Source organism: Mesorhizobium sp. WSM4810 (assembly GCF_055811235.1).
In genome coordinates, this window is the sequence record NZ_JBVVQV010000011.1 from 172,234 (window position 1) to 215,256 (window position 43,023).

Below are 43,023 nucleotides of genomic sequence, written 5' to 3' on the forward strand. Positions count from 1 at the left end.
CAAGGCTCCCGGCACCGTTTCACCGACGGTCAACGACAGGCACTGCGGCATGTAGCCGAGATCGATTTCGGGACCAGCGCTTCGGCCGCGGGACAGTGCTTCGTCCCGCGGCCGAAGCGTTATGTGCGAAACCTTTGATGGCAGAGCGAGGCGCCCCCCTCTGTCCTGCCGGACATCTCCCCCACTTGGGGGAGATTGGCTGTCATCACTGATTTCGCCAATCACAAAAGTCGCAAGAAGAGTGCCATCGTGGAAGCTGCCAATCTCCCCCTCGTGGGGGAGATGTCCGGCAGGACAGAGGGGGGCGCCGTAGAGCACCACATCAGATGGCGGCTAGCCCTTGCGCGGCCGGGCAGTCTTTGAACTGGTCACCTTGCCGGCCGCCGGCTCCTTCGGCCGAGCCGGCGCCTTCGGCCGAGCCGGCGCCTTTGGCCGAGCAGTCTTGGCTTTGGGTCCGCTTTCCCCACCGTCGATCTCGGCCGCGGCCTGGTCCCAGTGCTGCTGATGCGCGCCGTCGGGCCGGCCGGCCTGCTCCCAGATCGCGTGAGCCCGCCGGCGAATGCGTTCCTGCCTGTTATCAGTCACTGTTGCCTCCTCGGCTCAAATCGGTGAGCGACAACTTCTAGCTGAATTTTCGACCGGCGTCTTGGGGGCTTCGGCCCAGATCGGGTCGGCCAGAGTCGGGTCGGCCTGAGTCTGGTCGGCCTGAGTCTGGCCCGCCTAAATCGGACAGGACCGCGACCCCGAGGAGTGCCGCCTTTTTGGTGATCAGCCCCGCCAGATCCGCTTCCGAGCGCTCCGTTCCGGTTTGCTCACGCACGGCTGCAATCAACGCCTTCATCGACAACAGGGCAGAGCCCCGTTCGGCAAGCAGCTTGTCGACGGATGCGGCCACATCGCGTGATTCGACATGCGGCAACATGGAAATGGCTCCTTCCGTCCCGCCACGAAGACGATCGACAGCCGGCTGCCTGCCGGCGAGCCGCCGCTCTTCCCGCGTCTTCCCGGGAGAGCGGCGGGTGAAGGTCAGTCGATGACCTGCACGATCCTGCGGGTGCCGGGATCGACCAGCACGGTGCGACCGTCGACGACTACGTATCTGTATTCGACGTCGGGAACCTCGTGAAGTTCAACCGTGTCGGGCAACGTGGAACCGACGTTGAGTTCCACGCCCAAGAGGCTGATCGACGCCAGCGGGTGCCTCTCCACATATTGGCGGACGACCGTCTGCTGCTCGGGCGTGATAATCACCTGGTCTGCGGTGGCGACGCCGACACCGGCCAGCAAAGCCAGCCCGGCGGCGGCAGGAACAAGGTGGATTTTCATCGTCTTCTCCTGTCTGGTTTGCGGGCTCTGCTGTCCTCAGTCGGGACGACTCAGCCCAAAAGCCAACGTTTGACGAAACCGTCTTGTTCCGTAGAGCGCCGACTAATTGATCGCCGCGTTGGCTGGCAGTGGCCCGCGATCTTGGTCGCCCAAGCGCGCGGGCCGATCGGTTTTGCCCGATCAGCAGCGATACCGGAGGGGGGTGATATCGACTGCTTCGAAAACAACATTTAGTCATAACTAATGTTCCGCCCCCCAGCAAAAAAGCTGCCGGCGCAGGCACCGTCAGGTGCGAGACCGGCAAATGCTCTCAATCTATGGTTTCGGCGGCTGCGCCGGGACCTCGCCGGGCTTGAGCACCGGTGTCCTGCCTTGGTCTGGCGGCGGTGCGGCCATGCCCTGATCGCCGGTCGGCGGCGGCAGCAGCACGCCGTTGCAGGGTTCAAGCGTGTCGGTCAGGTTGTTGTTGTCACCGTTGTTGACGGGCGGCGGCGGCTGCTGCTGGCCGTTCTGCGGCTGCGCCTGGCAATGGCCGGCACGCGCCCGGTCTTGTGTCTGGTTATCCGTCTGGGCGGCAACCGGCGCCGCCAACACCAGTGCGCCGAGCAGCGTGATTGGCAGGAATGCGAAAGGTTTCATGTCGAACGCCTCCGCGCGAACGATCGCCTCCTTGCCAAAGCCGGTTGGCGGCGATTGGTTCCCGCCTGCAGCAAGCCGCCCGGCTCAATCGCGCCGGCGCGGCATGTTGGGGAATCGTTAATCAGCGATTGCTACTATAGCGGAATGACCAAGAACCTCGGAAACGCCGAAAGAAGCGCTCCAAAGGAGCCGGCAAGCAACTCCGCCCTGAGCCGGCTGGCGCCAGCCTTGTTTCCCCTGGCAGTCGTCGCACTTGGCTATCTCATCGGCTGGCAGTTCTTCGGCTTCTAGAGCGGGGCCTCTGGCCTGCAACCGCCAATCGCCAACGCTGGCGATTAGCCAAATCCCACCACGCCTTCGTCATCGCAGGGCAAGCAAGGAGCGAAGCGACGCGGCGCAGACCCTGGGATGACGAAGTGGAGGGGTGGTTTGGCTAATCCTAGAGGCCGTGGGACCTTAGCTGCCGGCCGGTGGCCGGCCAATCGCCAACGCTGGCGATTGGCCAAATCCCACCATGCCTTCGTCATCCTAGGGCAAGCAAGGAGCGACGCGGCGCAGACCCTGGGATCCATGCCGTTACGCCAGCCGAAGAATGCAGCGGCCCAGAACGGCGCTTGCATCCGCAACCCTGCTCGTTACGCTTCCGCGCCGCGTCGCTTCGCTCCTTGCTCCCCCTGGGAGAACGAAGACCCACTAGTCCGGGAAAAAGAACACCGGCTCCTCGCATCGATGGACCCGGCATTGACCGTCAAGCGTCCTGACATAGGCGGCGACAGGCACTTCGGGCCAGTCGCACTCATTGCCGTATTGGCGGACATATCGATCATAGGTGTTGCGGCCGGTGGTCAGGACGATCGCGCGCCGGCTCTGGATCAGCTGCTGCGCCTCGTCGCATGTCATGGTGCGCGCATCCGGCCGGCCGTAAGCCATGCTTGTGGCGGCGAGCAGGATCCCTGCGGCTGTCGCGACGATTGGGCGAGCTGGCATGGTAGATCCTCTCAAGGGTCGTGTCCAACGCGCACCTTCGCCCGTGGTTCCGCAACCTTCGGCTTTTAGCGCATCGGCCCACCTTGGTGGTCGCGCGAAGAGACGTCGCGGGAAGAGACCTTGGATCAGGCGTCGGCTGCTTCTAGCACCAATCTCCAACGCTGGCGATTAGCCATACGCTACTACACCTTCGTCATCCTGGGGCGAAGCAAGGAGCGGAGCGACGCGGCGCAGACCCTAGGTGTTTGATCCCGGACTTTAATGGCGCATCATCGCAATCCGAGAACCGGTTCCTCGCATCGATGGAGCCGACATTGACCGTCAAGCGTCCTGATGTAGGAGGTGACGGGCGCTTCGGGCCAGTCGCACTCATTGCCGTATTGGCGGACATATCGATCATAGGTGTTGCGGCCCGTGGACAGGACGACGGCGCGCCGGCTCTGGATCAGCTGCTGCGTCTGTTCGCATGTCATGGTGCGCGCATCCGGCCGGCCGTAAGCCATGCTTGTGGCGGCGAGCAGGATCGCTGCGGCTGTCGAGACGATTGGGCGAGCTGGCATGTAGATCCTCTCAAGGGTCGTGCCCAACGCGCACCTTCGCCAGTGGTTCCGCAACCTTCACCCGGGTCTCCCGCAAGAGGCTGTTGCTGCGGCGCAATAATGCATGTCGCGCAAAAGCATGCCCTCGGGCCTGAACCGAGGGTGTGCAGCGGTTTTGCAATAACGACATGCATAAAACAACAACCTAAAGCGCGTCGCATGCGGCCGGTCAAACGCGACGCGCTTTAAGACAGGCGCGATCTCACTCCTCCTTCTCGGGCTTGAACCGCCTGACCACCACTTCGAAGACGATGTCCGAGATCCACATCGCCGAGACGCCGATGAGGAACGCCGCGGCCAGCGTCGTGGTGTCGTCGTTGGCTGGAATCGCCAGGCCTGTGGCGCGGAAGTAATGCACCACCGGCAAGGTCAGGTAGGCCGCCGCCAGCGCGCCGCAGATCGGCGACGCCACCATCTCGCGAACCTTGTAGCGGTGGCGCGACAAGGCTCGCAAAATTCCGCCGGAAAGGCCGGCGACCACCACCGGCGCCTTGATGCCGAGCGCGTCGAGAAGTTCCTGTATCATGGCTTCCACCCGCACCATCTGGCGCCCTTGCCGTTGTAGGCATTGATTTCGTCGAGCTCCGGCCGCGTCATGGCGGCGACGACGGCGGCGGACGCACGACGCGGCTGGTTGTGGTCGCACCAGACCTGGCGCGCCGGCGAAACCGGCGTTGCGCACCCGGCGAGCAGCAGGCCGCCAAACAGCAGGCACTTGGGCAACAGGCACCCGAGCAGCAGCATCAGCGCTTTGACCATCGCATCGCCTCCCGCCGTGCGGCTTCGTCCGGCAGGTCGCGCGCCGCGCGTTCGGCATCGGTCGCCTCGCGGTCCATTTCGAGGCGCTCCTCGACGGCAACGAGTTTTTCTGCCGCTCGCCTGGCCGCATCCTTGTTGGCCCGACCGCCGGCGACAAACAGGCCGATGCCGCCGACGAGCGCGGCAAAAATCGCCAAGATCGTCGTGTTGCCGGCGAGCGCGCCCAGCATGGAAAGCACCCACATCTCAATTGCCCTCCACGGCAGGCTGGTTTCTGACAAGGCCGGCGACGCCGTCGCGCACGACATTGATCAGGATCTTGAGCAGGGCCAGCACCCCGGTGATTTTTAGCGCCAGGGCGGCGTCGATGCCGAACAGCGTCCAGTCGAAGCCGACCAGGCCGGTGAGCAGCAGGATCAGCACATTGATCAGATTGTGCGCGGCGTTGGTATTGAACCAGTTCATGGCTTTGCCTTTCGAAACCAGGAGGGGGCCTTTCGAAACAGGGAGAGGATTGCGGCGACCAACGGAGCCAGCACTGCGGCCCATAATCCGGACAACGATCCGGAAAACGGTCCGGAAAACGGTCCGCGCCGCACTCCGGCTTTGCCCGGCTCTGCCTTGGCGGGCGTGAAACCGTTCGGTTGCGGCGGCTGCGGGATCGGAACCGGCGCCGGAGGGGGCGGCGTGTCCCTGATCCCGGACCATTTGCGGAATGCCTCGGCAAGCCGGATATCGTAGGCGTTCTTCGCATAGGATGCGCCATTGTAGCCCTTGGCGAAGCCGGCCCAGTCATGCTTGCGCAATTTGCCGTCGAGCCGGTTGGCGGCGATGAAATTGACCGCCGCCGCCAGCTGCAGCGCCTCGTCCGCCATCATGGCTTCGACCATGGCCTGCACGGTGGGGAAGCCGGCCGCCCTGAAATTCTCGCCGAGCACCTGGCCGAGCCCCCATGACGCCGATCTGAGCGCCGCCGTCTCGTCGATGGCGCAGGCGGCTTTCAGGCGCGGATAGCTGTCGCGGGGATAAGGCTTTTCGCCCCATTTGGCATAGGCAAGGCCGGCCGCTACCGCCCTTGCCCGAGCCGCGCCCGCCAGATTGCGGTAAAACACATGCGGCTCGAACAGGATGACCGGCCGGTCCTGGGCGTCGAAGCCATGCCCGCTGGTTTCGACATCGAGAAAGGCGTGGATCTCGTCTTCGCCGACGCCGATGCTGGCGCCAAGTCTTGGCAGATCGAGATCGTCGAGGCGCCTGGCGGCGCCCTTGAACGTCATGTCCATGGTCTTGGTCCTTTCCCAGGTTGATGTTTGCAGGCGCCAGCTTGATGTTTGCAGGCGCCCGGTTGATGTTTGCAGGCGCCCGGTTGATGTTTGCAGGCGATTGTGTGAAATGGCCCCAAACTGTGGGGATTGGCCGATGTCGCAACACGAAGGAACGGCGCGCTGGACGGTGAAGGCCGAGCTCTGCGCGGTCGGCCGCGACAAGCCGCTGCTTGTGGCGCTGGCGGTGATCCTGTGCCTCTATTGCGGGCTGATAGCCGGGCCGATCGTCTATGCGTTCCTCGCCTTCCAGGGCATGGCGAATTCCTTCAACTGACGGCATTGACCAATTGAGAACAGCTCGATCCGTCTTGCCATCGGGATGGAAACCGCTTAGCCGGAATAAACTGCTCCCATGAACCGTCCATACCCCATGGGGATAGGTGCGGGAGGGCGCGTGACAATCAGGATCAGGCTTCCGGGCGGGACACTGAAGATCAAGAAAAAGGACGAGCTGCGCCGCCGCGAGCAGAAGCGCCAAGTCCCGGTCTGGCGGCTTGGAGACTATTTCATCGTCTGGTGGCCGAGCAGCATTTCGGATCGTCCGTCCGGACGCCCGCCAAAGGGAGTGGGTGAATAGTGAATAGTGAAGAAGGTGCTCTCACTCTACTCACCACTCACCACTCACTACTCACTACTCACTACTACCATTCACCATTCACCATTCACCCGCCCGGACCGTTCTTGGAACCGGTCCCGGAAAACAGCCGCAGAAAGAATCAACGATCAGCCCTTGACTCTTCCGCCACGGAAGCTCTCTAGGTCGCTGCATTGCACAACGGGGGTTGGGAGCAATGGCAGTGCGTATCAGGTTGCCGGGCGGCACCTTGAAGATGAAGGTATCGGGAGTTGCGCGAGCGTGAGCGCGCCCGCCACATCCCGGTTCTGAAGCTGGGCTCGCTGTATTTCAGCTGGTGGTCGAACCGGCCGCGTCCGTTGAACGACCAGCCCGACGACGATCCAAACCGATCTCAGGCAGCGCCTTGACGGCCCGAAAAAAGCCGTCCTCGGGCGGCTGCGCTTGAACCCTTCCGGTCAAGCCAGCAAACGCGCGCATCGGCGGTTGACTCTTCGGCTGGGGAAGTTCTCTAATTGCTGCATCGCACATCATCATTGAATTGCACAGCGGAGTTGAACCGATGGCCGTGCGCATCAAACTGCCGGGCGGCACCTTGAAGGTAAAAGTCTATCGCGAATTGCGGGGGCGCGAACGCGAGCGCCGCGTACCAGTCATGAAGGTGGGTTCGCTGTATTTTGTCTGGTGGTCGAACAGCCAGCCTCACAACAAGCCGCAAGACAGCCGTCATTAGCCCATTGCCATTCGCCCGCGCCTTGGCGCAAGCGAATGGTTGGCGCTCTATGATGGGACAACGCTCATTGATGAGCGAAGGCATCATTTCATTTCACCAGGTCGCGGTCCGGCCGCACCAAAGCGTCGGCCGGAACGTCCGACCGTACGATTGAGCCGGCTGAAATTATCGCCCGGTCGCCGATCGTGACACCCTTCATTATCATGGCACTGTTGCCGATCCAGACATCATCTCCGATTGTGATCGGTGCTGAGCGGATGCCTGGGTCGACGCGCGGGTGGCCTTCGCGAAAGATGGCCTGCATCTGCGCAAAACGCTTCTGCGGGTCCATGGGATGCGAGTTGGTATCGTGGATCGCCACCCCCCACGAGACGTGGACATGTTTGCCGATCTTGATCCCCACCGGATCCGATGACCAAATCGTCGAGCCTGGACCAAGGTAGAACCAGTCATCGATATTGATCCGACCCTCATGGGCAAAGACCTGCAGATGTCCGTCCAGATGGCTGTCCGCGCCGATTGAGACCCGGGACCTGTCGCCATGAATATTGAAGATCTCCGCCCCGGCACCGAACTTCGTGCGCGGCCCGATGACGGCATTCTCCCTTGCGGCGCCTGTGGCGATCCAAGACGAAAAGCGGCGGCGAACAGCGAGAATGGTGGAGAAGATACGCATTTGCGAACATCTGCCACACGCCACCATTTCAGTCTAGGCATCGAAGAGACCCCGACGCACCATTTGACGCAGGCATTCGGCGTCGTAGGTGGCATGGCGCCGGCTGCATTCGGATGCAGCTCGTCCGACATGTACAGTGTCGACGTGAGGTAGCCCATGCGCTCGATCTTGGTGCCGACAACGACCCACTCCTCGCCTTTCCGGAGTTTGGCTACCGTCTCACTCTTGTGCTGAATTGCCTGTGCCATTTGCCTATCCCCTCTCCGCGACATATTCGATGAAGCGCAAGGCGTTGCTGTCATGGCCGACGTCGTTGAAGTGAAGCCCCTCTTGATAGGCTCCAGCGTCGATATAATCGAAACCATCAATCGGGATCGTCAGCACGTTTCGTGACCGGTATGTCTGGCGGATAACGCCAAGCGCCGCGTCGTAAGTCCGCCCTCCAGTGTAGCTACCATCCCAGGCCGAAGACGGGCGCGTCGGCGGCATCGCAAGGATGCGAGGTGTGGCAGCTGCCTCCAGCGTATTAAGCACCGCAGTGATGTTCGTTGAAATCGTAGCCGGCGCGGTACCAAAACTGTCGTTGATGCCAAGCGCGAGTATCGGCACGATCTTGCCGCCAGCATAGCTCGCTTGGACGATTGCTGATGTAAGGCGCGCCATATTAAACGACGCGAAGGTATAGCTCCCATGCGCGGCGCGCAGTGAGCGCAGTCGAGGACGGGATCCCGACACCTTGATTCCAAGACGGATAAGCCCGGTTATTTCGACAGGGCCGCCTACCGCCGTCAGTGTGTAATTGCCGCTGGCAGCCTGCCCCGTCATCGACGGGCCGGAATATTGATCGAGCGCCAGAGCGCCGGCAGCATTGACGGTCTTGTACGCCGCGCCACCGTCGAAAGCGAAGGCAAGCGAACCTTGACCGGCGTCCCGGGTGTAGTGGACATCGACCTGTTCATAGGCTCCAGTGAACGCCAGGGACGCGCCATCCGCAAGGATGATGCTTTCGCCAAGTGGCCCGCGCGTTCCCGTCGAGACGGTTCCGCTGGTCGCAACGCCATAGAAGTCCGGCGTGTAGGTGGAGCTTGGCCGCAGCGCCGTCATGCCCGGTTCGTCATCGGCAATGCCGAGATTGGCAAACTGCGTCACCCGATTGAACCAGTGCGCCGGGCCGTTACTGGCCAGCGCCCAATGACCGATGCTGTCGCCGATCAGGCAGAGGACATCGTTGTTGGCGATATGCTCTGCCATCTTGGCGCGGAAGCCGTCATAGAGATTGAACAGCGACGGGCGAGCCGGAACGAAGAACCGCCGGCCGCCGACGAACGGCTTTCCTGGTCCCCAAAAACCGTCGCCTGACTTAGGCATGGCCGTCAGCGCGAAGCTGCCGGGCGGCACATACGGGTTTGGATGGGCAGCAGCGGCCGAGGCAAAGATTGCGGTCGCGTCAACGACGCCATTCGGGTCGGCGTCCGCCAGCAGGTTCATGCCGGGGTTCTGTGTGCCGCCTGTCAGAGCCCGCGCAGCGTCGGCGATGAGGCCAGTTTTGATCGTGAACGCAACCTCATAGCGGTGCAGGGTCGATGATGCCACAATAGCGCCGTTCGACAGCACGCCAGACCTGATCCATCCGGGGATGCCTTGCGGGTTGACGCTGTTCTGAAACTTGTAGCCGCCGCCGCTGATTGCCGGATACTGCCCCGCTGCAATCGGTATGCTGAGGGGGATTTCGCTCACACCATTGGCCAACGTGATCTGATGCGTGCTGATCACGTTGACGGTTAGATCGCCATTGTACTGGATGACGTGAATGTTGGCCGTGCCAGCCCCGCTGGCACCGACATCGATTTCCGTGATGTAACCATCGGCCGGCGCTGGCGTTTGCATGACGACGCTGTAATTCGCCGGGGTATTCGTGCCGGTGTTGACCAGGTTCGGCCAGCCGACCACCTGCTCAGTGCCGACGATGTCGACCAGATCGTTTGCGGTGTCGTAGGCAGCGCGCGCCTTTGTGCCGACTTCGCCCGTGAAAGTGGCTTTCCATTGCGGACCATTGAAAAAGTCAACGGTCTTGGCTGTGTTCGACGTGGGAACCGTCGCCGTGAACCACTTGCTTTCGCCGTTCGGAATGGCCCCCGCCGTGTAATACCACGTGCCGGCTCCTGTCCGTTGCAGGCCCATGACGCTGCCGGCCGGCTTCAGGATCGAGAGACCCGAGTTGACGGAAGACGGGCCGGCAACGACAGGGATGGTTTGTTCAGAGACGAGAGTTAACGTGCCATCGCCCTCGACCTGGGCAATGACGATACGGATTGTTCCTGCCCCGGCACCGAAGCCGAGTTCCAGGCTCGAAAGAAACTCATCGACAGCCGACAGTGAGCCCGGCCAATAATAGACGCTGGTATTGGTAACAGCCGTGCCGCCGACGGAGCCCGTGATCAGGACCGGCCCAACCGTCCGCGACCCGATCAAGGCGACAACTTCCGCTGCCGAAGCGCGAACGCCTGTGTCGACCGCAACAGGCCCGGCCGCCACGATGTACATTCCCATGATGCCGGCGCCGACTTCGGTCCAGAAGTATTCACCAACCTCAACATTCCGGGCGAGGACCGCCGAAGCGCTGGCCCCGGCAAGACCAGCAGACGCCGCAAAACTGAAAGCTGGCGCGACCGTGTAGGAACCGGGTGCCGTGATCAGGATCATCGTCACAGCACCGCCGGCGACGATGAAGCGTCCTGCGGCACCAGAACCGGCGCCGCCGGTAAACGCCAGATCGAACGTGCCGTTCGTGCCGCCGGCGCCGCCGACCAGGGCACTGAAGCCAGCCACGCCGAAGCCGATCGCGGCTACGATCGTCGGGAAGATGCCCTTGCCATACAGCGACGCGTCGCGTGCCGCCTGGGCGCCGGCCAGGTTGGCCGCCGTGGAAGCGACATCGGCGGCGGTCTGTCCGGCATTGGCAGCGGAGGTGGACGCGCTGGCGGCGGCCTGGCCGGCGCTGGCCTCGGTGGCATGCTTCAGCACCTGCGTTTCATCGCGCAGCGTCACCACCGCACCGACCACCTGCGAAATATCGGGCGGCACGAACGGGGCAATGGTGATGGCGTCGCTGCCCACCACCGGCTCGTCGGCGCTGAATTCAAACACCCGGCCGGCATTGATTGTCCCAACCTGGGTGTGGACCGTCGTTCCTTTCTGCAAGGTGCGGGCGGTGCGGGCGTCGGCGGCGCGGAACCATTCGCCTTCGCTCACCGTGTAGATGCCGTTCTGCGTCGGGTCGGCCTGGTCCTTGACCAGCACGCGGTCGCCGACCTCAGCCGGCACGCCGTCGATGGTCTGCAGGCGATGGAGCAGGATGCTTGCCGTGGTCGCCAGGCGCACGGGTTCGCGTTCGCCGGTCAGAAGTCGAACGGCGGCAGTTGCGGGTCGGGCCATCAGGCTTGCTCCATAAAATAAGCCCCGCGAAGCGAGGCTCGACAGTGCTATGATTCCAGCGCGGCGGGACGCGCCGCCTATGGCACATCGGCGACTAGCCGCCGCGGGTGCGGAGCAGACCCTGAGATCCATTCCGTGACATCGGAGCGCTGCTGCGGTGCAGAACCTTTGATCGCGGAGGGACAGCGCCCGCCCCCTCTGTCCTGCCGGACATCTCCCCCACAAGGAGGGAGATTGGCCTTCATCACTGATTTCGCCAACCACCAGCCTTGCAAAAAAGACGCTGTCCGCGAAGCTGCCGATCTCCCCCCAAGTGGGGGAGATGTCCGGCAGGACAGAGGGGGGCGCGCAGGATCGCTACGGAGCGCTTTTATCCTGAACCGCCGCAGCGACCTACGGCAATCCGCCGACGCGCTTGCCAACGCGCCTGCTTGTCCCGGCGATTGTCAGTCCCAACGCCATGCCGGCGCAGTCGGCAACCCAGTCGAGCCCATCCAGGTCGCGCCCGATCAGTTGCGCGCCCTGAAGCACCTCGATCGCCGCGCCGGTAAAGGCGAGAAGAACAATCAGCCTTGTCCTGTGTCCCGGCCAGCCGAGGCTTCCCAGGGCCGCCAGCACGGCGAAGGCGATGGCGTGCTGCAGCTTGTCGTCGTGAAGCGTGACGGCCGTGCCGAGATCCGGCAAGAACCGCGCCGGCAGAAGCGTGAGCAGGAGAACGCCGGCCAACGTGATCGGAAAAACGATCCTTGCCAGCATCGGAAAAGAATCTAGGCGCAACAAGGTAAGGTCAGTCCTTCATCTGAGAAGCCTGGATGGGCGAGGTGGATTTGCCAATGATCGCATCAGCGCTTGGGAATTTCAAATCCAGAACCACAAGTCTGTGTTGTAAGAAAGGCCGCCGTCGCTCTTATCGCCCTGGAAACGACCCCATGCCTGTGAGGGGCTTTAGGTTCCAATAAAAAAGCCCACTAACATGAAGCAGCCATTAAAGATGCCGGTGGGGCTGACGGCAACGCAACAGCCCAGGTGACGAGAAGAACCTGGCCAGGTCGCCGGTGCCGACATCAGTTTTGCGTCGCCGAGACGCCAGCCAGCCGGGCGAGCGCAACCCTGTCGTCGGGCGTCAGATCAGCAAGGCGGTCGTCGCCCGAAGCGGGCCCATTCGGGTTTTCCGCCGACAGATCAGTGCCATCAGCGCCTGTGGTTTCACCGCCACCGGCCTGCGCGGCCGGCGCAGTACCCAGCATTTCGGCAGCGCGCTTCGGGTCCTTGGCGAGCATCGCGTGGGCGAGCGCCTTTGCCGTGTTGCTGCGCCAGCCGGTTTCTGCCAGCTGCCGGGCGACCGGGCTGCCCATCTTGGCGATGAAGTCGAACCCGCTCTGCCTGATCGCCTCGAACGTCGCGGTGTCGTCCGGGTCGCTCCGCGCGATGGCATTGAGCTCCGCAGCCTGCGCCTTGGACCATTCGGCCTGCTCATAGTCCTGGCGGCGCGCATATTGCTGTGCGGCCATGCGCGCCGACCCGGCCAATCTCATCGCCTCTTTTTGCCTGATGAACCTGGCGCGTTCACTTTCCGGCATTTTTGGCACGGTGCTGTCGAAAATCTTGTCGAACAGGCCGGGCTTGACGACACCGTTGCGTGCCTGGCCATACATGGCGTCGTGCAGGCCGCGGCCGTCGGCCGGCGCATTCTGGATCGCTTCTTTCTCGGCCTGGGCAATCTGCCCGTTCAGCTCGCGGCCGATGACCTCGGCGTCGAACGCATCCTGCTGCTGCTTCTGCTGCCGGAAACGCTCGGCGACGGCCGAGAGTTCGTCGCCAAAGCCCTGCATCGCGGCGCCGACCGGCGAGCTGTCGGGATAGGAAACCACGCTGCCGCTGTCGAGCCGGCGCTGGGCGAGCTGGAGGGGGATGGTCGCCATCAGTAAAGCCCTCCGCCGGGCGCCGGCGGAAAGGCGCTGTTGCCGAACGTCACCGCTTTCTTCGGGTCGTACAGTCCGGAAAGGCCGGACACGAGATTGCCGCCGGCCCTGAAGATCGAGGCAGCCGCCGCCTGCCTGCCGGAAAAGCGCGAGATCGCGGCCTGCGTGGCGAAATTGTTCTGGCGCAGCTGCGAGCCGTACTGGATCGCCTTGATGTCGAGCTGGCCCTGCCTTGCATTGGCGGCGTGCACCTCGCTCGGTGAGCCTGACAGGGCGACGCCCGAGGCGCCGGCCCGGGCGCGCGCCTGCGACAGCAACAGATCCTGCTTGTGGCGCTCCTGGTCCTGCTCGAAGGCGGCGGCTTGCGCGTCGGCCTGCGCCTGCTGCTCATAGGCTCGGGCCTGGTAGTCGGCCATCTGCCGCGACTGCTGGCCTTCGACCAACGCGCCGCCGACCGAGAGAGCCGTGCCGATAAGGGCAAGCGTGCACATGGTCAGCCGCGGCCTCGGCCACGCAGCGAATATCGACCCGCGATGCCTCCGACCGGCGCGCCAAGCGGCGGTCGTGGGTCGAGCGCGCCGCCGGGGCTGAGCAGCGACAAAAGCAGTCTGTCGGCCTGGATCGCTGCCGCGCTGAGACGAGCCGGAGCTGTCGCTCGCGGCCCGGTCACGGCGGCGCGCCGGACGGCGGTCGGGTTGATTTTCAGGTTGGCGACGCCGGCGGCGTCGAGCTGGCTGTTGACGGTGGCGACGGCACCGCGCAAGGTATCGGCGTCGAACAATTGCTGGCGCAGCTGCTCGACCAGCCAGTGGGCCATGCGCCAGCGCTCGTCGAGGGAAGCGGCGTTTGCCCTGATCTCGTCGGCAAGTGCTGCGATGTCGACGCAGTCTTCGCTTTGCGCGGCGGCACGGCGCTCGTTCGCCGCCTCACGGGTTTTTTCCAGCAGCGCAACGACGGCGTTGGCCTCGGAGAGCGCAATGCGCGCCGCCACCAGGTCGCCACGGCCGAACATCGCACGACCCTTGGCCTTTTCCAGTTCCTGTTTGCGGGCGGCAGCAGTTTTGAGGTCGCTGTCGAGCAAGGCGATGACGGCAGCAAAATCGGCAGCCGTCCGCGCCCTGCCGAGAGCTTCGGCATGCGGGGATGGGGTCATCGAAGCGGGGTCCTTTTAAGGGAGTGATGGAAGGGCTGAGCGCGCAATCTCCCCCCTCGAGGGGGGAGATCGGCAGTTTGAACTACGCCTCACTGTCGAACACCGGCGTGAACGCGCGGATGGTGCACGGTGTCGGGTTGGTATGGCGGATTCTCACCCGCCCCTGCCCTTCCCAACTATCGTCGATCGGCACTTCCACATTCCCGGTGAACAGGTTGGCCGAACTGTCAGGGGTCACGACAGAGGGAATACGAACCGGCTCCCACCGCCCACGCTGCATGGAAGTAATCTCCAGCCCGGTCGTATCCGTCTCGAACAGCGACAGAATGACCTTGGCGACTTTCTTGCGCCGCCCAACGATCGAGCCATCCCTGCCGCCGACATCGAGTTCCAGCGTGTCGGCGCCCGCCTCATACGGCAGGCCCACCTGCCATTTGGCGGCAGTCGCACCACCAGGCAAGGAAACCGCCCCAGTAGCCACGACAAGGCCCTTGTAGACCACGCCATCCGCCAGGGCATCGACCGTCTCGCCGTTGAGATGATCGAGCCCTGTGACCGTTCCTGTAGCCACACCGCTGTAGGTCAGACCGCTATCGACCTCAAATGCGTCGGCAATCTCGCCATATTCGAACGGCGCCGACTTGATTTCGATAGTACGCCTGGTGGCGCCGCCGATGGTGCGCTTGACGATCAGCCACAGATCGTCATTGCCGTCCTGCCCCGGCGTCACCACGGCGCTCTCGACCACTCCCCATGCTGAATCTGAGAACGCGGAACTGGAGAAATACCCGGCGATGCGATGCCGGTGCATGCCGCGGACTTCCTGCGAAGGCTGGTGCGTGTATCCCCCCAACTCGCCATTATCGAGCGGGAACCACAGCAGCGGGTCGGGATCGGTCTGGAATGCCAGTTCGACGACACCCTGCTTCGGGATATGCTCGGAAACCTGCCCGACATCCTCCGAGGTGAATTTGCCGGTCGCGCTCTGGGTCAGTTCTGCAATCGATTTGCGCGACCTGGTGACGAACAGGAACGATTGCCCGGCATCGACAGGGCGCAGCGGCGCGCAGCCAAAGGTGCGGGAGCGGCGGTTCTTGAACGATGACGGCGTCAGCGCTTCGTCGATGCCCGAGCCCGACAGCGCCCGGATTCCGCCAAGGGTGCCAATGATCAGCGCCCCGTCGGATTCCGCAATCCAGGTGATATCGTTGGCCTGGCCGCCGCCGGCCTGGACGAATTCAAGCGCGTCGTCGTCCTTTTCGCCGGTGGCGAAATTCTCGAAATCGCCGGTTGCCGAGGCATAGACGGAAAATTTTCGGCTGAAGGCCAGGCGCTCCTCGTACAGCGAACCGCTCTGGACATATTTGCCGGGAACGAAGGTGCCGAGGCGCCAGCGGGCGATCGGGCTGAGATTGGGCAGCGCATGCCCATACAGCCTGACCTTGACCACGGTCGCGCTGCTGCGGCTGGTGATGCGCGCCCAGCGCCAGACGGCGTCCGAGCCGAGCAAGCGAATGGTCCGGCCGACATCGCTGGTCTGGAAGCCGGTGCCGTCATTGATGCCGACGATCGAGGATGCCGTGAGATCGAATGGCGTCTGTGTATCGCCATCCTCGTGCCAGCCCATCTCGGCTATGTCCATGTTGTCGTCGCCTTCGGATCCGTTGAGCACTATCCGATAGGACTGATAGGCGGTCTCGTTCTGGAACTCATAAAACCGCACCTCGCCGCGCGACCAGCCGGTTTCCGCCGTCCGGCTATCAAGCGAGATCCAGTTGGTGCCATCGAAGCCCTGGAAATCCCATGACACCGGTGCTCTGGAGCCGCCGTTCGCCCTAGTCTGTATCCAGTAACCGTCGCACACCTTTGTCGCGGTGCCTGCAAAATCATAGGACACGTCGCCGGTGGTCGTACCGAACGTTATGACTGTCTTGTTGTCACGGTCGAACGCGAGATATGCGGTGCCGGCGCTGGATGCAGCGGTGCCGGTTGGCAGCGTATTGCTGGTCATCGCCGGATGAACGGCGCCTGTCTCGGCCGGCGTCAGCGTGGTCGCGCTTGTGTTGATGTCGTCATAGGGGCCGTCGAGAAAGACGAACTCGGCCAGCGTCCATGCGGTGTGCGCCGTGCGGGTGAGAACCTGCGGCAGGTGGTTTTTGTGGGTGATCCACATCTGGTCGGCGGACTGGACGAATTGCAGGTCGAACAGGTCAGCCTCCAGGTATGGCGTCACCACTTCAACCACCCCGACGCGGGCGCCATAGGCATGGACGCGGATGTAGAGATCGCCGAATTCGAGCGCATAGGCCTGGTCCGCCGAGAAGATGAACGGGATCAGCCGCGTCGCTTTGGAAGAATCCCTCACCTCGGCGCAGAAATAGGTGCCGCCGCGCTTCCGGATGCCACCATGGGGAAGCGTCAAAAAGTTTTCGCAGCGGGAGAGCGCGGCCCTGTATAGGTCGAGCGAGGCGCGAGCGTGCAATCGCGGTGAGATTTCGCCACGGACGAAGGTGTCCTGGATGGGATAGAGCATCGTCATCAGGCGCGCCGGAACCGGTTGTCGCCGCGCTGGACCGCCCAGGACGACGTTGAAAACCTGCCGCCACGTTGGATGGCGTTGGCGTGGAACGCCGCGTCCAGCGCCACGCTATAGGCACCGCGGGCGATGTCGATCATGCCCGCCTTGTGGGTCAGCGGATGCGCGATCTTGACGGCAAGCGCTGCAACCAGCACTTCGGTGAACGTCGCGTCCCAGTCGTTCGGATCGGTGAGGTTGGCGATATAGCGGATGATCAGCGGGCTCGATTGGTCGGAATAGATCAAGCCGGCTTCCTGGCGCCACGCGATCGGCACGCCATCCGGCTCGCCATTGTGGGTCAGCGGCAAAGGCCGCAGGCAATCCACGGGCAATTCATAGGCAAAGTTCAGCGTGCCCGCGCCACTGCCGGTATCGGACCCGGCGACGGCGGCCGCCAGGATTGCGAACACCCAGGCATGTTTCATCAGCTCCGCCTCGCGGGTCAGGTCGAAATGCAGGTTGAGCAGGCGGGCCGGTTTGACATCCTGATCAAGGCTGTCGACCGGCGCCTCGTCGAGGACGCCAAGCGCCATGTTGGCAATGTCGAGCGGGGTGACGGCCATGGTTTTAGGCCTCCGTCTGTTTGGATCGGGAAAAGCAGGCATGGTGGGGTGGATTGTGGGGAAGGTCGCGTTCCATCGCGCCCCCTCTGCCCTGCCGGGCATCTCCCCCACGAGGGCGGAGATTGGATGTCGCGTTGGCTTTCGCCAATCGCCAATGTTGAAGAAAGGGCGTTGTCGGTGAAGCTGCCGATCTCCCCACGAGGGGGAAATTGGATGTCGCGTTGGCTTTCGCCAATCGCCAACGTTGAAGAAAGGGCGTTGTCGGTGAAGCTGCCGATCTCCCCCCAAGTGGGGGAGATGTCCGGCAGGACAGAGGGGGGCGCGACGGACGCGACCGCTGGAAAACTGGTGGGCGTTCCCAACATCGCCGCGCAACGCGGCGATGACATCCTGCGGCGTCAGCCGAAGTGTGCGCTCGCCGGCCGCCCGCGCGACTTGGCAAAGGCGCTTGCTGGCAATTTTTCGGCAGCTCTCGCCATCGCCAAACCCCGCTCAAGCGCATCCTCGAGGCTTGTCGTGTAGTAGGCGGTGTTTTCCAGGCCGCTGAAGAAGTTGATGCGGTGAAGCTCGCCCTTTTTGCTTATGACAATGCCGGCTTTTCGAAGCACATCCTGAACTGCCTTGTAGGTCATATCCATGGTTACCCTCCATTGCAAAGACAAGGCAGCATCGCCCGCTTGTGTAACCGTTTGGTGGCGGCGATTGATCAATGTGCAACAACAACAATTCTGGGGCAGCACAGCGCGTGAATTGGGATTAGCCACATCGGCCGACCTGGCGCCCAGAAGAGCGGGACTCTGACGCCCCGCCCTCGCCTTGCTTCATCAGGCCTCGGTCGTCTTCAGCGCAATGAACGTCATGTGCTTGACGCTCGACGCCGTGCGGTCCCAGTTCGCCGCCAGCGCCAACTCGGCATCGGTGGCGAATTCGCCGGCCGTCGACGCGTCGAGGAAGCGGGTGCCGGGCACATGCGGGACGAAATGCCGGCGGGCGACCATTTCGGTGACGCCGCCGCCATGGCCCTGGCGCGGCTTGCGGTCGAACTCCAGCGGCCCGCCCTCGGTATTGACCGGCAGCTCGTTCCACAGGATTGCCTTGTCCTTGAACATGAACGCCGTGTAGACGCCCGCGGCGACCGGGATGTCGTCGTCGATGACGGCCCGCAGCCCCATATAATAGGGGATCAGCGGCCCGCCCTGCTCGGACGGCGGCACATAGTCGATGAGGTCGGCGAGCTTCAGCGCCTTCATCTGCTTGGAATGCATCCAGATCGTCTTGAACTTGTCGGCGCGGTCGCCCATCAGATAGGCGGCCTCGATGATGTCGGTGTCGACGATGGAGGCGCCGGTGATGCGGACGAGGTCGCCGGCATCATTGGCGAGGTTGTCGGCCACCACCCCTTTCAGGATGCCGAGCAGCGTCAGCTTGTTGGCGCGCTGCCAGTAGTCGGTCTGGCGGCGCACGATCAGCTTCTGCGGGTCGTCGCCGGCCAGGATCGAGGTCAGGTCCGGAATGCCCCACGCCTGGGCGCGGACATTGCGGGCGGCGACCTCGCGGCGCGCGCCGATCTTCTTCATCTCGATCGAGTCGGCCGGATCGTCGTTGACCGGCTCGGACGGATCGTTGCCGAGATCCTTCCAGCCTGGCATGTCGACGGAACGCCCGCCCATGGAGAGCTTCGAGGCGATGGCCGGGTCGGAAAACAGGATCCCGGCCTGGTAGATCTCGAGCGACTGGACGTGCTCCTCGAACGAGTATTGCGCATAGACGGACGGAACGATCGCGTCCGCGATGCGGGTATAGGCGTCTGCCATTTTTTTCTTTCCTTCAGTTTGATTGACGGCTGCGCCCCCTCAGGCCGGATGAGGGGGCATCCGGATGCGGTTGCCCTATTTCAAAGGGGGTTGTTCGGTATCCATAGATCGGGGTTTTCGCCGGCCTCGCGTGCCAGCCGCCGGGCGCGAACGGGGTCGCTTCTGACGAGGGCCGAGATATCGGTCAGGTTGCGTTCGCCGGCGGCGTTGCGCTTGAACGGATTGCCTCCGCTCAAGGCCGCGCCGCCGTCGATCGTGTCTTCCCTGAACATCGCCTCGCCGACCGCGTGGAACGCCTTGGCGATCTGCGGATCGGTCAAGGCGCCGTCAGGCAGGAGGATGCCCTTCGCCTTGTAGGCATCGACCAGCCCGAGCTTCTTCATCGCCCGGTTGGCGACCTCCAATCTCCTACGAAAGCCGTCGCTGTCGGTCGGTCCCCAGTCCCGGACCAGGTCGTCGTGAGTGGCCTCGACCGAACGGGCAAGGGCGATCTGCTGCGCCTTGGCCTGTTCGGCCATGTAGCCGACGAAGCGGTCGTGATAGGCCTGCGCCACCTTCGGCGTGGCGCCGGCCTCGACCGCCCACGCCTTGGACGCGTTGGCGAGCTCGTCCGAATAGGCGAAGTTTTCGGGGAGCCCGTCGGGGCGCCTGTACTCGACCTTGTCGGGCGATGTCAGCGGGCGCATCGCCTCAGGCAGCCGGGCATGGAACCTGTCCCAGTCTTCCGCCGCTGCGTCCGCTGCCGGAATGCGCAGGCTTTCGCCCTGCTGCCGTTCCAACTCGGCATAGGATGTGAGAACCCGGTCGAGGCTTTCAGGCTTGGTCCAGCCCTTGGTTTCAGCGAGCTTGCGGTTGCCTTCGGAGAGACCGTCAAACCAGCTCTTGCCGGCCGGCGGGGCGGACCCGTTGTCCCCGGCGGCCGGTGGCCCTGCAAGGTTGCCCGCCGGTGGCGACGCCACCACGGACCCGGCGTCTGCCAGATCTGTCATGAGAAAGATTCCTTCTTGTTGTTTGCAAATGGAAACGAGCACTGGCCAGTTCAGCCGGGCGTGTTATTGGATTGTTGGGGGATCGGCTGGACCCGGCGGAATCGTTGCGGCCGCAGCCTGATTCTTTTCGACAGAACCTGGCCCTATCGTCTTGTTCGAATACGATCTTTCAGAACCGGAGGCACGCACCGTCAAGACGAAAGAAACCATGTCGCATTTCGTGACAAGCGGTGCCGCGGTTCCGCCGCAATGCAACCGCACTTGGCAAACACTTGGCAAAACCAGCCAGTGTATTAGTTCATAGGCTTCAACGGAGTATCAGACGATGACCATGTACAAAGCCATTGCCGCCCTGCTTGTGACTGCCGCGCTGGCAGGATGTGCACAGACCGAAGGCCAGCAAAGAGCCACCACGGGGGCCCTGGTCGGCGGCGCTGGCGGCGCTCTCGTCGGTCAGGCCCTGGGCCGCGACACCAAGAGCACGGTCATCGGCGCAGCCAGCGGCGCCCTGCTGGGGGCGGTCGTCGGCAGCGCGACGACGCCACAGCGGCGCGGCGAACAGCTTTGCCGCTATCAGGACCGCTACGGCCGCATCTACACCGCCCGTTGCGACGACCGCTACTACCGCGGCGATTATTGATAGCCCGTTCTCCCCGTCACTATACGGGGAGAAGGTCCCGGCAGGGGGATGAGGGGCAGCGCAGAATTCTGAGATGCTGGCGCCGCCCCTCACCTGCCTGCCGGCATCCTCTCCCCGTAGAACGGGGAGAGGGGCGCAGTTTCAGCGTCGGCGCAGTCTACCCGATGGTTTTGATCCTTACCCTCAGCGCGTTTAGACGCTATCGTCTGCTATCCAAAGGGGGCGATCGATGCGATTTTTGATGACTTCGCTGCTGGTTGTTTGTTCAGTTTCCGCACACGCCAGACAGGCTGTCAGTGTTGAGCGGATCGGCGATTGCCTGGTCTTGCCGGTGGCCGCTGTAGACAATCACGTCAAAGCCACTTTCGAGGTGACGTTGAACAAGGTCGGCAAGGTCAAGTCGGTTACCGTTGTATCTTATGATCCACATTCGGAGGCGGCGGCGGAAGCCGCCCAGCAACTTTTGAAATCGGTCCAGAAGTGTTGGCCGCCAGGTGTCAAAACCAGCCCGATGCGGATCACCGTAGATTTGAGCAAGACTTAACCATAAGGCAGTTTCATCACCCTACCGCCCCTCCAGCCGCGCCGCCTTCTCCAGCGCCGCCAGTTGCGCTTCGTCCAGTGTCAAAAACCCCATGATGTGCTGCACCACTTCGGCGCGCGCGTTGCTCAGCGCGCTGTGCAGTTCGAAGCCGTTCGGCGTCCTGGTCTTGGCCATCCACTCGCCATAGGACGGGCGGCGGTAATAGCCGGTCGCCGCCGTCAGGTCGGCCAGCACCATCTCGCCGTCCTGGCCTGAGAACACCCTGAGATAGGCCCTGGTCAGCGCATCCTGCGCCTTGGCCGGGCCGCCGGCCTGGCGCGAATGGGCGAAGCGTTTGCCGCTCATGCGCTGCCCTCGCCGCCCTGCGGCATCAGCCCGCTGAGACTGTCGAGCAGGCCGCTGTCGCGCGCCTGGACCGCCGCCGGCACCGCATCCCTGGCAACCTTGCCGGCGGCGGCGATCGCCGCCATGCCGGCCTGCGCTTGTTGCGCCCTGGCTCGGGCATCGCGAATATCAGCCACCTCGTCCTGGCGGCGAAAGATGCGCTGCGGGCTGCGGCCGGCGCTCTGCACGATTTTTAGCGCCTCGTCGCCGTCGATATTGTCCATCACGCCGGGGTCGAACTGCGCCATCTGCATGGCCGTGGTCACCACCTGGATGGTGTCGCGCGCCTCGGCCGAGCGGCGCAGCACGTCGAGCGGGCCGGTGAAGGTCGGCCGCACCGCCTTGCCGGCAAGGCTCGCCGGCGGCAGGAAGCGGCTGTCTTCCTCATACAATCCCTTGTCCTCGAGGATACCGAGCTCGCGGTCGAGATTGGCGGCAAAGCCGGCCTGGATGATCGAGCCGGAGGGCCCGAGCAGCGCGCCCTTCTCCTCCTGCCGGATCAAGGCTTCGGTGGCCGTCATCTGCGGGTTCTGCACCAGCGTCTGGAACAGGTTGACGAACATCATGTCGCGGATCTCCTCGGCCCGGCTTTCCGCGTAGCCGAATGCATGGGTCGGGTTCTGGCCCACAGCGATCGGCGCAATAAGCGGCCGGCCATTGTCGTCGATCAGGCCGGGATAGTTCTCGCCGGGATTGAGCACCGGCACATAGTCGAGCCGCGCTTTCGACGCGGTCGCCGGATCGGTGATCTGCTGCAGCGCCCTGAGGCCCGAGCGGCGCACGGCATTTTCCTCGCGCACCGTGGTCAGCGCCTCGATGGTCGGCGAGATGCCATAGGGGTCGCCCTCATGGCGGCGCCAGTTGAAGCAGGACACTGGGAAGGAGCGGAAACCGCTCTCCCTGACGATGACCTCCTCGTCCTCGACGACGTGATAGGAGGCGAAGGCCGTGTCGAGATACTGGTAGGTGCCGGAGAGCCGGTACATCTTGCGCTCGTCGCGCGGCTGGATGCACTGGATCAGCGAGATCCTGGTCTCGCATTTGGCCGGGTCGTCGACCAGCATCTTGATCCGCGCCGGCAGCTTGTCATAACCGAGCAGCTGCGCCGCCTGCCGTGCCGTGCGCTCATAGCGGCGGTGGAAAATGTCGACCTGGCCCCAGCGGTTGCGGCAGAGATAGCCCTCGACCACCGGGATCGAGGCATAGCGGATCAGCGTGCCGCCAAAGCCCTCCTCGGCGTAGAGATAGGCTGGGCCATAGCGCACGACGTTGCGCAGGCAGGCCTGCGTCGCCGGCACGAAATTCGAATTGGCCGAATAGCGCAGCGCAAACAGGAAATCGCGAAGCGCCTCCGCCCATTCCTTCTCCTCCTCGCTCTCCTCGTCATTCACGGCGGCGGTCGACAGCCCGTGCCATTTCTCCGACTGCGGAATGATCAGGCTTTCCAGCCCCGCAGCCAGCCGGTTGGCGGCCGAGTTGATGGTGTTGGCGTAGACACGGGCGCCGCGCCGCTGCTGCCGCTCGGCCTGCGGTTCCGCGCCCCGGCGCCCACTCCAGACATCGGGCGCGTCGGGGTCGCAGAATTCCGACACCGCCTCCCAGACAGCCTCATACTGGCTGCGCTCGCTCTCCAGTTCCGCCTGTCGCGACAGGATATCGTGGGCACGGGAATCGCTCGCCATGGCATTTCCTTGTTCTGATGTATCAGCTTGTTCGAAGCCCAGATATTGCCAAGGCCAGGTCGAATTTTGTTCGCTTTTGCGATGTTCAAGGGGCGCGGGGCGGCGACTCAAGGAGATCGATTTGATAATGACGGAAAGCCTACCCGGCGCCCTGAAGCGGCGAAGCAAGCAGGTTGCAAAGCGGCTGATCGGCTACGATTCCCGCAACTGGCTGCGCATCAGGCAGATCGAGGCGTTCACCGCGTTTCTTGAGGCCGACGGCCGCAAATCCTCAGACGTGATCGAGATCTCGCCCGGCTGGAACCGCCACTGGAAGACGATTTGCTCCAACTATACATCGGTCGATTTCCCTGATTTCGACATCTGCAAGGACCGCACCGACCGGCAATATTCCGTCGTCATCGCCGACCAGGTGCTGGAGCATGTGCAGCGCCCGTTTGCCGCGGCACAGAATATCCACGCCATGACCCGGCCGGGCGGCTGGGCGATGGTGGCGACGCCGTTCCTGTTCAGGGTGCATGCCAGGCCGCACGACTACAACCGCTGGACCGCCGCCGGCCTCAAGCAGGTCCTGGTCGAGGGCGCCTTCCCCCAGGCAAACATTGAAGTGTTCAGCTGGGGCAACAAAGCCTGCGCAAAAGCCCATATCGGCGGCCCGGTGCGCGCCTACGGCCTATGGCGCGACCTCAGCAACGACGAGGAATATCCGCTGATGGTCTGGGCCTTCGCGCGCAAGCCGGGGTGAGAGCGCGCAGAGTTCGACGTCGGTGCTTGAATACCCCCCTCTGTCCTGCCGGACATCTCCCCCTCATAGGGGGAGATTGGATGTCACCTCGGCTTTCGCCAACCACCAACGCTGGAAGGCCGGCGGGACGCAGAAGCTGCCAATCTCCCCCCTTGAGGGGGAGATGTCCGGCAGGACAGAGGGGGGTGCTGCCAGGCGCTACCCTTGTCGCCACGTCACACCCCCAGCAGCACGCGGCGCTGGCCGCTGAGTTCACTCGGCGACAGATCGGTCTTGACCGTGCCGGCGGTGCCCTGGCGCTGCTCGAGCTCAGCCCGGAGCGCTGCTTCGCGCGCCTGCACGTCCTTGTCGGCAATGGTCGGTGTCGGTGGCAGCGGCTTCAGCGCCGGCGGCTTTTGAAAAAGGCACATGGTTCCAGCTTTCTCCAAAGTAAGGCGACCCAAAGTCAGACGACCCAAAGTCAGACGACCTTGTCCAGTCGTAGAGCAAAAAATCTTCGCCGTTCTTGCCATAGCCCGGCAGGCGGCAGCGTTGCGTGGCGCCCAGCCGGGCCAGCCAGCGCAGCGCCAGTTCATTGGTGGCCAGCGCCCGGGCCTCGACCCGCCAGGCGCCGTGCGCGGCAACCTGCGGACCGAGCACGGCGTGAAAGAACGCCGTGATCCCAGGCACGCAGCGCCTCATGCGGCGCGTGCCCCAGCTCCAGGCGATCCATAGGCCGCCGCGCTGCTCGGCGGCGCCAAAGCCGGCCTCCGGATTGCCGTTCAGCTCGGCGACATAGGCAAACCCCTGCAGCGCGGTCAGCGCCAGCAGCGCCGGCGACCATTCGTCGAACTGGCAGTCGATCTCCGTCCGGTCCTCGGGCCGCAGGTTGGCGGCGATGTAGGAGAGGTCGCGCAGCGTAGCGCTGACAATGCGAACGGTCATCGGCGGCGTCCCCTCACCGGAACGCCCCCAGCGGATCGCTCTGCCCTGGCTTTCGCCGTGCCGTCTTGAACTCGGCCGGGTCGACCACCGCTTCCCTCAGCATCATCACACCATAGCGTGTCGCCGCCATCAGGTCGTCGCGCAGCTTCACCACCTGGCCGTCTTTGCGATGGTAGAGCCGAAACTCCTCGAACCAGGGCAGAAGCGTCGAGAACACCTTGAAGCGGCCGCTCTGCATGCGGTCGAGCATCTCCATCAGCCCGGCCTCGACCGACACCGAACCGTCGGCGAACTGCGCATGGCTGGAAAGCATGTTCAGACCATGCGCGCCATATTGCCGGGCAAGTGCCACGCCCGCACCTTCCAGCGTCTCGCGGCGGCCGTCGCGGCCACGCCCAGGGCAGCCATTCGCCCCACGGTTTCAGGGTCAGCGCCTGCATGGCCGGCGTTTGCTGCGAGGCGCGGCAGGCTTTTGCGACATAGACGACGTCGGCCTCCGTATCCCAGGCGAGCTCGACAGCAGCGGAAGGGTGATCCCAGCCGAAATCCAGCGCCCCGAGCCGCGGCCAGTAGCGCGGCAGCCGGAACGGCTCGCAGGCAATCAGGTCCTCCGCCACCGGAAAGATGCGGCCGGAGCCCAGCACCGGAATGCCCCTCGCCCGCGCCTCGCGCTCATGCGCCGGATAGGCCGATACGATCGCGGCGCGCTGCTGCGGCGTGTAATGCTCGGCATCATCGATGGTCATGAAGGTGACGTGGCGGGTCATTTCTTCGCCCTCGCACTTGAATCATGTTGGCAGGCGCCGGCCGTATGGTGTTGTTTGGGAGAGATTTTTCGGGCCAAGGCGGCCGCTCTCCCTTCTCCCCTTGTTGTGGGAGAAGGTGGCCTCGCCCACGGGTCTTGCCTCCGGCAAGCCCGAGGACAGGCTCCGCGAGGTCGGATGAGGGGTGTTAAAGCTTGGCAAACCGCACTCCGTCCAGCACCCCTCTTCCGTCTCGGCGCTGCGCGCCGATCCACCTTCGCCCACAAGGGGAGAAGGCAAGGCCACCGCCCCCTCACCCCATCCCCTCCACCTCTTCCGCCGACAGAAACAACAGCACCACTTCCGACATGCCGAGCAACGGCGTGAAGGTGACTATGGTGATGCCGCCTGTGGCGTTGGTGCGGGTCAGGCCTTCGGAATAGATGTCGAGCGGTGGTTCCTCGTCGAACCAGACGCCGTGCAGCGTTTCGCCCTGCCACTTTTCACGGCCCTTCTCAAAACTCTTGAACGACAGCACCGATTCATCGGCCTGCACATCACCGCCGCCGCCATGGCGCACGACGACGCTGTCCAGCCCATGCGGCGCGCCGCGCCCCATGATGGTGCTGACAATGGCGTCGGCCGGGATCATGCCGGTGCCCCACGCCGCCGGCTGCTGCGGCGGGCCGATCAAAATGCGCTGCGGATTGTCGCGCGTGCCCTCGGCGGTGACGCCCGCCGCCCACAGCCGCACGGCCGTGTCAAAAACCTTGCCTTGCCACCACTCGGGATAGCGGCCGGTGAGATGCATCGCCCATTCGGCGCCGCCGGCCCTTGTCTTGCCGAGCTGGTTGCCGGCCATGAACAGGCGTTCTCGGTTGGCAGCACCGGCCGCATGGAACTCGGCCTGTCGCGGGTAAGGCCGGTAGGCGGCAAGCTGGTTAGTGCGCCGCCTCCGGTCCAATTCCCTGAGCAGGCTCAGATACTCGGTCTTCGCCGTCGCGGCCCGGCTTTGCGAGGCCCGGTCTTGCGACGCCGGACTTTTCGAGAAACGGCCGCAGGACGGCTTCGAGGCCGCGGATGCGCTGCCTGATTTCGTCATCGCTCAGTGCTTCCAGACTGTTGATGTTGAGATGCAGATCCTTGGGCAGCACCGACAGCACGATCTTCAGATACTGATCGGGCTTTTCGGTACGAACCTCGGCGATGACGCCGGCGCCATGCGCCCGGAAATCGGCGCGGATGGCGTCCAGAAAACCATCGGCCAGCGTTTTTTCGCTCGCTTCGGCCGGCCGGACGGCTTGGGTTCGGCCACATCAGCCGGTTCGTCGTCGAAAGGTTTCTCGGCCATGGCCTACCGCGATGCTGGTGATTGGCGAAAGCCGGGGTGACATCCGATCTCCCCCCAAGTGGGGGAGATGCCAAATTTTGGCAAAGAGAGGGCAGGACAGAGGGGGGCGCTGTCCCGCCGACATTTGATATCGGCAACACAGGCACAAACGTTCGAGAAGGCTTGATATAAAAAAACCCGCCTCGGTGGGCGGGTCGTTGGCGCAACTCAGCACCATGACTATATTCCTAGCATAGCTGCCGTCACAAAGCAAGCGAAATCTCGCGGGCCGGCCTAAAATTCGGCCGCCCGCCGCGCTATGGTGCAGGGATCGGAACCGGTGTTCGCGCGTTTGCAATTTGCCAATGGGAGCAAAGCCATGAATGTCGCCAATCTGCAACTCGAGGGCCTGCTGATGGCCGTCGCATCGATCAATCAGGTCCTTGTCCGCAAGGGCGTGCTGACGGTCGAAGAGATAGACATCGCCTTGCGCAAGGCCGAAGCCAGCGAGACCAGCGAGGAGCGCTCAGAAGGCATGTCGGCGTCGAGCCGCGATGCCGTCAACTTCCCGATCCGGCTGCTAGAGCTGGCGAACCAGTGTCAGCCGGAGGCGGACATGCCGTCCTTCTCCAAACTGGCGCGCATGGTCGGCCAGATGAAGGAACCCTACAACGACCAGATGTGACGTCGCGATCGCCTCGCCGTATCGGAACGCCGCTTGCCAGCCGAGCTACGATCAGCTGGCCAGTGCAGCCTTCCAGGTCAGCACACGGCCCGGCCCATGCACGGCGGCAAACAGCAGCCCGGCCAGGAAGGTAAAATGATCGACGAAAAAGCCGAACTCGGCCTGGTTTCCGGCCCAGTGCGACGGCCCGTGGAAGGCAAAGGCGAGGAACAGCACATAGGCGCCGGCGACAAGAGCGGCCTGCGAGAACAAGGCGCCGGTCAGGAAGCACAGCACCAGGACGACTTCGAGAACGGCCGCGCACCAGGCCAGAAACAGCGGGAACGGAAATCCGGCGGCGGCGATGTAGCCCGCGGTGGCGCCCATGTCGATGAATTTGAAGGTCACCGCCATGAGGAAGACGGCTGCGAAGATCAGGCGGCCAGTCAGGATTGCCGCGGTCTGCCACGGCGGTTGAGCCGGTGATTGGGTGGTTTCCGATGACATGCCGTCCTCCAGGGTTGCGACCGATTTCGCCCCAAGGACGTTGCACCAGCCGCAAACCCGACATGCGGCGCCTTCCCCTTCTCCCCTTGTGGGAGAAGGTGGCCGCGAAGCGGTCGGATGAGGGGCTTGGCATCGCCGCATTCCGTCCAACACCCCTCATCCGGCTCGGCGCTGCGCGCCGATCCACCTTCTCCCACAAGGGGAGAAGGGATCGCGGCGTTTACCCTGCCTTCGCCTCCGGGTGGCTGATCGGTGCCCGCACAGTCCCATACTGGCCGCTCCAGCGGTCGGTCATGTCGCAGCGTATGTCCCACAGCTCCGGGAAGAAGCGATGCAGGGCGCCGGCCTGCAGCAGTTCGACCGGTCGGCCCTTGAGCGATTTCGAGCCGAGCCCGATCGAGCGGTGGATGAGGTAGAGATGATTGGCGCGGAATTTCTGGAACAGCTCGTCGAATTCGATCAGCGCCTCGGCGACGACATAGCTGTCGCCGTGGTCATAGCTGACATCGTAGACATCCTCGACCGAGAGCCCGCGACCATCGAGATAGGACGCCTTGAACGCCCGCCACAGATCCGGCGGCATGCGCAGCAAGAGCTTGAAGCCCGGCGATTCCTGGCCGCTGCCATTGCCGAGCTGCAGCCGAATCTCCTGGTATTCCTTGGGCGACATGGTTTCGAGCAGGTCGAGCTGCGCCGTCATCAGGCGCATCAGCCGATGCACCCGCCCCATCAGCGTGACGATGCGATGGGTGTTCTGCTGCTCGAGGAAGTCGACGACATCGACCAGCGTGTAGGCGATGAGCTTCATCCACAGCTCCTCGACCTGATGGACGATCTGGAACTGCAGCTCGTCGGCATTGACCATCTCGGCCAGCGGCTTCTGGCAGGCGAGTAGCTTGTCGCAGCTGAGGTAGACGCCATAGTCGCGCATCTCGGGCGCTTCGATACGGGCGTAATAATCCGGCTTGTGCATGGCAGCTGCTCCTTTGCCCGGCCCATAGGGCTCCTGTTCGGTCCGAGCCCCGCAGTTTAGTCGCTTTTCACTTGAACATTGTCGTTTGTGTTATCCAAATACCAGAAAATGGAGGACGATGTTCGTCCATTGCGAAGGTTTGGAGAACGTATGATGCTGAATGCCGTCGACCGGAAGATCGTCGCGGCACTGGAACGCGATGCGCGCACCTCCTTCGCAGTGCTCGCCGACGAGGTCGGCTTAAGCAAGACGCCGTGCTGGAAGCGGGTCAAGGCGGCTGGAGGACGCCGGCATCATCCGCGGCTACTCGACGCGGGTCGACCCGGCCAAGCTCGGCTTCGGCATCGAAGCCTTCATCCAGGTGTCGATCGATTTCGAGCTCTCCGAAGCCTTCGAGGCTGCAGTCCAGGCGCATCCGCTTATCCGGCGCTGCCACGCCACCACAGCCGAGGCCGACTATCTCCTGCAGATCGTGACCGTCGACATGATGGCGCTCGACAGGATGCTGCGCGTCGAGCTCAGCCGCCTGCCCGGCGTGCGCCGCACGATCACCTCGATGGCGATGCGCGAGATCAAGGATGACATTTCTTTCGCCAATGCCGTGGGGCATGCGCAGCAGAAGGCTTAAGGCGTGTAGCCCAGCGCGGCCAGGGCCGACAGCCCTGCAGCCAGGCCAATTGCGATAACAATGCCGAAATGCCGTTCGACGAATTTGCACCCCTGCCAGTCGTATCGCATTTCTAAAAACTCCGCCGCGTAATCTGGGGCAGCGTGTTCAGGCGTCAAGGCCGGGTCCTTGACAGGCGTTAGACAGGCAGCTGCCATTGTTCATATCGTGGTTCATATCGGAACGTGGAACGACGGCCGAGCATTCCTGCGCTAAAGCTGGGCTTCGATGGCCGCCTTGTCTATCACAGACCATACTTCTACAATCTTTTTGTCCCCAAATTCATAGATAACATTCTCGGCAAAGGAAACTCTCCTCCCATTTACAGGGAGGCCGAGGAAGCTTTCTTTCGGCGTGCAGTCGAACCCGAGCCGGCTCGCTATGTAGGGCGGATCGGAAATCAGCATCTGGACGTTGAAATAAAGGTCCGGAATTTCAGCAAAGTCTCGCTCCAGCATTTTGCGATAGCCTGATAGACCGAGCCGCCGGCCGTTGTGGACCACTTCATCATCAACGAACTGCCCCAGCTTCGGCCAGTCCTGCTTGTTCAGGCAGGCAATGTAGTCTCGGTAGATGTCACAGAGGTCGGTTCTGGTTACGGCGATTGCTCCCGTCTCTAGAAGGCCCTGCTGAAAGCTCATGCTCAAGCCGATGATGACATGAAGCAGCTTCATGCGCGGATGAGAAAGTGCTAGACAGCGTCACTTCCTCTATTCCCGCTTCGTCTAATGGTAGGACAGCGCCCTTTGAAGGCGTGAATCGTGGTTCGAGCCCATGAGCGGGAACCAGCAGCTCACCGGTCGGGGCAACCGGTCAGACCGGCGTGCCTCCCCTTTTCCAAACTGGCATGGATGGTCGGGCCGACCAAGGAACCCTATAACCACCAGATATGATGGAGGACGACATGGCCGACGACAAATCCAGGAGCAAGCAGGACCGCAAACCGGCCGCCGGCGAGGAGCCTTACGACGTAGCGGCGTTTGCGAAAAAATATGGCATACCGCCGAGCGAGGCCGCGACCATCATCAAGCGGTACGGGCCTTCGAGAAAGAAGCTCGACGCGCATATGGCGAGCCGCAACGCCTGACCCGCATCGGCGGCGGCCTGCAGGATAGGTGTTGCGATTATATTAGCCTGAGCGCATATTTTGTCAGCCGGTGAACCAACCAAGCCGGTCAGGCTCGGCGCCAGCCCCTCCCTCGATCCCCTCGACGCCGAGCCGCTGGGGGATCGGCGGCCCTGGAGGCGAACCATGCCCATGTATCTCTCACGATTCAGCTATACGCCCGAGACCTGGGCGCGCCTGATCGAAAACCCCGAGGATAGACGCGAGGCAGCCCGCACCTACATCGAATCGGTAGGCGGAAAGCTGCACGGGTTCTGGTACGGCTTCGGAGAGCACGATGGCTGGAACCTGTGGGAAGCGCCCGACAACGTTTCGATGGCATCGGTCATGCTTGCCATTGGTGCGGGAGGAGCGCTCAGTTCGTACGAGACCACCGTTCTCCTGAGCGTCGAAGAGACGATGCAAGCGCTTGGCAAGGCGAAGTCGGTCCGCTATCGCCCGCCGGGAAAGTCCTGACCAGTCGCGCATCACGGCGCCGGACCGGTTTCGCGGACTTTTCGCCCGGCTAGCCCGGAGAGATCCGGGCTAGGCTCGCCGTCCGGCTGGTGCCGGCGCGCTCGCCCGTGTCTTGCGCGCCCGTGCCACGCTCGCTTGTGTCGCGCTCGCCCGGGTCGCGCACGCCCGCGCCACGATCGCTTGCAGCGGCTCCGGCCGGTGCAGCAGAAATCCCTGGCCGAAGTCAATGCCCATATCCGCGAGGATGTCGAGCGCATCCTGCGCTTCGATCTTCTCCGCCACCACGGAGCAGCCGAGGCTCCTGGCGATGCCGGATATCGCCGAGACGATTTCGCGGTCGAAGCGGCTATCGGCAATATGCTCGATGAACGAACCGTCGATCTTGATCGTGTCGACGGGAAAGCGCCGGAGATATTCGAACGAGCTCATGCCCGCCCCGAAATCGTCGAGGCTGACGCGGCAGCGCCGCTCGCGCGCCTTGCCGACGAACTGCTCGGCAGCTGCGAAATTGGTGACCGCGGCGGTTTCGGTGATCTCGAAGCCGATGCCGGAATGCGGCGCCCCGGTCTCGGCGATGACAGCGTCGACGAAATCCCAAAGCTGCGGGTCGCTGAGCGTCTGCGCCGACAGGTTGAAGCCGAGCGTGAGCGCCCCTGACTTCAGCGCCGGACCATGAAGCGACAGCGCCGTCGTGATAATCCAGCGGTCGAGCCGCGAGGCGACGCCGAACCGCTCCGCCGCCGGGATGAACTCGCCCGGCGGGATCAGCCGCCCGTTGCGGCCGGCGAGCCGCGCCAGGACCTCGACATGGCGGCTTTCTTGCCAGGGTTTTCCGAGCTGGTGGATTTCCTGGCCGAACAGTTTCAGCCTTCCGTCCGCCATGGCGTCGACGGTGTCGGCGGCCAGCCGCGCCGCATTGAGGCCGCTGGAGCCGGATGTCGTCTCGGGCGAGAACACCGCGAAGCGATTGCGCCCGGCGGCCTTGGCCGCATAGCAGGCGTCGTCGGCGCAGGCGAGCGCGTCGGCCACTGCGGTATTCGCATCGGCGACAAAGGCGATGCCGATGCTGGCCGCGAGCTTGCGCGACGCCGCCGTCGAGCCGAGGTCGGCATCGCGAACCGCCGCGAGTACGGCGCCGGCGAGACGCTCGGCTTGCGCTGCATCGCAATCAGGCACCAGCAGCGCGAACTCGTCGCCGCCGAGGCGCGCGGCGTGCACCGACGGCGGCAGACAGCCCAGAATGCGCTCGGCGACGCTCTTCAGGGCAAGGTCGCCGGCGGCGTGGCCGGCGAAGTCGTTCAGTGCCTTGAAGTAGTCGAGATCCACGTAGAACACCGCGAGCCGGCGCGCCGTTGCGATGTGCTCGGCCAGCAGCCGGTCGAAAGCGGCGCGGTTCAAAAGGCCGGTCAGCGCGTCATGGCGGGCCGCATGGGCAAGTTCCTGCTCGCGTTGCTTCGCCTCGGTGATGTCGCGCACCGTGCCCAGGATGTGGCCCGACGACTGGGCGTCGGCGAACCGTATCAGCGATTCGAGATATCGGATTTCGCCGTCCCGCTTGATGATGCGGTATTGCACGGCGACGACCTTTTGGGTTTGCAGCGGCGCCAAATGGGCCCGCTCGGCGGCGGCCCGGTCGTCCGGATGCAGATAGCTGTGCCAGAGGTCTTGCGACACTTCGTCGGTGTCGGCGACAAGCCCGTAGATGTCCCGCGTCCGCTTGTCCCAGTAGCTTTTGCGTGCGGCGAGATCGTGGTGCCAGATGCCGGTGCCGCTGGCCGCCAATGCCAGGCGAAAGCGGACGTTGACCTGTTCAAGCTCTGCTTCCGCCTGCTTCTGCTTGGTGATGTCGGTCTGGACGCCCATCAGTCTGACCGGCCGGCCTTCGGCGTCGCGTTCGACCACTCCGCCGCGATCGAGAACCCATACCCAGTGACCGGATTTGTGCTTCAGCCTGAGCTCGGTTTCGATCGAATCGGTCAGGCCGGCAATGTGGCGTTCGCCGCTGGCCACCGCCCGCTCGCGATCGTCGGGATGCGTCAGCTGCAACCAGAGATCGCTTGTCTCCGCAAGCTCACCCTCGCCATAGCCGAGCATCTGCAACCACATCGCCGAGTAAAAACAGTCGCCGCTCGCGAGATCCCAGTCCCAGACGCCAAGATGCGCGCGTTCGAGCGCCAGTTCCCAGAACTCCCCGTCGCGATTTTTCTTTTCGGCCATGCTCTGGACTTCGCCCGCCTCGTCGCCGCCATTGTGTGGCAAAAGCAAAGAAGAAACCGTTACTGCGCAGCGGCCGGGGTGGACGGCCAATTTCTCTCACCCTGACACCCACGAGGCGGGAATTTTGCGGCAAGCGCAGCCACAGCCGGGTCGGCGCCAGCCTCACTTCTTGCCTTGCGGGTAGATCGCCTCACCGCGCTTCAGCATCTCGACGAAGGCGGCGATCTTCTTCTCGCGGCCAGCCTCGGTCTTCATGTTGTGGATGCGGAAGGCGAGCGCGAAGCGGTCCTGCGCGCTGAGCCCTGCCAGCATCGCCTTGGCCTTGGGCTCGGCGTCTATTGCGGCCTGCAGATCCGCGGGGATTTTCATGTTCTTGCCGCTTGCATAGGCGCGCCCCCAGCGCCCGTCGGCCTTCGCCGCCTCGACCTGTTTGAGCCCATGCTCGGTCATCCGGCCCGCCTCGATCAGCCGGGCGACGTTGTCGACGTTGATCTGGCTCCAGATGCTCTTCCTGCCGCGCGGTGTGTAGCGCTGCAAATAGCTCTTGTTGTCGAGCCCCTTGCGCACGGCATCGATCCAGCCCCAGCACAGCACGACGTCGATGGCCTCCTTGGGCGTGATCGAAGGCAGTCCCGAACCGACCTTGTGGATCTTGATCCAGATTTCTGTCTCGGTGCCGTGATGCTTGCCGAGCCAGGTGTAGAAGCTCTCGGCATCGCTGAATTCGCGCACCTTGGCGGGGTCAACCTCGACCGGCGCCATCAGCGGGTCCGCCTTTCTGTGGTCGTCATCGGTTCTCCTTTGTCGCTGCTTGGCTCCGATCGAATGGAGCAACAGTGGCCTTGTTGCAAGGCTGGCGCGAAGCATTGCTTCGCGCCGCCCATGGCGGTCCTTCAAATCGTGATGTAATAACCTGCGGCCTTCCGGCTCGGCGCTGCGCGCCGATCCACCTTCTCCCACAAGGCCCACAAGGGGGGGGAAGGAAAGGAGCCTCACTGCAGCTGCGGTTTCTTGAGAAAGCTGTTGCGGTCGGCCGACTTGACGCGCAGCCAGGTTTCGCGGCCATCGCGCACAACCCGCAGCGGGATTTCGGCGCCCGCCGGGTTCTGCCACAACTTGCGGTAGAAATCGGCGAGCCCGTCGACTTCGCCGTCGCGCACATCCGAGATGATGTCACCCTGGCGCAGGCCGGCTTCGGCGGCCGGGCTGCCTTCGGCGACGCTCATCACCACGACCTCGCCATTGCTTTCGGCGGAGAAGGCGCCGAGCCATGGGCGCGGTGGCTTGGCAACCTGGCCGCGTGTCAGCAGATCGTCGAGGATGGGCGGCAGCAGGTCGATCGGCACCACCATGTTGATATCGGCGATCTCGCCGGCGCGGCTCATCTGCAGGCGCAGCGAACCGATGCCGAGCAGCCTGCCGTCCTGCCCGATGAGGGCCGCACCTCCCCATGACGGATGAGCCGGCGCGGTGAAGATCGCCTCGTCCAGCAGATATTCCCAATAGCCGGCGAATTCCTGCTTGGTGACGATGTACGCGCTGACCGCCTGGCCGATGCCGTCGGCGAGCACCACCGGGTCGCCGGCCATCGCCCTGGCCGCGTCGCCGAAAGCCACCGCGGGCAGGCCGAGCGGGGCCAGCGCCTGCACCAGGCCGAAGCCCGTTTCCTGGTCGTAGGCGAGCGCGTGCGCGGGAATCACGCGCCCGCTGTGGTCGGTCAGCCAGACTTCTTCCGCCTCGGTGATCAGATAGCCGATGGTGAGCACCAGGCCGTTGTCGCGAATGACCACGCCGCTGCCTTCCCGGCTGGTGCCCAGCGCATTCGCGGTGAAGGCATCATCCGGAATCGACGCGCGCACCGTTACGATGGACCGCAAAATCGTATCGATGGTCATGCTCTCAATCCTGGCAATATTCACGACGACCGTGGGCCGGCATCTTCTATAGCTATGGCGCATGTGACGAGGCGCAAGGGCCGAATGCAATCGCGCAGGCTTGCGCTGCCGACATCGACAATAGTTCAACACAAGTTGAACTTCCGTCAGCCCGCACTACCTGTATCTATGCAAGCTGATCCTCCCCAAGACCCTCCCCGCTCACATCAAAGGCCTCCGAAATGAACCAATACACACCGCCGAAAGTATGGACCTGGAACAAGGAGAATGGCGGCGCCTTCGCCAGCATCAACCGGCCGATCGCCGGCCCGACGCATGACAAGCAGTTGCCGGTCGGCAAGCATCCGCTGCAGCTTTACTCGCAGGCGACACCAAACGGCGTGAAGGTGACGATCATGCTGGAGGAACTGTTGGCGCGCGGCCACAAAGGCGCCGAATATGACGCCTGGCTGATCAGGATCAATGACGGCGACCAGTTCGGCAGCGGCTTCGTCGAGGTCAATCCCAACTCCAAGATCCCGGCGCTGATGGACCGCAGCGGGCCAAACCCGATCCGCGTCTTCGAATCCGGCTCGATCCTGCTGCATCTGGCCGAGAAATTCGGCGAGTTCCTGCCGACCGAGCAGCCGGCGCGCGCAGAAACCCTGTCGTGGCTGTTCTGGCAGATGGGCTCGGCGCCCTATCTCGGCGGCGGCTTCGGCCATTTCTACGCCTACGCACCGGAAAAATTCGAATATGCCATCGACCGCTTCGCCATGGAGGTGAAGCGCCAGATGGACGTGCTCGACCGGCGCCTGGCGGCAAGCGAATATCTCGGCGGCGACGCCTACACGATTGCCGACATCGCCGTGTGGCCCTGGTATGGCGGGCTGGCCAAGGGCCGCATGTACAACGACGCCGGCGCGTTCCTGTCGGTGCAGGAATACAAGCACGTGCAGCGCTGGGCCGACGCGATCGACGCACGGCCGGCGGTGCAGCGCGGCCGCATGGTCAACCGCGCCTTCGGCGAGCCGGCGATGCAATTGCACGAGCGCCACGACGCCAGCGACTTCGACACCAGGACGCAGGACAAGCTGGCGGCGGAGTGAGCAGAGCGACGGAGCTGGAGCGGATGACGCGCTGCGCAGTATCGGTCACATGCACCCCGAGATATATACTGGTTGACTAAAGTAACGGAACGTCCAAGGCACATTCCAAGAACCGAACATGTCCGCTTTCAAGCGGTTTAGACCATACTGTCTATCTGATGAACATCATGGTCTAGGCATGTTTATATTTGTGGGGGCCGACCTGAATCTCGAAACCGCATGCAGTCTCGACGGTCCAGTACTCGCGGGTCGCGGTCACTGTGTGTCTTTCGTTCGGCCCTATAGATCAGCCGGACGACGGACAAAAAATATCCAAGCTGCAGAACGATCAGGGTGAGGACCGTCCAGCCCAGCGCCTTCCAGATTGAACCCGTTGCCAAATAAGTCGAGAGCGCCACGACGAATGCCGCGGCGGTCATCCCCACCAGGAACTGTGGAAAATTCATCGCTCTTCAAGGCCGCCCCGGAGCTTCTAACAGCCGCGACGACCACCCTTGCCCATTTACCCCGGACCAACGTTTTCACCCTTTTGTTGGTTGCGCAAGGGGCAAATGGATGGGAAGCGTGCGCATGGTTGATGCAGAGGCGAGCGGTGCGCCGAAGCTGCCAATCTCCCCCCTTGAGGGGGAGATGCCAAGTGGGGGCAAAGAGGGCAGGCCAGAAGGGGGGGCGCTGTCCCGCCGGCGTCAAAAACTACTACAGGCGCAACGCTCAGGCCGACATGGCCAGCGGCCTAGCGCTCTTGTTGGGGATCTGAATGTCGATCTCCAGCGTCGACATCGTCTCGCCGCGATCCATGGAGACCTGCAGATAATCCTGGTCGATCTGCACGTGCCTGGCGATCACGGCCATGATCTCCTCGCGCAGCACCGAGACGAGATCGGGCTGGCTGCGGTTGCGGCGCTCATAGGCGAGCAGCACCTGCAGCCGCTCGCGCGCCACCGGCGCGCTGCCGCGCCGCTTGAAGAGGTCTAACAGGCTCATGCTGCCCTCCTTCCAAAAAGCCGATCGAGAAAGCCCTTGCGCTCGAACGGCACGACGACCGGCAGGTCCTCGCCCTCGAGCCGTTTGGCCGCCTCGATATAGGCGCGGGCGGCGGAGTTGGTCGGATCGCTGAGTGTCACCGGCGACCCGAGGTTGGAGGCCTTGAGCACGTCCTGGCTCTCGGGAATGATGCCCAGCAGCGGCGTCGACAGGATTTCCAGCACGTCGTCGATCGAGAGCATTTCGCCGCGCGCCGCGCGCGCCGCATCGTACCGCGTCACCAGCACATGCTTGGCGATCTGCTCGCCCCGCTCGGCCTTGACGGTCCTGGCGTCGAGCAGGCCAATGATGCGATCGGAATCGCGCACCGAGCTGACTTCCGGGTTGGTGACGATGACCGCCTCGTCGGCAAAGCGCATGGCAAGCTGCGCGCCGCGCTCGATGCCGGCCGGGCTGTCGCAGAAGACGTAGTCGAACACCGAGCTCAGCTTTTCGATCACCTCGCCGACGCCCTCCTCGGTCAGCGCATCCTTGTCGCGCGTCTGCGAGGCCGGCAGCAGGAACAGTGTCTCGACCCGCTTGTCGCGGATCAGCGCCTGCGACAGCTTGGCCGTTCCCTGGATGACGTTGACCAGGTCGAACACCACCCGCCGCTCGGCGCCCATGATCAGGTCGAGATTCCTCAAACCCACGTCGAAGTCGACCAGCGCCACCCTCTTGCCGGTTCTCGCGACGGCGGCGCCAAGGGCGGCCGTCGAGGTCGTCTTGCCGACGCCCCCCTTGCCCGAGGTGACCACCACAACTTTGCCCATCTATGCCTCCTTATTGTTGTTCGTATTGTTAAGCGTTTGATTTATGCGATGCGCTTAAGTCTTTGTTTTAATTCCAAAACTGCTGCATACTTTCGGGCGACTGCATTAGCTGAACGGCGCTATGCGCAGCGTGTCTTTTTCCAGAAACGCCTGCACCGCTTTTCCACGCAAGGCCGGCTCCATCTCCTCGGCGGTGCAATACCAGCCGTCGACCGACAGCAGTTCGGCCTCGTTTTTGCGACAGAAGATGCGGGCCGCCGAATGGCCGAGCACACCGGCCGACGCCCGCCCGCGCAGCGTGCCGTAGACATGGATCGAGCCGGCGGCGACGATCTCGGAACCGGAGGCAACGGAGCCCAGCACGATGACATCGCCATGCGCGTGGAAGATCGACTGGCCCGAGCGGATCGGCGTCTTGACCATCAGCGTGGCCGGCGCTTCCGGCACCCTGTCTTCTGACCGCTTGCCCGGTTCCGCCCTGCCTTCTTCCGCCCTGCCCGTCTCTTCCGGCCTGCCGGCAGCCTTTTGGTCGGCCTGCATGAGCAGCCCGACTGTGGCTTCCTTGGCGCCGATCAGCACAGGCGGCAGACTGGGCTCAAGCACCGTGTTGCCGTCGAGCTCGATGGCATAGATGCGGATGCCGCGCAGGCCAAGCTCGGCAACCAGCGCTTCGATCTGGCTGACCGCGGGCTTCAGCGTGTTGAGGTTGAGCACCACCGGGCGGCCGGCAAAATAGCCGGGAGAATTGCCGATCCAGCGGTCGAGACTTTCCAGCCACTCCGAAAGCGGCGTCTCCGGGGTGAGCGTGAAGGCGACGAAGGAGCGGGCGCGAAAGCGAATGGATTTGGTCTCGACGGGGGCGGCGAAGGTCACGGACAGCGATTCCTTACTGATAGGTAAACGCTAGCCAGCCATGGTTAACGAAAGGTTAACGGAAGGGGAGTTTGCGGCATCCGGAAAGCTGTTACTGACAGGTCAGCAAACCGGCGGACAGCGCTGGAAATCGCCAGCCCTTTCCTCGACACCTTGCTGGCTAAGTGCCCTTCGCTGCGTCCTCGATCAGTTCCGCCAGCAAGCTAGAGAACCGCTCGTCAGCCCTATCCCCAATGTTTCCCACTTCTCTCGCCACCATCCCGGGCGAAGAGACCGACACTTGTCCACTCAGCTGCACGTTGACCGTGAACGTCCTTCCGACCACCTCCTTTTCCGTTCCCCGCTTCCTGTAGATCCTGAACCGAATAGATGGTGTTGATGCTTTGGCTTGGCGGCGTGGCGCGGTGTCCATCTCGACGGCCACCTCGCCTGCTACGTCAGCCCTGGCCGTTTCCAGCGACGCAACCACGACGTCGTTTAGCCAGGCCCTTGCTTGCGCGCCGAAGTCCACCCCCTCGGCCTTCTCATTGCCGACCTTCCCCTCTTGCTCACGGCGAGCTTCCTTGCCGCGGTCAAGGGCATCTTTGAACTTGGACATCATGGTTTGCCTCCGATTGTGAGCGCATGAGACCAATCGCCATGCTCCTCCTAATGGGTAGAACGCGCACGAGCGGTGTGCGTTGCGTAAGCGGAGCCCGCGGTTCGCCGCTGCGCGGCAGTATCCGCGGTCGACCGCCGGGATGGCGGCGGTGATCGCGGCGCTGTGGTGGTGGGGTAGCGTGTCAGCAGCCAGCCGGACAGCGCTGGAAATTACCTGCCCTTTCCCACAAGATGCCTGAACATCCCTGGGGCTCGACATGTGCAACCTCTACAACATCACCACCAGCCAGGAAGCGATCCGCCAGTGGACCCGCGCCTTGCGCGATAGCCTCGGCAATCTCGAGCCCTCCATCGACATCTACCCCAACCAGCCCGGCCCGGTAGTGCGCAACGCGCCGGACGGTGAGCGGGAACTGGCCAACCTGCTGTGGGGCATGCCGACGCCGGTCGAGCGCGTGAAGGGCAAGGCCGACTACGGCACCACCAACATCCGCAACCCGCAATATGGCCACTGGCAGCAATATCTCGGCGTCGAGAACCGCTGCGTGGTGCCGCTCACCAGTTTTGCCGAACCGAGCCCAACGCCGGGCGACAAGGATCCGGATACCGGTATCCAGAAAAACTACTGGTTCGCGCTGAACGAGGCGCGGCCGCTGTTCTTCTTCGCCGGCCTGTGGACGCCCTGGCAAGGCGTGCGCAAGGTCAAGGATGGCCCCGGCGAGTTCGAGCTCTACGGTTTTCTGACCACCAGGCCCAACGCCCTGATCGCGCCGATCCACGAGAAGGCGATGCCCGTGATCCTGACCACGCAGGAGGAAACCGAGACCTGGCTGACCGCACCGTGGTCGCAGGCCAGGCACCTGCAGCGCACGGCACCCGACGACGCGCTGGTGATCGTCGACAAGCCGGCCACACAGATAAAATTTCCGCCGCAGGCCCCACAGGCGCCGGTACAGGGTTCGCTGTTCTAAAGCTTGAATTTTTGCAGCACCCAGATGTAGCCCTTCGGCGGATGGTCCTGGTCGACGAACTGGGTCTTCACCGTCGTGTCCGTTCGGTTGCACCGCTTGCATCTGAATCGGATGGTCTCCAGCGGCTTGTTCCAGCCCACCACCTTGGCCACGTCGTGGGCCCGAAAACGCCCGACATGGTAGCAGTGGCCGCACTCGACGATCAGCAGCATGTTGGCCTTCGCGGCACGTCCAACGCTGTCCATCGGCCCGGCCATGGCCTCATTTCCGAGTCAAATAGCCCTCGGGAAGCGGAAGCAGGCCAAGATCCGGCATCTGGAAATCGGGCTCCTTCTCCGCTACGCTGGCCATCACCTCATGCAATTTTTCGACAAGCCCGCAAAGCTGCCAAAACAGCTCGCCATGCGCCTTCAGATGCAGTTGCGACGAAAGCACCGTCCTGCGCAGGCTGAGAGCGTCGCTGATGATCGCCTCGGCATGCCTCGCCGACAGCCTGTCAAACCGGCTTTTTCGTCTGCCCATCGCGGCTCTCCCCAGTTTGTGAGCAACCGCCCCACCACTGACAAATAGGAAGGCATTCCTCGCCAAGTCAATTCACACTTGACATTTTTGTTCCCGTTTTGTTCAATTTAAACGGAAACTGTCGGAGGCATCGTCATGGACCACATCGTGACGCTGGACAGACGCCAGGAGGCCGCCCTTCAGGCGATCGCCCAAAAGTTCATCGCCCAGCACAAGGGCGACGCGGTGAAGGCGCTCAAGGAGATGATCGTGCTCAATGGGCACCTGCAGGAGCGGCTTGACGCCGTGGAGGGACGGCGCCGGGCGACGCGGTAAGCGCCTAGAGATGACGGTAGCAGGACGCGTGTTCAATCGTGCCGTTCGAAGGTCGGCTTAGCGCCTATCTTGGTCATTCGAAGCAATTTCGCTGTTACTCGAAAGCGGACATCGGCAGCGCGAAGCTATTGGTCCTGGTTGCGCCATGTTCAGACATTCGCGGTGCTTCTCCAGAGCGGACGTTAGCTCATCGGTAGGAGTCGACCTGCGGACCATGCCTGATGGTAGATGTAGGGAACGGCGTGACCCCCATGCGATGAAGCGGCGGTAGGCCGCCGCTCCGAATTTGAGCGGCCCGTCCGGCAACGCTATAATTGACCGGCAGGGGACGTTATCGATGACGCAAATCAGAGCCATGACTGAGCAGGACGTGCCGTCGGTATCGCTGCTCATTGGAGAGTCTTGGCGCAGGACGTACTCGCCAATCATGGGTGCCGAGACCGCGGCCCTGATTTCGGATGAAGATCACACGCTGCAGCGGATTGCGGCGGAACTGACAGACACCAAGAAAATGTCGTTCGTGGCAGAACGGCCAGACGGCTCGATTGCCGGCTACGCGATGGCTAAGATGAATGAAGCCGGCGACGTCATGCTTGACCGGCTCCACATCGATCAAAGCGAGTACGGCACCGGGCTAGCCGCTAATATATTGCACGCTGTCTTTGCCGCCCATTCCGGCATCCTGAGCATCGCACTCGAAGTGCTCGAGGGAAACGACCGGGCAATGGCCTTTTACCGCAAACATGGTTCGAAGTGGCCGCGTTGCACGGTGCAGAAGGCCATGCATCGTTGATTATGCGCAAACTGCTATCGCGCGCCTAGTCGGAACTCGCGCATCGAACAGTACATCACGTCTTCCGTCCCCAGCGCACCGGCGGCCTCCCCGTTCGCAATCCAAATAGACGTCTTTCAGCTGTTTGATTGGCATGTCAGCGTGAGCGAGCGCGAGGGACTTAACAACTGACATAATCATTTTGAGATCCTCCCCAGTTCCCGTCGGTCAACATTCAGTCCTTGGGGTCGCAGGTGTAGTGCCGTTCGAAGGTCCCGTCCGCGCGCCGCTGCTTGTCGAAGCCGCGATGTAAGGCTCGATCGCGCGCTCGTGGACCAGCCAAAGGGGATCTCGGCCGAGGCGTAGCTACTGCCGGCGGCCAACCGTTCGGGATCGAGGCTGAAGCGATCCTAGTGCGCTCGATCGTGCTGACCGCACCTGCCTCCGCAGGGCGGGTGGCGCGGCTTCGCAAAGCGCACATGATTTCGTCACGAGAGATGCCGATGTCGCCAAGGAC

The 43,023-nt window shown here is 63.4% G+C and carries 55 protein-coding genes, 1 tRNA gene and 3 pseudogenes (1 of these 59 only partly in view); 18 read left to right on the plus strand and 41 right to left on the minus strand.

The window, feature by feature from the left end; all coding sequences use genetic code 11:
- Positions 1–55, plus strand: the end of a protein-coding gene (locus AC0L3O_RS18015) for a hypothetical protein (RefSeq protein WP_287052745.1). It extends 284 nt beyond the left edge of the window; the window shows 55 of its 339 coding nt (coding positions 285–339); its start codon lies beyond the left edge, outside the window; the stop codon is at positions 53–55.
- A gap of 278 nt (positions 56–333) precedes the next feature.
- On the opposite strand, the gene AC0L3O_RS18020 is transcribed toward AC0L3O_RS18015, so the two are convergent.
- From AC0L3O_RS18020 to AC0L3O_RS18070, 11 genes are all read right to left on the minus strand, one after another.
- Complete coding sequence (locus AC0L3O_RS18020) at positions 334–585, minus strand: DUF2934 domain-containing protein (protein ID WP_473531257.1); 252 nt, start codon at positions 583–585, stop codon at positions 334–336.
- A gap of 37 nt (positions 586–622) precedes the next feature.
- On the minus strand, positions 623–922 hold the full coding sequence (locus AC0L3O_RS18025; RefSeq protein ID WP_473616215.1) for a hypothetical protein: 300 nt from the start codon (positions 920–922) through the stop codon (positions 623–625).
- 104 nt (positions 923–1,026) lie between these two features.
- Complete coding sequence (locus AC0L3O_RS18030; protein WP_287175828.1) at positions 1,027–1,326, minus strand: DUF1236 domain-containing protein; 300 nt, start codon at positions 1,324–1,326, stop codon at positions 1,027–1,029.
- A gap of 315 nt (positions 1,327–1,641) precedes the next feature.
- On the minus strand, positions 1,642–1,965 hold the full coding sequence (locus AC0L3O_RS18035) for a hypothetical protein (RefSeq protein ID WP_128247689.1): 324 nt from the start codon (positions 1,963–1,965) through the stop codon (positions 1,642–1,644).
- A 693-nt stretch (positions 1,966–2,658) separates the two neighbouring features.
- Positions 2,659–2,952: a hypothetical protein gene (locus AC0L3O_RS18040; RefSeq protein ID WP_473616216.1), complete on the minus strand. Its 294-nt coding sequence runs from the start codon at positions 2,950–2,952 to the stop codon at positions 2,659–2,661.
- A gap of 269 nt (positions 2,953–3,221) precedes the next feature.
- Complete coding sequence (locus AC0L3O_RS18045) at positions 3,222–3,512, minus strand: hypothetical protein (RefSeq protein ID WP_473616217.1); 291 nt, start codon at positions 3,510–3,512, stop codon at positions 3,222–3,224.
- A gap of 241 nt (positions 3,513–3,753) precedes the next feature.
- Positions 3,754–4,095 carry a hypothetical protein gene (locus AC0L3O_RS18050; protein ID WP_473616219.1) on the minus strand — a complete coding sequence of 114 codons (342 nt, stop codon included), beginning with the start codon at positions 4,093–4,095 and terminating at the stop codon, positions 3,754–3,756.
- Positions 4,074–4,310, minus strand: coding sequence for a hypothetical protein (locus AC0L3O_RS18055; RefSeq protein WP_051407780.1), 237 nt, complete (start codon positions 4,308–4,310; stop codon positions 4,074–4,076). The genes AC0L3O_RS18050 and AC0L3O_RS18055 overlap by 22 nt, the downstream gene beginning before the upstream one ends.
- On the minus strand, positions 4,295–4,555 hold the full coding sequence (locus tag AC0L3O_RS18060) for a hypothetical protein (RefSeq protein ID WP_091599070.1): 261 nt from the start codon (positions 4,553–4,555) through the stop codon (positions 4,295–4,297). The genes AC0L3O_RS18055 and AC0L3O_RS18060 overlap by 16 nt, the downstream gene beginning before the upstream one ends.
- A 1-nt stretch (position 4,556) precedes the next feature.
- Positions 4,557–4,775, minus strand: a complete 219-nt coding sequence (locus AC0L3O_RS18065; RefSeq protein ID WP_023798600.1) for a hypothetical protein — start codon at positions 4,773–4,775, stop codon at positions 4,557–4,559.
- Positions 4,772–5,593 (minus strand): N-acetylmuramidase family protein, encoded by an 822-nt coding sequence (locus AC0L3O_RS18070; RefSeq protein ID WP_473616220.1) that lies wholly within the window; start codon positions 5,591–5,593, stop codon positions 4,772–4,774. The genes AC0L3O_RS18065 and AC0L3O_RS18070 overlap by 4 nt, the downstream gene beginning before the upstream one ends.
- Before the next feature lie 136 nt (positions 5,594–5,729).
- Between AC0L3O_RS18070 and AC0L3O_RS18075 the strand changes: the two genes are divergently transcribed.
- The 3 genes from AC0L3O_RS18075 (at position 5,730) to AC0L3O_RS18085 (ending at position 6,942) form a co-directional block, all read left to right on the plus strand.
- On the plus strand, positions 5,730–5,909 hold the full coding sequence (locus tag AC0L3O_RS18075) for a hypothetical protein (protein WP_473616221.1): 180 nt from the start codon (positions 5,730–5,732) through the stop codon (positions 5,907–5,909).
- A gap of 120 nt (positions 5,910–6,029) precedes the next feature.
- Positions 6,030–6,212, plus strand: coding sequence for a hypothetical protein (locus AC0L3O_RS18080; protein WP_023798597.1), 183 nt, complete (start codon positions 6,030–6,032; stop codon positions 6,210–6,212).
- A 559-nt stretch (positions 6,213–6,771) separates the two neighbouring features.
- Positions 6,772–6,942, plus strand: a complete 171-nt coding sequence (locus tag AC0L3O_RS18085; RefSeq protein WP_023798595.1) for a hypothetical protein — start codon at positions 6,772–6,774, stop codon at positions 6,940–6,942.
- An 88-nt stretch (positions 6,943–7,030) separates the two neighbouring features.
- On the opposite strand, the gene AC0L3O_RS18090 is transcribed toward AC0L3O_RS18085, so the two are convergent.
- The 11 genes from AC0L3O_RS18090 to AC0L3O_RS18140 all read right to left on the minus strand — a co-directional run bounded on the left by AC0L3O_RS18090 (position 7,031) and on the right by AC0L3O_RS18140 (position 20,072).
- A complete protein-coding gene (locus AC0L3O_RS18090; protein WP_287175839.1) occupies positions 7,031–7,618 on the minus strand; it encodes an acyltransferase in 588 nt (195 codons plus the stop codon).
- 252 nt (positions 7,619–7,870) lie between these two features.
- The gene (locus AC0L3O_RS18095; protein WP_473616222.1) at positions 7,871–11,053 is read right to left on the minus strand and encodes an SGNH/GDSL hydrolase family protein; all 3,183 of its coding nucleotides are present in this window, start codon (positions 11,051–11,053) and stop codon (positions 7,871–7,873) included.
- Positions 11,054–11,446: 393 nt separating this feature from the next.
- Complete coding sequence (locus tag AC0L3O_RS18100; protein ID WP_287364012.1) at positions 11,447–11,809, minus strand: VanZ family protein; 363 nt, start codon at positions 11,807–11,809, stop codon at positions 11,447–11,449.
- Positions 11,810–12,117: 308 nt separating this feature from the next.
- Positions 12,118–12,975, minus strand: a complete 858-nt coding sequence (locus AC0L3O_RS18105) for a hypothetical protein (RefSeq protein WP_287180445.1) — start codon at positions 12,973–12,975, stop codon at positions 12,118–12,120.
- Positions 12,975–13,466 carry a hypothetical protein gene (locus AC0L3O_RS18110; RefSeq protein ID WP_128169411.1) on the minus strand — a complete coding sequence of 164 codons (492 nt, stop codon included), beginning with the start codon at positions 13,464–13,466 and terminating at the stop codon, positions 12,975–12,977. Before AC0L3O_RS18110 ends, AC0L3O_RS18105 begins: the two co-directional genes overlap by 1 nt.
- Positions 13,467–13,468: 2 nt before the next feature.
- The gene (locus AC0L3O_RS18115) at positions 13,469–14,128 is read right to left on the minus strand and encodes a hypothetical protein (RefSeq protein WP_287364014.1); all 660 of its coding nucleotides are present in this window, start codon (positions 14,126–14,128) and stop codon (positions 13,469–13,471) included.
- 82 nt (positions 14,129–14,210) lie between these two features.
- Complete coding sequence (locus AC0L3O_RS18120) at positions 14,211–16,667, minus strand: phage tail protein (protein ID WP_473535997.1); 2,457 nt, start codon at positions 16,665–16,667, stop codon at positions 14,211–14,213.
- Positions 16,667–17,269, minus strand: a complete 603-nt coding sequence (locus AC0L3O_RS18125) for a phage connector family protein (RefSeq protein ID WP_287229456.1) — start codon at positions 17,267–17,269, stop codon at positions 16,667–16,669. The genes AC0L3O_RS18120 and AC0L3O_RS18125 overlap by 1 nt, the downstream gene beginning before the upstream one ends.
- 398 nt (positions 17,270–17,667) lie before the next feature.
- Positions 17,668–17,979 (minus strand): hypothetical protein, encoded by a 312-nt coding sequence (locus AC0L3O_RS18130; RefSeq protein ID WP_287180444.1) that lies wholly within the window; start codon positions 17,977–17,979, stop codon positions 17,668–17,670.
- Positions 17,980–18,093: 114 nt separating this feature from the next.
- Positions 18,094–19,083, minus strand: coding sequence for a Coat protein (locus AC0L3O_RS18135; RefSeq protein ID WP_128175013.1), 990 nt, complete (start codon positions 19,081–19,083; stop codon positions 18,094–18,096).
- A gap of 80 nt (positions 19,084–19,163) precedes the next feature.
- Positions 19,164–20,072, minus strand: a complete 909-nt coding sequence (locus AC0L3O_RS18140) for a hypothetical protein (protein ID WP_287229460.1) — start codon at positions 20,070–20,072, stop codon at positions 19,164–19,166.
- A gap of 325 nt (positions 20,073–20,397) precedes the next feature.
- Between AC0L3O_RS18140 and AC0L3O_RS18145 the strand changes: the two genes are divergently transcribed.
- Both AC0L3O_RS18145 and AC0L3O_RS18150 read left to right on the plus strand, forming a co-directional pair.
- A complete protein-coding gene (locus tag AC0L3O_RS18145; RefSeq protein WP_027154393.1) occupies positions 20,398–20,712 on the plus strand; it encodes a YMGG-like glycine zipper-containing protein in 315 nt (104 codons plus the stop codon).
- Between the two features lie 241 nt (positions 20,713–20,953).
- Positions 20,954–21,256 carry a hypothetical protein gene (locus tag AC0L3O_RS18150; protein ID WP_128175009.1) on the plus strand — a complete coding sequence of 101 codons (303 nt, stop codon included), beginning with the start codon at positions 20,954–20,956 and terminating at the stop codon, positions 21,254–21,256.
- A gap of 21 nt (positions 21,257–21,277) precedes the next feature.
- Here the strand turns inward: AC0L3O_RS18150 and AC0L3O_RS18155 are convergent, their stop codons facing one another.
- Together AC0L3O_RS18155 and AC0L3O_RS18160 are read right to left on the minus strand one after the other, a co-directional pair.
- Positions 21,278–21,601, minus strand: a complete 324-nt coding sequence (locus AC0L3O_RS18155) for a Bbp19 family protein (RefSeq protein ID WP_473616224.1) — start codon at positions 21,599–21,601, stop codon at positions 21,278–21,280.
- Positions 21,598–23,322: a portal protein gene (locus AC0L3O_RS18160; RefSeq protein ID WP_473616225.1), complete on the minus strand. Its 1,725-nt coding sequence runs from the start codon at positions 23,320–23,322 to the stop codon at positions 21,598–21,600. Before AC0L3O_RS18160 ends, AC0L3O_RS18155 begins: the two co-directional genes overlap by 4 nt.
- A 127-nt stretch (positions 23,323–23,449) precedes the next feature.
- Between AC0L3O_RS18160 and AC0L3O_RS18165 the strand changes: the two genes are divergently transcribed.
- The gene (locus AC0L3O_RS18165) at positions 23,450–24,067 is read left to right on the plus strand and encodes a methyltransferase domain-containing protein (protein WP_287364027.1); all 618 of its coding nucleotides are present in this window, start codon (positions 23,450–23,452) and stop codon (positions 24,065–24,067) included.
- A gap of 309 nt (positions 24,068–24,376) precedes the next feature.
- Here AC0L3O_RS18165 and AC0L3O_RS18170 read toward each other — a convergent pair whose 3' ends face one another.
- The 3 genes and pseudogenes from AC0L3O_RS18170 to AC0L3O_RS18180 form a co-directional block, all read right to left on the minus strand.
- Complete coding sequence (locus tag AC0L3O_RS18170) at positions 24,377–24,991, minus strand: hypothetical protein (RefSeq protein WP_473616226.1); 615 nt, start codon at positions 24,989–24,991, stop codon at positions 24,377–24,379.
- 13 nt (positions 24,992–25,004) lie between these two features.
- Positions 25,005–25,752: pseudogene (locus AC0L3O_RS18175) on the minus strand (phage terminase large subunit family protein); the annotation flags it as partial.
- A 325-nt stretch (positions 25,753–26,077) separates the two neighbouring features.
- Positions 26,078–26,716, minus strand: a pseudogene (locus AC0L3O_RS18180) (terminase large subunit domain-containing protein); the annotation flags it as partial.
- Positions 26,717–26,867: 151 nt separating this feature from the next.
- Between AC0L3O_RS18180 and AC0L3O_RS18185 the strand changes: the two are divergent.
- Together AC0L3O_RS18185 and AC0L3O_RS18190 are read left to right on the plus strand one after the other, a co-directional pair.
- The gene (locus AC0L3O_RS18185; protein ID WP_473616228.1) at positions 26,868–27,125 is read left to right on the plus strand and encodes a hypothetical protein; all 258 of its coding nucleotides are present in this window, start codon (positions 26,868–26,870) and stop codon (positions 27,123–27,125) included.
- A gap of 318 nt (positions 27,126–27,443) precedes the next feature.
- Positions 27,444–27,749 carry a hypothetical protein gene (locus AC0L3O_RS18190; RefSeq protein ID WP_023803842.1) on the plus strand — a complete coding sequence of 102 codons (306 nt, stop codon included), beginning with the start codon at positions 27,444–27,446 and terminating at the stop codon, positions 27,747–27,749.
- 51 nt (positions 27,750–27,800) lie between these two features.
- Here AC0L3O_RS18190 and AC0L3O_RS18195 read toward each other — a convergent pair whose 3' ends face one another.
- On the minus strand, positions 27,801–28,235 hold the full coding sequence (locus AC0L3O_RS18195; RefSeq protein WP_473616229.1) for a DoxX family protein: 435 nt from the start codon (positions 28,233–28,235) through the stop codon (positions 27,801–27,803).
- 220 nt (positions 28,236–28,455) lie between these two features.
- Positions 28,456–29,208, minus strand: coding sequence for a tryptophan 2,3-dioxygenase family protein (locus tag AC0L3O_RS18200; RefSeq protein WP_023803844.1), 753 nt, complete (start codon positions 29,206–29,208; stop codon positions 28,456–28,458).
- 153 nt (positions 29,209–29,361) lie between these two features.
- Between AC0L3O_RS18200 and AC0L3O_RS18205 the strand changes: the two are divergent.
- Positions 29,362–29,430, plus strand: a pseudogene (locus tag AC0L3O_RS18205) (Lrp/AsnC family transcriptional regulator); the annotation flags it as partial.
- A 139-nt stretch (positions 29,431–29,569) separates the two neighbouring features.
- A complete protein-coding gene (locus AC0L3O_RS18210; protein ID WP_473535986.1) occupies positions 29,570–29,836 on the plus strand; it encodes an Lrp/AsnC ligand binding domain-containing protein in 267 nt (88 codons plus the stop codon).
- Here the strand turns inward: AC0L3O_RS18210 and AC0L3O_RS18215 are convergent.
- Together AC0L3O_RS18215 and AC0L3O_RS18220 are read right to left on the minus strand one after the other, a co-directional pair.
- Positions 29,833–29,994 (minus strand): hypothetical protein, encoded by a 162-nt coding sequence (locus AC0L3O_RS18215; protein ID WP_473535984.1) that lies wholly within the window; start codon positions 29,992–29,994, stop codon positions 29,833–29,835. The two genes, AC0L3O_RS18210 and AC0L3O_RS18215, sit on opposite strands and share 4 nt — an antisense overlap.
- Before the next feature lie 93 nt (positions 29,995–30,087).
- The gene (locus AC0L3O_RS18220) at positions 30,088–30,516 is read right to left on the minus strand and encodes an ester cyclase (RefSeq protein ID WP_473616238.1); all 429 of its coding nucleotides are present in this window, start codon (positions 30,514–30,516) and stop codon (positions 30,088–30,090) included.
- A gap of 73 nt (positions 30,517–30,589) precedes the next feature.
- Here AC0L3O_RS18220 and AC0L3O_RS18225 point away from each other — a divergent pair.
- From AC0L3O_RS18225 to AC0L3O_RS18235, 3 genes are all read left to right on the plus strand, one after another.
- Positions 30,590–30,663 (plus strand) — tRNA-Gln (locus tag AC0L3O_RS18225).
- Between the two features lie 116 nt (positions 30,664–30,779).
- On the plus strand, positions 30,780–30,962 hold the full coding sequence (locus AC0L3O_RS18230; RefSeq protein WP_027155385.1) for a DUF3606 domain-containing protein: 183 nt from the start codon (positions 30,780–30,782) through the stop codon (positions 30,960–30,962).
- 165 nt (positions 30,963–31,127) lie between these two features.
- Positions 31,128–31,457, plus strand: a complete 330-nt coding sequence (locus AC0L3O_RS18235; protein ID WP_027155386.1) for a GYD domain-containing protein — start codon at positions 31,128–31,130, stop codon at positions 31,455–31,457.
- Between the two features lie 69 nt (positions 31,458–31,526).
- Here the strand turns inward: AC0L3O_RS18235 and AC0L3O_RS18240 are convergent, their stop codons facing one another.
- From AC0L3O_RS18240 to AC0L3O_RS18250, 3 genes are all read right to left on the minus strand, one after another.
- A complete protein-coding gene (locus tag AC0L3O_RS18240; protein ID WP_473535983.1) occupies positions 31,527–33,674 on the minus strand; it encodes an EAL domain-containing protein in 2,148 nt (715 codons plus the stop codon).
- A 162-nt stretch (positions 33,675–33,836) separates the two neighbouring features.
- Complete coding sequence (locus AC0L3O_RS18245) at positions 33,837–34,436, minus strand: YdeI/OmpD-associated family protein (RefSeq protein ID WP_473616230.1); 600 nt, start codon at positions 34,434–34,436, stop codon at positions 33,837–33,839.
- Between the two features lie 230 nt (positions 34,437–34,666).
- Positions 34,667–35,569, minus strand: coding sequence for a S1C family serine protease (locus AC0L3O_RS18250; RefSeq protein ID WP_128174981.1), 903 nt, complete (start codon positions 35,567–35,569; stop codon positions 34,667–34,669).
- Between the two features lie 221 nt (positions 35,570–35,790).
- Between AC0L3O_RS18250 and yghU the strand changes: the two genes are divergently transcribed.
- The gene (yghU, locus tag AC0L3O_RS18255) at positions 35,791–36,657 is read left to right on the plus strand and encodes a glutathione-dependent disulfide-bond oxidoreductase (RefSeq protein WP_128174980.1); all 867 of its coding nucleotides are present in this window, start codon (positions 35,791–35,793) and stop codon (positions 36,655–36,657) included.
- A gap of 182 nt (positions 36,658–36,839) precedes the next feature.
- Here yghU and AC0L3O_RS18260 read toward each other — a convergent pair whose 3' ends face one another.
- From AC0L3O_RS18260 to AC0L3O_RS18280, 5 genes are all read right to left on the minus strand, one after another.
- Positions 36,840–37,103, minus strand: coding sequence for an exopolysaccharide production repressor protein (locus AC0L3O_RS18260; RefSeq protein ID WP_473616232.1), 264 nt, complete (start codon positions 37,101–37,103; stop codon positions 36,840–36,842).
- A gap of 265 nt (positions 37,104–37,368) precedes the next feature.
- Entirely contained in the window at positions 37,369–37,641 is a 273-nt protein-coding gene (minE, locus tag AC0L3O_RS18265; RefSeq protein ID WP_023803855.1) for a cell division topological specificity factor MinE, read from the minus strand.
- On the minus strand, positions 37,638–38,453 hold the full coding sequence (minD, locus tag AC0L3O_RS18270; protein WP_023803856.1) for a septum site-determining protein MinD: 816 nt from the start codon (positions 38,451–38,453) through the stop codon (positions 37,638–37,640). Before minD ends, minE begins: the two co-directional genes overlap by 4 nt.
- Positions 38,454–38,558: 105 nt before the next feature.
- Positions 38,559–39,326, minus strand: coding sequence for a septum site-determining protein MinC (minC, locus tag AC0L3O_RS18275; RefSeq protein ID WP_473616233.1), 768 nt, complete (start codon positions 39,324–39,326; stop codon positions 38,559–38,561).
- A 160-nt stretch (positions 39,327–39,486) separates the two neighbouring features.
- A complete protein-coding gene (locus AC0L3O_RS18280; protein ID WP_287346646.1) occupies positions 39,487–39,927 on the minus strand; it encodes a hypothetical protein in 441 nt (146 codons plus the stop codon).
- Between the two features lie 256 nt (positions 39,928–40,183).
- Between AC0L3O_RS18280 and AC0L3O_RS18285 the strand changes: the two genes are divergently transcribed.
- Positions 40,184–40,897, plus strand: coding sequence for an SOS response-associated peptidase (locus AC0L3O_RS18285; RefSeq protein ID WP_023803859.1), 714 nt, complete (start codon positions 40,184–40,186; stop codon positions 40,895–40,897).
- On the opposite strand, the gene AC0L3O_RS18290 is transcribed toward AC0L3O_RS18285, so the two are convergent.
- Complete coding sequence (locus AC0L3O_RS18290; protein WP_473535980.1) at positions 40,894–41,154, minus strand: hypothetical protein; 261 nt, start codon at positions 41,152–41,154, stop codon at positions 40,894–40,896. The genes AC0L3O_RS18285 and AC0L3O_RS18290 overlap by 4 nt on opposite strands.
- A 4-nt stretch (positions 41,155–41,158) precedes the next feature.
- Positions 41,159–41,419: a hypothetical protein gene (locus AC0L3O_RS18295; protein WP_023803861.1), complete on the minus strand. Its 261-nt coding sequence runs from the start codon at positions 41,417–41,419 to the stop codon at positions 41,159–41,161.
- A 135-nt stretch (positions 41,420–41,554) separates the two neighbouring features.
- On the opposite strand from AC0L3O_RS18295, the gene AC0L3O_RS18300 reads away from it, so the two are divergent.
- On the plus strand, positions 41,555–41,734 hold the full coding sequence (locus AC0L3O_RS18300) for a hypothetical protein (protein WP_128247673.1): 180 nt from the start codon (positions 41,555–41,557) through the stop codon (positions 41,732–41,734).
- A gap of 355 nt (positions 41,735–42,089) precedes the next feature.
- Positions 42,090–42,527, plus strand: a complete 438-nt coding sequence (locus tag AC0L3O_RS18305) for a GNAT family N-acetyltransferase (RefSeq protein WP_473535978.1) — start codon at positions 42,090–42,092, stop codon at positions 42,525–42,527.
- Positions 42,528–43,023 lie beyond the last annotated feature (496 nt).

Excerpts from the sequence above, each read along its gene's own strand:
- AC0L3O_RS18110 (WP_128169411.1), bottom strand. The coding sequence starts at position 13,466 with ATGTGCACGCTTGCCCTTATCGGCACGGCTCTCTCGGTCGGCGGCGCG.
- AC0L3O_RS18075 (WP_473616221.1), top strand. The coding sequence starts at position 5,730 with ATGTCGCAACACGAAGGAACGGCGCGCTGGACGGTGAAGGCCGAGCTC.
- AC0L3O_RS18250 (WP_128174981.1), bottom strand. The coding sequence starts at position 35,569 with ATGACCATCGATACGATTTTGCGGTCCATCGTAACGGTGCGCGCGTCG.
- AC0L3O_RS18090 (WP_287175839.1), bottom strand. The coding sequence starts at position 7,618 with ATGCGTATCTTCTCCACCATTCTCGCTGTTCGCCGCCGCTTTTCGTCT.
- AC0L3O_RS18040 (WP_473616216.1), bottom strand. The coding sequence starts at position 2,952 with ATGCCAGCTCGCCCAATCGTCGCGACAGCCGCAGGGATCCTGCTCGCC.
- AC0L3O_RS18245 (WP_473616230.1), bottom strand. The coding sequence starts at position 34,436 with ATGGCGCCGGTCGAGGTTGACCCCGCCAAGGTGCGCGAATTCAGCGAT.
- AC0L3O_RS18045 (WP_473616217.1), bottom strand. The coding sequence starts at position 3,512 with ATGCCAGCTCGCCCAATCGTCTCGACAGCCGCAGCGATCCTGCTCGCC.
- AC0L3O_RS18065 (WP_023798600.1), bottom strand. The coding sequence starts at position 4,775 with ATGAACTGGTTCAATACCAACGCCGCGCACAATCTGATCAATGTGCTG.
- AC0L3O_RS18230 (WP_027155385.1), top strand. The coding sequence starts at position 30,780 with ATGGCCGACGACAAATCCAGGAGCAAGCAGGACCGCAAACCGGCCGCC.
- AC0L3O_RS18100 (WP_287364012.1), bottom strand. The coding sequence starts at position 11,809 with ATGCTGGCAAGGATCGTTTTTCCGATCACGTTGGCCGGCGTTCTCCTG.
- AC0L3O_RS18200 (WP_023803844.1), bottom strand. The coding sequence starts at position 29,208 with ATGCACAAGCCGGATTATTACGCCCGTATCGAAGCGCCCGAGATGCGC.
- AC0L3O_RS18060 (WP_091599070.1), bottom strand. The coding sequence starts at position 4,555 with ATGTGGGTGCTTTCCATGCTGGGCGCGCTCGCCGGCAACACGACGATC.
- AC0L3O_RS18030 (WP_287175828.1), bottom strand. The coding sequence starts at position 1,326 with ATGAAAATCCACCTTGTTCCTGCCGCCGCCGGGCTGGCTTTGCTGGCC.
- AC0L3O_RS18105 (WP_287180445.1), bottom strand. The coding sequence starts at position 12,975 with ATGGCGACCATCCCCCTCCAGCTCGCCCAGCGCCGGCTCGACAGCGGC.
- AC0L3O_RS18290 (WP_473535980.1), bottom strand. The coding sequence starts at position 41,154 with ATGGCCGGGCCGATGGACAGCGTTGGACGTGCCGCGAAGGCCAACATG.
- AC0L3O_RS18135 (WP_128175013.1), bottom strand. The coding sequence starts at position 19,083 with ATGGCAGACGCCTATACCCGCATCGCGGACGCGATCGTTCCGTCCGTC.
- AC0L3O_RS18050 (WP_473616219.1), bottom strand. The coding sequence starts at position 4,095 with ATGGTGCGGGTGGAAGCCATGATACAGGAACTTCTCGACGCGCTCGGC.
- AC0L3O_RS18150 (WP_128175009.1), top strand. The coding sequence starts at position 20,954 with ATGACTTCGCTGCTGGTTGTTTGTTCAGTTTCCGCACACGCCAGACAG.
- AC0L3O_RS18055 (WP_051407780.1), bottom strand. The coding sequence starts at position 4,310 with ATGGTCAAAGCGCTGATGCTGCTGCTCGGGTGCCTGTTGCCCAAGTGC.
- AC0L3O_RS18170 (WP_473616226.1), bottom strand. The coding sequence starts at position 24,991 with ATGACCGTTCGCATTGTCAGCGCTACGCTGCGCGACCTCTCCTACATC.
- AC0L3O_RS18235 (WP_027155386.1), top strand. The coding sequence starts at position 31,128 with ATGCCCATGTATCTCTCACGATTCAGCTATACGCCCGAGACCTGGGCG.
- AC0L3O_RS18125 (WP_287229456.1), bottom strand. The coding sequence starts at position 17,269 with ATGGCCGTCACCCCGCTCGACATTGCCAACATGGCGCTTGGCGTCCTC.
- AC0L3O_RS18295 (WP_023803861.1), bottom strand. The coding sequence starts at position 41,419 with ATGGGCAGACGAAAAAGCCGGTTTGACAGGCTGTCGGCGAGGCATGCC.
- minD (WP_023803856.1), bottom strand. The coding sequence starts at position 38,453 with ATGGGCAAAGTTGTGGTGGTCACCTCGGGCAAGGGGGGCGTCGGCAAG.
- AC0L3O_RS18145 (WP_027154393.1), top strand. The coding sequence starts at position 20,398 with ATGACCATGTACAAAGCCATTGCCGCCCTGCTTGTGACTGCCGCGCTG.
- AC0L3O_RS18165 (WP_287364027.1), top strand. The coding sequence starts at position 23,450 with ATGACGGAAAGCCTACCCGGCGCCCTGAAGCGGCGAAGCAAGCAGGTT.
- AC0L3O_RS18195 (WP_473616229.1), bottom strand. The coding sequence starts at position 28,235 with ATGTCATCGGAAACCACCCAATCACCGGCTCAACCGCCGTGGCAGACC.
- AC0L3O_RS18190 (WP_023803842.1), top strand. The coding sequence starts at position 27,444 with ATGAATGTCGCCAATCTGCAACTCGAGGGCCTGCTGATGGCCGTCGCA.
- AC0L3O_RS18140 (WP_287229460.1), bottom strand. The coding sequence starts at position 20,072 with ATGACAGATCTGGCAGACGCCGGGTCCGTGGTGGCGTCGCCACCGGCG.
- AC0L3O_RS18120 (WP_473535997.1), bottom strand. The coding sequence starts at position 16,667 with ATGACGATGCTCTATCCCATCCAGGACACCTTCGTCCGTGGCGAAATC.
- AC0L3O_RS18185 (WP_473616228.1), top strand. The coding sequence starts at position 26,868 with ATGCAGATCCTTGGGCAGCACCGACAGCACGATCTTCAGATACTGATC.
- AC0L3O_RS18070 (WP_473616220.1), bottom strand. The coding sequence starts at position 5,593 with ATGGACATGACGTTCAAGGGCGCCGCCAGGCGCCTCGACGATCTCGAT.
- AC0L3O_RS18260 (WP_473616232.1), bottom strand. The coding sequence starts at position 37,103 with ATGAATTTTCCACAGTTCCTGGTGGGGATGACCGCCGCGGCATTCGTC.
- AC0L3O_RS18025 (WP_473616215.1), bottom strand. The coding sequence starts at position 922 with ATGTTGCCGCATGTCGAATCACGCGATGTGGCCGCATCCGTCGACAAG.
- AC0L3O_RS18155 (WP_473616224.1), bottom strand. The coding sequence starts at position 21,601 with ATGAGCGGCAAACGCTTCGCCCATTCGCGCCAGGCCGGCGGCCCGGCC.
- AC0L3O_RS18035 (WP_128247689.1), bottom strand. The coding sequence starts at position 1,965 with ATGAAACCTTTCGCATTCCTGCCAATCACGCTGCTCGGCGCACTGGTG.
- yghU (WP_128174980.1), top strand. The coding sequence starts at position 35,791 with ATGAACCAATACACACCGCCGAAAGTATGGACCTGGAACAAGGAGAAT.
- AC0L3O_RS18115 (WP_287364014.1), bottom strand. The coding sequence starts at position 14,128 with ATGACCCCATCCCCGCATGCCGAAGCTCTCGGCAGGGCGCGGACGGCT.
- AC0L3O_RS18280 (WP_287346646.1), bottom strand. The coding sequence starts at position 39,927 with ATGATGTCCAAGTTCAAAGATGCCCTTGACCGCGGCAAGGAAGCTCGC.
- AC0L3O_RS18300 (WP_128247673.1), top strand. The coding sequence starts at position 41,555 with ATGGACCACATCGTGACGCTGGACAGACGCCAGGAGGCCGCCCTTCAG.
- AC0L3O_RS18305 (WP_473535978.1), top strand. The coding sequence starts at position 42,090 with ATGACTGAGCAGGACGTGCCGTCGGTATCGCTGCTCATTGGAGAGTCT.
- AC0L3O_RS18085 (WP_023798595.1), top strand. The coding sequence starts at position 6,772 with ATGGCCGTGCGCATCAAACTGCCGGGCGGCACCTTGAAGGTAAAAGTC.
- AC0L3O_RS18095 (WP_473616222.1), bottom strand. The coding sequence starts at position 11,053 with ATGGCCCGACCCGCAACTGCCGCCGTTCGACTTCTGACCGGCGAACGC.
- minE (WP_023803855.1), bottom strand. The coding sequence starts at position 37,641 with ATGAGCCTGTTAGACCTCTTCAAGCGGCGCGGCAGCGCGCCGGTGGCG.
- AC0L3O_RS18285 (WP_023803859.1), top strand. The coding sequence starts at position 40,184 with ATGTGCAACCTCTACAACATCACCACCAGCCAGGAAGCGATCCGCCAG.
- AC0L3O_RS18160 (WP_473616225.1), bottom strand. The coding sequence starts at position 23,322 with ATGGCGAGCGATTCCCGTGCCCACGATATCCTGTCGCGACAGGCGGAA.
- AC0L3O_RS18240 (WP_473535983.1), bottom strand. The coding sequence starts at position 33,674 with ATGGCCGAAAAGAAAAATCGCGACGGGGAGTTCTGGGAACTGGCGCTC.
- AC0L3O_RS18220 (WP_473616238.1), bottom strand. The coding sequence starts at position 30,516 with ATGAGCTTTCAGCAGGGCCTTCTAGAGACGGGAGCAATCGCCGTAACC.